Source organism: Paenibacillus sp. J22P51 (assembly GCF_059692215.1).
In genome coordinates, this window is sequence record NZ_JCAUAZ010000009.1 from 1 (window position 1) to 57,038 (window position 57,038).

The following is a 57,038-nucleotide window of genomic DNA, read 5'->3' on the forward strand; positions in this document are numbered from 1 at the left end:
AGTGACTAGTGTTGTGTGCCTGGCTGGATGCGTTATTGGAACTTGGTGCTAGGGCGTGCTGTTGGTGGGGATGGTTTGTTGAGTGACTAGTGTTGTGTGCCTGGCTGGATGGGTTTTTGGAACTTGGTGCTAGGCGTGCTGTTGGTGGGGGGATGGTTTGTTGAGTGACTAGTGTTGTGTGCCTGGCTGGATGGGTTATTGGAACTTGGTGCGAAGGCGTGCTGTTGGTGGGAATGGTTTGTTGAGTGATTAGTGTTGTGTGCCTGGCTGGATGGGTTATTGGAACTTGGTGCTAGGGCGTGCTGTTGGTGGGAATTGTTTGTTGAGTGACTAGTGTTGTGTGCCTGGCTGGATGCGTTATTGGAACTTGGTGCGAGGGCGTGCTGTTGGTGGGGGGATGGTTTGTTAAGTGATTAGTGTTGTGTGCCTGGCTGGATGCGTTATTGGAACTTGGTGCTAGGGCGTGCTGTTGGTGGGGGGATGGTTTGTTAAGTGATTAGTGTTGTGTGCTGGCTGGATGGGTTATTGGAACTTGGTGCTAGGGCGTGCTGTTGGTGGGAATTGTTTGTTGAGTGATTAGTGTTGTGTGCCTGGCTGGATGGGTTATTGGAACTTGGTGCTAGGGCGTGCTGTTGGTGGGGGGATGGTTTGTTGAATGATTAGTGTTGTGTGCCTGGCTGGATGGGTTATTGGAACTTGGTGCGAGAGAGCTCGGGGGAAACGGAACGACGTTCCGCTATTTCGATGAAAAAGCTCATTTCTATTGTGGTGCGGAACGTGGTTCCTCTATTTCAGCAAATTTGCTCAAAATTCGCTTTTTAAGGGAAAATAGCGGACTCTCGTTCCGTTTCTGGCCGATTCAGCTAGTTTTAGCCCGAATAAGGGAACCACGTTCCGCAATTGAGGAGTGGGGTTTGTGGGGGTTGGGGGACCACGTTCCGCAATTGAGGAGTGGGGTTTGTGGGGGTTGGGGGCTAGTGGGGCTAGTGGGGCTAGTGGGGGACGTTGCTGACCAACCCCCTAAACACCAAAAAGCCCCTCACCATGAGGGGCTTTCCGCTTACTTCACAAGCTGCTATTCAGCCGCTTGGCCGTTCAATTTCTCTTTGAGCAGGTTCAACTGCTCATCAACTTTAGCTTGCTTCGCTGTATCGATCGGCGTGTAGCTGCCTACTGTACCCGCTGGCACGTATGGCTTGCGAGCGATCTCAGCTTCAACTTCAAGCTGGATGATCTTCTCTTCCATGCGCTGGAAGCCGCGGGATGCGCTGCCGCTTTCGATCACACCGTTGTAAGACACTTGTGCCATTTGTTTCTTAGCTTTCGCCAATTGAGCGCGGGATACCAGCTCGTTGCGTTTGTTGCGCATTTTGTAGAACTCATCTTTCATTTCGTGCAATTGCTGAGTAAGCTCATCCGCATGTGCTTTTGCAGCAGCGTGAAGATCTGTGTACTCAACAATTTTATCTTCGTGGTAGAGCTTCTCTTCAACAGCTTGACGAGCAATCGCTTCTTGACCGTTCTTGATTGCTGCGGAAGCTTTCGCTTCGCGGTCAGCCACGAGACGAATGGATTCCTCAAGGCGCTGCTTCAGCTTGCGCTCACTTGCGATTTGGCGTGCAACAGTTACTTCTGCTTGGGCAATTTCTTGCTCCATATCGCGAAGGTACTGGTTCAACATCACGATTGGATCCTCAATTTTATCTAATACCTCGTGAATTGATGCTTTCGTCATATCTTTCATTCTTGTAAATACACCCATGGTTTACACGTCTCCTTTTTTACTATCCAATGTTTGTTTTTCAAAACGAGCGACTTTGGCTCTTAGTTCATCTACTTCTCTTTGCAGTGCTTTTTTCTCAATGTCTTTCATCATCTCATCGATGTTATTCGTAGTTTTACTAGTTTCATATGGTGCATAGCTATCCGCTCTCTGAGGAGCCTGGTGGTGATTGTGGGATTTATGATGATTCCATGATCCGCCTGAATAGTTTTGACGACCATACGAGCTTGCATAGGGATCAAATGGGGGCTGATCAAACCCAGGTTCCTTCGGAATAACAATCGCCGCTACAAAGTAGATGAAAATGACGGTGCCTCCGGTGAAAAACGTGGTGATCACGACTAGTAAACGTAATAATGTGACATCTACATTCATGGCTTCTGAAAGTCCCCCGCATAGGCCCGTAAGTTTCTTATCTCTTCGTGAGCGATATAGTTTGTTCATGATCCTGTGTTCCCTCCTGTTTCAGTCTATTGCGAAGTGCTTCCATTTCCGCATCTACGGCCGGGTTGCCCCCGCTGTAGAAGCTTTCGCGACCCATTCGGCGGACATCGCGAAGTGTTCTGGCATGCAGCTCCATATCGGATACGCGCTCTTCCAATCGGCCGAACATCCGTGGTGCCCCATCTTGTGTGACACCGCTGCGAGCATGCATACGCTGCTGCAAGCGGGCGGACTCCATACGAGCCAAGTAGTAGCTGCGTTTGTCTGCGACTTCTTTGTAATCTGCCCTCAGTTGTTGAAGCTCCTCATCCAGCTCAAGGATAGACTGCTTCGCCTGCTCATACAGATCATGATATTGCACGCTTTTCTCTTCAGCTTGCAGTTTCTCTTGCAGCACGATCCTTGCCATGTGCTCTTCGCCAGCCTTCAAGGCCAGCAGCGCTTGATGCTCGCGCTTTTCTTTCGTTTCTAGGGCGGTTAAATATTGCTGCCGAAGTGATGCTGCGTGACTCACGCATTGCTGATACAGCCTTTCTGACTGCTGAAGCTGCTCACGCCCGGCCGCTAAGTATTGGTCAATCAAGCGTACTGGATCTTCTGACTTCTCTAAATGCTCATTCAAAGTTGCCACGGTTATATCTCTCATCCGCCTAAATAGGCTCATCTTCACTCCACCTTTTTCACACTCTGTATTCGGTTCGTGCCTTTACATTACGCTGTTCTTCCTTTTAACATTGAAAATCCATAGCCGATTAACCCAATCGCCAGAAGGATAATGATCCAACCTGCTAGCTTACTTACTAGAATGATTATCCCGATACCAGCAATAACCCATCCAATTTTCTTATCGTTCTTAATCCCTAGGTAACCCAGTCCAACCATAATGAGGGGAATGACATATCCCATCACCGATCCTACAAAGTCTCCTAAGTGAAAGCCTAGCTTATTGAATAAAATCAGTGCGCCGAATGCGATTAGCAAAGCGGCAAACCCTGTATTTCTTTTCATCGTTTCGTCACCGCCTTTCGTTGTTGGCTGTTGTCTTGTTCATGTCTTTATTTTAGGTAAAATCACTGCTTTCCAAAACGGACCGTGGACGGTATTTGCTCCTAGACCTTAGTCGGGGTGGGTCTACGACCTCTGATAGACGGGCATTCCCCCTGCTGGCATGGCTAAAATTATCGTGAGTGCCATTTAGGAGTATGGTAAAATAAGGTTTAGTTTGAACTATCTCGCTTATTGCGTAAGGAGGATTCTCTTGTGAACACCACGGAGGGAACGTTTCAGGGAGTTGGCGGGGTTGAACTTTTCTATAGAAGAGCCACTCCGTCAGAAGTACCAGCCAAAGGCGCTATTATTGCTGTCCATGGACATGGCGACCACAGCGGTGGATTAGTCAATATGTGTGACGCACTCGTACAGGGTGGTTATATCGTGTATTCGGCTGATTCGCGCGGTCATGGGCGAAGCCCAGGTATTCGTGGATTCATTCGCTCATGGGATGAATACAAAGGAGATCTGCATGTATTTAGAGAACTCGTCCTATCTGAGAATCCTGGGCTGCCTCTCTTTATCATCGGTCACAGTATGGGTGGCGTGATTAGTGCGGACTATGTGCTCGATCGGGGCACAGGGATTAGTGGACTCGTTTTAGTGGCTCCTGCGATTTCTTATGAAATGACGACCTTTGAAAATTGGCTCATTAAACTTCTGGGGAAGCTTCGGCCACAACTCACCATTCAAAAATCAGGCAGTGTCGAGGGGTTAACACAAGATCCCGACATGGCGGCGAAGCTGCAATCAGATCCTTTGCGTCATAGTACCGTAACGCCAGGCTTAGGCCTTGGATTAAGTCAAGCCATTCCAAGAATTTTGAATCAAGCACAATCGTTTCAACTCCCTCTTCTCCTGCAATACGGCCTAGAAGATAAATTGACTCCCCCCGAGAAGCTGAAGCAATTTCTGCACTTGGTGGGTTCACAAGATAAAAAAAGCTACGCTTACGATACGATGCGACACCGTCCTTTCGATGACCTAGGGCGAGAGCAATTCCTCTCTGATTTACTAGGTTGGTTGGATCTGCATACGTTTACGCCTAATAAGCCCAAGATGCATGCTTGAACATGAAAGAAAGACCGACGTCAATGACGTCGGTCTTTCCTGTGCTCATAACAGCTGCTACACGTTTTCTTTATCTAACACATAGACCTTTACATTCTTTTTCACACCAAACTCCTGTGCTTGGCCCAAATCATTCATAAATACATCAATTCGAGAGCCGCGAATCGCCGATCCGATATCTTCCGCTTTCCGAATACCAATGCCTTCAATGAATACCGTTGATCCTAATGGAATGACCGCTGGGTCCACGGCAATCGTGCGTCCCTCTTTGGCCTTGATGCCGCTATAGGTAATGCCGTATGTGGGGTGAGACGCTTTTTTGCCTGTAGATTCAAAGCCCGCGGTGTACGCGGTTAGCGTGGTATTGATTACTTTTTTGATTATTTTCGGCTGTCCATCAGAAGAGGAAGCACCTGCAGCTACGATTGGGATCGTTAGACTTTGTCCGATCGTCAGCTGATTGGGATTGGAAATAGTATTCGCAGCTATGAGGTCATCTACGGCGATATCGAAGCTTCTTGCTATTTTAAACAGGGTATCACCTCGGCTTACTTTGTAAGCTGTCGTGGCTTTCTCGATTTCAACTGGCTGAGCTTGAGATTCTTCTATCGGTTTATCTGAGCTTCCATTCACAGAAGCCACATAGACAGGCGGTATTTCCCCATCTGCATCACTCGTCGGAAAGGAATATACTTTCGCTTGCATGAACCACAATCCTAGCAACAGTGTAAGAGATAAGGTCGAAATACATATTTTACGAAACAACATAGCTATAGCTCCTCCTCGAAAAGTTAATAGAGTTATAGCTACTAGACTCGGCTAAAAATTTGATTTCTATACCATGCCCTATGAAATAAATGCTAGATAGGCAGCAAAATACGAGAGCGCTAAGTAGGCTGCTTGTATATTTCCATCCCATTCTGTTTACGATAGTTAACCTATAGAAGGTAACTACGCAAAGAGAAACGATCCGACAACATGGCCTGATTCCATGTTATTTTTCCCGCTCGAATATTCCTTGACAGGAATATTCCATTCGAGGTATATTGTGTTCATGAATACGATATTCAGTGCTCTTGCCGAACCAAACCGCTTGCACATCGTTGAGCTCTTGCGAGACGGTCCCCTGACCGTAGGGGAAATAGTTGAACGGCTTGGCCTTAGCCAGCCACAAGTTTCCAAGCATCTGCGGGTACTTAGCGAGGCGGGACTTGTAGAGGTACAGCCGATAGCGAATCGAAGGGTCTACAAACTGCGGCCGCAGTCCCTTCAAGCCATTGAAACCTGGCTGGGTTCCTTCCGCCGATTGTGGGAAACGCAATTCGATCGGTTGGAAGCTTATCTAGAGGCGTTGCAAGCGAAAGAAAGTAAACCGACTGATCAGGAATAACCCTGTTCAGATCAGACAACATTTTAAGAAAAATGGAGGAAGAACAAAATGACACAAGTAAACGCAAACTACAAATATGAAATGAAAAGTGATGGCTCCGAATTGGTGATTACACGCATCGTTAATGCACCTCGTGAGCTTGTATTCCAAGTATGGACGCAACCTGAACATTTAGCAGCATGGTGGGGACCAACGGGCATGGCGCTGACTGTTATATCCTTAGATGTTCGCCCAGGCGGCAGCTTCCACTACGGGATGAAGTCCCCTGAAGGATTCGAAATGTTTGGCAAATTTGCTTACCACGAAGTCGCTGCACCTGAGAAGCTATCCTATGTGACCTCCTTTGCTGATGCAGAGGGTAATGTCATTCGCGCACCATTTAGCCCTGTCTTCCCACTTGAGATTATGAATAACCTCACGTTCGTTGAAGAAGATGGCAAAACAATCATCACTATGCGCGGCGGCCCTGTCAATGCGACAGAAGAAGAACTGAACTTCTTTGCTTCCATGAAAGGTTCCATGCAAGAAGGTTTCGGCGGAACGTTCAATCAATTGGACGAATACTTGGCGAAAATCACGGGTTAATCCAAGACAAGAAAAGAGCTCTCAGAAGATGTATCTTCTGGAGCTCTTTTTTAGCTTATACAGCTGCTCTGCGCAGCAATCCGTAGGAGATGAACGAGTAGATGACGACCATCGGGATCATCCACCAGAACAAATCCATATAGTGATTTACTACCCAATGACCAATATCGTCCCAAAGCCTGAAATGCCTCATCGTGTAGGACGTGATTGTCCCTATCAACAGCGCGGCTGCAAAGAAGATGTACATGGACATGCTGCCAAAACGGCGATGCAAGCTCGAAATTGTAAATCCAAGGAAGTACAAATGTATCAACAGGATGATATTAATCCCCAGTATTCCGATGTACGGCAGATCGCTAAGGAACCCTATTTCAAATAGATGCAAATTCACATAAAACCCATCCGTTGCTTGCTCAATAGCTGAAAGTATGGTTATGACTGTCCCTGAAATCGTATTCACCAACAGGACAGTCAATGCTGTACCGAAGAAATAATCCTTTCTCCGAATACTAAGACCGATGGCGAATGGGAACGTTTCTTTGAGCGTAAGCGTGCCTGTTATCAATGTGTAGACATAGATGGAGGCAATAGCACCCGTATTCATAACTTCGCCTTCATTAAGTGAAAGAGCAATTAAAGCATTGATCAGAAAATTAGCGCCCAGGATGGCCCATGGAACCACAAACCACGTGTTCTTGTTCCTTAGATGGAGCATGACTACTTGCTTAACTCGGTTCATAGTGATTCAGACCCCTTTCCCGCCACTTGCGTGCGTGTCAGATGAACAATGAGCTGTTGGATGGATACGGCAGCAAATTCCAGTCCTAGCTCCTCCGCATATTTCCGATCCTGCGCTCCGATAGCCCCAAGGATTGTTGCTGTTGCAGCAGAACCAATTGCGGTTCTCTCTAGCACTTCTTTCCCCCGCGTGAACGCATCTACCGCCGATTTCAGACCGGAAACCATGCAAGCACGGCCGCGAAGCGCGTCAGCATCTTCATTGAGAATCAATTTCCCGTTGTCGATCACGAGCACATGCTCCAACAACCGACTCACCTCGTCAATCAGATGCGTAGAAAGGATCACTGTGCGCGGGTGCTCTGCGTAATCTGCCAGCAAGTGATCATAGAAAAGCACACGAGCTACCGCGTCCAATCCCAGATACGGCTCATCGAAAATCGTCAATGGCGCGCGGCTTGCGAGCCCTACGACAATCCCTACGGAGGACAGCATGCCTCGGGACAGTTTTTTTATTTTCCTTTTGATCGGAAGTCGGAAATCTTCGATTAATGCGTTAGCATAAGCGTCGTCCCAGTTCGGATATAAGGATTTAGCCACCGCCATCACATCAATAATGCGAAACGTGTCCGGATATTTCTGACTCTCTTTAATAAAACAAATCTGATTCAGCACCCGGCTATTCTCAAAAGGCTCCTCGCCAAACACCTTCAATTCGCCGCTAGTCGCGAACTGCTGTGCGGAGATCATATGCATGATGGTCGTTTTGCCAGCGCCGTTTCTGCCGAGTAAACCGTAGATTTTGTTCGCTTCAATTTTAAAGCTTACATGATCCACAGCGGTTACTTTGCCATAGGACTTCGTAAGGTCTTTTACTTCAACAATGTTCGTCATTAGGCTTTCTCCCCTCTCCGCACCATTTCTGTCAGCTGCTCTAACGTGATGCCCAGCTTCTCAGCTTCCCTTACCATCGTCACGACATACTGCTCATAAAATAGTTCTTTTCGCTTCTCCATCAGCTTGACTCGCGCTCCCTCCGCTACAAACATGCCAATTCCACGCTTCTTGTATAAAATCCCTTGGTCCACCAGCAGATTAACACCCTTAGCCGCTGTTGCTGGGTTGATCTGATAAAAGGCGGCAAATTGATTCGTAGAAGGAACCTGCGATTCCTCCGGCATGCGTGATTCGATAATGTCATCCTCAATCTGTTCTGCGATTTGCACAAAAATCGGGCGGCTATCATCCATCATAAATCCCACAATTCTCACCACCACTTTCGTTACTTCTTTGGTTAGTTACTCATGTAATTAACCATACAACCAAATAAGTTGAATGTCAACTACCAGACGGAAATTGGGCAATTAAATAATTCCTTTTTTATCGGGGAATACCAGTAGAGGAAGGTTGTTAGGTAGGCAAATCGACCCAAGACATCATGTCACAACTTTATAGGAAGGTAGGTTCGCTATGTTTCTATTTCTTATACGGAGTAGTTTGGTCGTTTTATTGGGGTTGGCTGCGGTCAGCCCTGTTGGGCAAGGTGGGCAGGGGCTTCACCATCCCACTATACCCGTTATTGCTAACGCGGAAGCTGAGCAAGCCCCACCGCTGTTTTCCTTCTCGGTGATGAGCGACCTTCATGTCGTCTCGTCGGACTCAGCTTCTCTGCTGCTCCTGCAACAAGCGCTAGCTGATCATCATGAGCTGCGCCCAGACAGCAAGCTGCTTGTCTTGAACGGTGATCTCACGAATGGCAGTGAGGGCGATTACCGCAGCTTGATGGCGCTGCTCAGCCGCCAACCCCATGCCCCTGTGCAGGCGACCATGGGCAACCACGATTACTACGGCGTGTGGCGCACGCCGGATGGAAAGATGGATTACACGAAGATGAATCCATCGTGGTCGAGTGCGAAAGCGGTCGCTTTATTCGACCGCATCTGGGGCTACGACAAGCCGTATCACGAGCTTGTCGTGGATGGCTACCGCTTCCTGTTCCTTAGCGGGGAAGCGTACAGAGACGTAGACGCATCCATCAACGAGGATGCGTTCCTCTCTCCCGCGCAGCTCAGTTGGCTGCGCGAGCGGCTCACGGCCGCGGGCTCGGCGGATGCCAGCAAGCCCGTGTTCGTGTTCCTCCACCAGCCGCTGCCGCGGACGCTGGATGGCACGGATCTGGAGCTGGGCGTCGTCCAGCACCAGGAACTGCGCGCGATACTCGATGCGCACCCGAACGTCATTCTGTTCAGTGGGCACACCCACTGGAACATAGAAACAACTAACCAAGTGAAACAGTTGAAGTTTCTTGCTGCTTCAAGCGCCTCCATCCGCCAGGTATGGAGCGCTAAAAACGAACCCGAAACACGGTCGCTCAGCCAGAGCTTGATCGTCGACGTCTACCCGGAACGCGTCGTCATCCTGCGCCGCGAGCATACAGAAAAGCGATGGATCGAGCCATCCATCGCCAAGGGGTATGATGTTAAATAGTTACAACCAAAAGACCATCCCACTTGGAACGGTCTCTACCAACCTAGTAATGGCAATATCATCACTAATCAAAAAATGCCCACCCCGGCCAACAGGCCAGGATTGGGCATTTCTTATTTCTTAAAGGGGAAGGGGTACCTGCACGCCGGTAATCTGACAGATTGAGACTGCAGCCGGGTTCGTTCCAGCACATCGAGGGTCAATAATAACAATTCCCTGACCGAGTCCAATGATGGTACCTGTCACGATGCCGAATGTCCCTCCATCTGTCGTATGAACTGATACAGTGGTAAGCGTTGCAAGTCGTTCACGAAGCGCTTCTTCACAACATTTACAATCTGGATCAGCAGGCTTCAGTCGGAACTCCTCTGTAATCGCACATGATTGAACGCCAACGATTGTGCAGATCGGTATAATTTGGATGGCACCTTGGGCCGGAAATGTGATTAAGAAATCGCTTATTGTCACATGACCACTTGAAAAGTCAATGTTATTGAAGATTTGATCGACGGTTCCAAGATCAACGGATGTAGCTTTTAGAGTTTTTAGCTCTTCTAAAACAGCTTGCATAGGGTTTGCACAGCACTCACATTCGCTGGATCCAGGCGGCCCCGGAGGCCCTTCAGGTCCAGTATCTCCCTTTTTCCCTTTTGGACCCCTATCTCCCTCTTTCCCTTTTGGACCCGTATCCCCCTTTTCACCTTTCGAACCCGTGTCTCCCTTTGGCCCTTGCGGCCCAATTGCTCCCATAATCCCTTGTGGCCCTGCTGGTCCTTGCGGTCCCTCTGGCCCTTGAGGTCCTATTGGTCCACGTTTGCAAATCACTATCTTCTTACACTTGCATTTCTTCTTTTTCTTTGGTTTACAGTTGGTTTTACGAGAAGTCTTTATTTTAGAAATACTGCCGTATGCCATACTTTAGCCTCCCTAGACAAAGTGTATTTAAGCATACGCTTAGATCTAAAGTATTGATTGGACAAATGTCTTCCTAATAGTAGACAAACATCTCGCTTCGATTAAAAATAGTTAATTACCTAATAAAGTTAGAAGACTACCGAAAAATTCCCCATATGGTTACCTGTTTCACGATCCCACCTCGGCCTAATCAACGATTTAACCGTGATCTTCACCGTCGTATAGGTAGATAGGTTTTTAATATCTGTGGTCGGTGCTCTTCGATTTATCCTGATATGAATCTATAAATCAATCAATCTATTAACACATTTTCTCTTCCATAGGTAAAACTACTTAACGGGCATGCCTCCCTCGACATCTACTATAAGCAGATAGAGAGAAGGAGGTGAAAACATAGATGCAAAACACAAAACGAAACATCCCTACTCTTAAAGACTCTGGCAAACAAGGGAAATCGTACACGCAAATCCCGCTCAACAGAAATTTCGGCCCTAAACAAATATTAAGACGACTTACTGTTCTTTGGGTAGACAACAATGGTGTTCCTTTCGTCACTTCAGGCTTTTTTTGTGAGGCTCGTACTTTAAATGGAACTCGTCTTGCAACTGCTCGATTTGATGCATTTGGAACAGCAAGGTTCAGTACAATCGGCACTCCTACTACTCGTACTTTGGTTCTTAGAACTTTCGATGCAGACGGCGTTATCTTCCGCACACGTACTGTTCGTTCTGGCATTTCGGCCTTCGTATTTATCGGCTAATAAGAAAAAACTGCCCAACACCGGGCCACAAGCCAAGTTTGGGCAGTTCTATTTTACTTAAGCTATGATAGAGACTTTATTTCTTCTTTACATATATGTTCCAGACCATGTACAACAGTAACCCTGCCCCACTCCCCAGGAGAAACCAGTACACTTTTGACATACTGCCGACTGACTGAGTAAGTAAGGGGTCCATTGACTGCACCTGCCGCTTCCTTGTATAATTTAGTCATATGTTGCGTATAAATAGGCAAGGGACAAGTACACAGCCGATTGATTTTTTACTGGTTCCTCTCAGAAAAAGTAATCCCCAACTTGTCGAGGGTCGGGAGGATTACTTTTTTCTTTTATCCTGGGAACCGTTCAAAACTTTTGCTAAAACTTTTAGCAAAGTAACTGCGAACATTGCTCCTGCGATAAAATACTTCACGTTTTCATCCATAAGCTTTCACCTCCTTGCCTGTGAGATGAAAGTTTCCAACCGCTATGCACTTGTCCTTCTCTAAATTGTAGCACACTCACCTAATTGTGGGAATAAATACAACTAATAAAAAAACAGCCCCAACTTGGCTATACGACCAGGTTTAGGCTGTTTTTTCTTTTACTTAAATTGCTTCAGAAGGCGCTTCGCCGTTCCGTTCGGCGTGTTAATGACTTCATACATATTGATGACGATGCCGGAATTCACTTGCTCGTTTTTCAATCCGGAAATGGTTACTTTTTGACTGCCGCTCGTTAATTTGCCCGTGCCCATCAGTGCAGCATCTTGGGTGCCAACGATACGACCGAGAGAATCGACCATTTCGAATTGGATTTTGGAGAAATTAGAATCAACAATCACTTGATCCTCGTGGGTGATATCCATATCCAAACTGAGGACATAGGAGTAGGTTCCGCCGCTATACGTCCAGCCAATCGAGCTGTCATTGATTTTAAGGGAGAATGGATAGATCGCGATTGTATCGCCTGCCTCTTTTTCCTGCAGAGCAACCTTGAACGTCCCAGCGGATACGTTGCCCTCGGACACGGACTTATCATCATACACATTCAGCGCAAAAGAATCATCATCGTCATCAGTTTCCTTATTCGGCAGCAAGTAAGAATAACTTACAACATAGGAGCTACCCGGTGTAATTTGTGTTGCCGCCGCACTTTGGCGAGCACCTGTATAGGCGTTGCCCTTATTGTCAATGAGCTCATTCTGCAGCTCAGGCAGTGCGAGCGTGCTCGTGCCATTGTTGGTGATTTTGTATTTGGCAATCGCGGTTTTGTAGCCGAGATCATCATTCTCATGCGCATGAAGCTCAATGAGCGATACATCGAGATTCGGGTTCACAATGCTGCTGCCCAGAACAAGCTTGGTTCCAAGCTCATAGTCTACAGCTGTGGTGAAGCCGTTCTGGGCTTCGCTCGCACCTTTGAGCAGGAACACAGCCACGGGCTGTTGCCCTGCAGTTCCTGTTGTTCCTGTTGTTCCTGTTGTTCCTGTCGTCGCCCCACTGTTCCCTGAACCCGTCGATGTCCCGCTTCCCGCCGTGCTGCCTGTGCTCGCCGCTGCTTTCTGCCACAGAACGAGCTGTGCCGCATTCGGATCGACGCCGGTTGGCAATGTCGCATTGAAGTAATACGTCGCCGTCTCCTTCGGCGCTAAAAAGCCGCTGCGCGTACTGTTATCTGTCGATGATACGGATGAGCCCGAGTCACCGAACTGGTAGGACGCCGCCAATGCAGGCACAGCTGCGACTATTTCCCCATCATTGCTCAGCGTAACCACAGTCTGCACGTGGACACCGTCCGCTTGTACCGAATACGTAGATGAGCTTGCTTTCGCTGTCACATTCTCGCCATCCTGCTGTCCGGCATAGCTCTGTTTCACGCCCAAGGCTACCGTGTTCAGCGACGAATGCATACTCAAGGTTCCCAGTGAAACATCTTCACTTTGGTTTAAGTAATAATATTCCAGCGTTAAGCCGCTTGTAGGCATGCCTTTGGAGATAAGCGTTTTGAGCGTCAACGTGTCGGACTGATTCGGCAAAATCGACGTATCCGCCCCACTCGCAACCGTCGAGGTGTATTTCAAGCCATTGGCATCCACTAGTCGAACCAGCAGTCCAGCTGGCACCTTCACGCTGCTTGAGCCTAAGTTTTTCGCTGCCACCTGTGTATACATGTACCATTTGCCACTCTCCGTCACACGTACGCTCTGGCCTAGTTGAAAAGCAAGGGACGCATCATTCGCGAGTGTGCTGTCTAGTGTGCGCAAGCTGATGATTTCTTCTGGCGCTTCCAGCTGCCCTTCTTGGATGACGGAGGAAATCGGCAGCTCACCGAGATGATTCATGAAATCGGATTTATTGTAATCCCAACGGAATACATCCACTTTCAGATCAGCAGCATTTTCACCAGCCGGCAAATTCGCGTAGAATCGGAAGCTCATCTCTTGCCCGCCATTCACGATGCCGCTCTTTTTCTCACTCAAATTGGCCGTGTAGCTATGTCCAGCACCATCTGTCACGCGTACGCCATACTTGTTAAAATCAAGCGTCTGATTCTCCCCATTATGAAATAATACGGAGAACTGCAGGGATGAAGACGACAACGCCGCTTTATTTAGCATAAAATAAGAATCCTTCGAGATAAAAACGCCCTCTGCTGCGGCATGTGCGGAAGGTGCAGGCGCTGCCCACGAGGCAGCCAGCAAGCTTCCTGTCAGCAAGACAGCTAATCTCGTCTGTTTAAGTGAGTTTGATTTATGTCTAATCGATGTTAGTTGACGAATCATGTTACAAACCTCCTGTTGCCTAATCGAAACGCAGAGCGTCGATAGGTTTTAATTTTGATGCTTTATTAGCTGGATATAAGCCGAAAATGACACCGACGAGTGCTGAGAATAAAAACGCATAGAGTCCAATATTGAGCGATAGGCTCGTCTCTTGGCTTGGGTTGATATACGGCCATGCCAGTGATAAGGCGACCCCTACCAGTAAACCGATCAAACCGCCCATTCCGCTAATCAAGGTAGCTTCGACTAGGAATTGCAGCAAAATATTTCTTCGCTTCGCCCCAATCGACTTCCGAATCCCGATCTCCCTCGTTCGCTCACTCACGGTCACAAGCATAATATTCATAATCCCGATCCCGCCTACAAGCAGGGAAATCGCTGCAACAGCGACCAATTGATTGGTCAACGTGCTAGATGCCGTTTGTCTTGCGCTAATGAGCTCGGATGAGTTCAAAATGTTGTAACCCGTGGTGCTTTTAAACTTCTGGAATAAGTAAGCTTCTAAAGCTAATTGTGCACGGCTCACGAGATCACCAGAGGATGCTTCCACATAAGCAGTTCGAATGTTACCTAGCTTGAAATCCCGGCTCATCGTCGGCAGCGGTACAAACACGGAGCTATCCAAAGAGGTCCCGCTCGTATTGGAGCCCTTCGTTTGAAGAACACCGATAATCGTGTACATGTAGCCCTTCACATTAATTTCTTCGTCGATCGGATCTTCCTTGCCAAAAAACTTCGTAGCCACGTCACTCCCGATAACCGCAACGTGATTACGGAAATCCAGGTCCGCTTGCGCGAGGAAACGTCCGCTGGCCATCTTCCCTTTTTGCAAATCCAAATAACGGTCATTCGTTCCGATCACATTGTAGCTCTCCGTTGTGCGGTCGAATTTAATGCTGCTATTCTGCGTCATTGTGGGTGCAATCGACGAGATGCCCGCTGTCCCCTCCAACGTCATGAACTCATCGTAATTCAACTGCGTTGCGCGCCCGTTCCCCATCAGGTTAACCGTTAGTAGGTTCGTCCCCAGCCCTTCGTATTGCTTCTCGATGGCTTTGGAGGTCCCTTGACCAATCGACACGAGCGTGATGACCGAGCTAACCCCGATAATGACACCTAACATGGTCAAAACGGTCCTCAGTGGATTCGAGCGCACGGTGCTCATCGCCATTTGGAAAAGCTCCCAAATTCTCATGAATGCGCCTCCTCTAGCTTAGGCACTTCAACCGACCACACATCATTGCGAGTATCACTGACGATCTCACCATCTCGCAGTGCCACCACGCGCTTCGCGTTGTCTGCAATGTGATGATCATGGGTGATCAACACAATCGTATTGCCCTGCTGATTTAACTCTTTGATCAACTCGAGCACCTCGATGCCCGTCTTCGAATCCAGCGCACCTGTCGGTTCATCCGCTAGAATCAGCGACGGTGAAATGGCCAACGCTCGTGCAATCGCAACCCGCTGCTGCTGTCCACCCGAAAGCTCACTCGGCTTGTGATGTCCACGCTCACCCATCCCCAGCTTCTCCAGCATGCGCTTCGCTTGCTCTCTCCTCTGTTTTGCTGGAATCCCTGCATAAATCATGGGAAGTTCAACGTTTTCCGTCGCTGTCAGTCTTGGCAACAGGTTAAACTGTTGAAAAATAAAACCGATTTTCCGATTGCGCAGCTGAGCAAGTCCGTTGTCTGACATTTTCTCAGTTGCCACGCCATCCAATGTATATGAACCTGACGTCGGGCTATCTAGCAGCCCAATTGTATTCATCAATGTTGATTTCCCCGATCCACTGGGACCAATAATGGCGACAAAATCGCCTTCTGCAATATGCAAGGTAATACCGCGCAAAATCTGCAATTCCTCCGCACCACGGGTGTAGCTCTTCGTGATCTCATTTAGCTCAATGATATTCATCCCATTAGCTCCTTTCCGAGCAAGGCTAGCTCCTTATTGACGCGCTCCGCCGCCACCGCCAGCATTACCGCCACCCTGGAAGCCACCGCCGCCAGCTCCACCTGCACCGCCTTGGAATCCGCCTGCGCCACCTGGGAAGGCACCTCCACCTGGGAAGCCTTGCTGTTGTTGATTCGTCGTGGTTGTCGCTCTGCGTACCGGCATGACTACCTCTTCGCCTTCACTTACCCCGCTGAGCACTTCAATTTGCGTCTTGCTGCGGATGCCTACTTTTAACTCCCGCTCTTCGGTTGTACCATCGGCTTTCTTTACCGTAACCGTTGATCTGCCTCTTGTTGTCGTCACGACTTGAATTGGAAGTACAAGCACATCTTTCTTATCTTGAATGAGAATTTCAGCCGTCGCCGTCATGGCATATTTCAAATCATTCTGAGCCGTATTCGGAATCGCTACAACCGCATCATAGGTCGTAACGCCATTAGTCGTTGTACCAACATTGGATACAGAGGTCACTTCACCTGTAAAGGTTTTGCCGGCAATTGCATCCACCTTGACGTTAACCTTCTGCCCAACCTTCACACTCGTCAGATCCAGCTCATCCACCGCGATCGCCAGTTGCATCGTGCTTAAGCTTGCTACCGCTCCGAGCGTCGTGTTCGCATTGATTTGCGCGCCAACCGGGTAATTTCGAAGGACATTATTTTTACTGTTGGCAAAATCCGCCGAGAACACGCCGTCAAACGGTGCTTTAATCGTTAATTGATCGACCTTTTGCTGGGCATCGCTGACACGGATTTTTTGGCTTTCAATCGCAGACTGTTTCGAGATGATATTCTTTTGAATATCGTCATTAAAAAGAGTCACAATCAGATCGCCTTGTCTAATCGTATCGCCATCTTTGAATTTCAGCGTTTTCACCGTACCGCTAGCTTCGGAGAAAATAGACGCCGTACGCACATAGGCAAGTGCAGCCTGATCGGAAGACGCTACCTTGGTATTGCCACTGCCAATGCTGCCTTTGACCTTCAGCCCCGCCGAGAGCGTGCCATCATTATCGACCAGCACATCAACTAGCACCACTTTATTCCCGTTCGCATCTGCGCTAATTTCGTGACCAATTGTATCGACGGCTCCTACTTTGGATAACAAGTATCCATCCACGCTGAGCTCCACAGGGTCACCTTTTTTCAGCTGCACGGCCTCTTGCAGCGAGAATGGCAGCTTCACCTTAAACTGCGTTGTATCTGAAATCGTACCGATCTTCGTCGTTTTATTCACTTGACTGCCGACGTCGAAATTCGCATTCAAGGTAATCTTGCCCGACATCGGAGATGATACGCTCATATTTCCTTGTTCAGACTGCAGCTCCGCCAAATCACTTTCCAGCTGCCCCAAGGTCACTTGCGCTTCCTTCAGATTCGTTTCGGTTGACGGAACGGAGAGCTCGACAAGCACGTCACCTTTTTTGACCGCTTGATTCTGGGTTAAATTCATCGTCTTGATGATTCCTTCCATCGGAATCACAATATTTTGCTTATCCTTAGCATCCAATTGAGAGGTCCCTGATACCGCCATCGAAATCGCTCCCTTGGATACTTTCATCGTCGTTTGTTGTGCGGCTGCTGCCGCTGGTTTCGCATTTTTATGTACATAGTAGTATGTACCAGCCCCACAAAGGATGGCAGCTAAGGCTACAATGAGCCACCTCTTCTTCCTGCCTACTTTCATCCGTCATACCCCTCTCCCGGTTTACCTAGTCATTCCGTGCCTAGGTCGTACAATCTTCACAAGATGTAGTCTACTAGGGGCGTCTGAAACCTGTCTGAGTGTGGGCTGAAAGTAAGTTGAACGAAAGCTGAGGGTTTGCTGAAAATGGGAACGAGCTGCGTACCACCATCACAATGCACCTCACCTGAAATCGGTAGGACGTAAACTAGGCCGAGGTTATAGTACGATTTTGCCTGCTTATTTGCACCAGTTGGAGGGGAAATGCATCAGTAGTTCGATTTCACCCAATTAATCTACCTATATCAGCTGCCACCAATGAGAAACAGCTTAATAGTTCGGCGAAATCGAATTAATGTAGGAGCTCGGGTCGAGTTGCTTCTTTTAAGTTGGTATTTTAGGACTATGTGAACCTTTCACCTCAATCACAAAAAGCCGCTCGCACAGCGAGCAGCTTTCTATGCCATCCCCTTAGTTGGTAGCTGTTGGGGCAGTTGTTGCTGTATCTTGGGTCGCGTTGCGACCCGGACGACCTTGCGCACCTTCAGGGCGTTTGCGAGCCGTGTCTTTTTCCTCTATGGCCTTCTTGATGGAATCCGTCATGCCATCTTTGATTTTGCTGATCAGGTCATCTTCACTGATACCTTTCGTTGTTGCGATATCCACGAGAGATTTGCCTGATTCTAGCTCTGTCCTTAGCTCATCTTGTGTAATACCAAGGATAGTCGTGAGGACCTCTGGATTGCCGAAATGTCCGCCACCGAAGCCTCCAGGACCACCATGTCCACCTTTACCGCCACCTGGGAAACCACCCTTGAAGCCTGTACCGTCAATTTGCTTCGTTAATTGGTCGCTCAAACCCTCGATGATCTCATCTGCCCGTTCTTGTGTCAGCTTTCCAGCTGTAACTTCAGCTGTAATATTAGCTGTTTCTGCTGCAACGAGCTTCTGCAGGTAGTCTTCCTTCGTCAATCCTTTTTCAACGGCAAAAGCCGCTAGCGTTTTATCCGCCTTAAGTGCTTCCTGCACTACACTTTCTTCAACGCCTAGAATCGCAGCAGTTTCTTTGATCACGTTGCCGCCACGGAAGCCACCGCGATCTCCCATTTGACCTCGGCCTCTATCGTTAAAGCTTTTGCCGCCCTGTCCTGCTTTGGGAGCTGCTGTACTCGTGGAAGTGCCTACTGCTGTATCTGCGAATGCTTCATTATGTAGGGCTCCTACTAAGCCAACTCCGATGACAAAGGATGCGACTAGTGAACCTGCGAGAATTTTTTTGCTGATTTTTTTCATAATTGTTATTCCACCTCATCTTTGGATTTGTGTTTCCCTTACAAAACCTAGTATAGACCCCTTACCTGAAACCCATCTGAGTGTAAACTGAAGGTTCGTTGAGAGCTATCTGAGCATTGGCTGAATATGGCATGGAAAATGATTGATCATTAATTTACGTACTGGTGTTCGCTTAACAACGTTTCTTATGGTAGAATAAGGATTAAATGAGGACTATTTCGAATTAAGGGGACGTTGACTATGTCATATCGTAAAGAACGCAATAAGCTGATCGCTTACTGGGTAACTACCATCCTAGGACCTGCAAGCTTCGTGATTGGCGGATTCTTCTTCATCACGCATGGTGAGCAGCAGATCGCCACTTTGGATGCACTTGGCTATCCCGAGTATGTCTTAACCATTCTTGGCTTCTGGAAGCTGATGGCCGTCATCGCGATCCTGATCCCGCGCTTTCCGCGGTTGAAAGAATGGGCTTACGCTGGCTTTTTCTTCGAGCTTACGGGTGCGGCGGCTTCGCATATTTTGAATGGCGACAGCTTCGCAGTCGCTGCACAAGCGCTGGTGTTTCTAGCGCTCGTCATGGCTTCATGGGCGCTACGCCCGCGCAGCCGCAAGCTCGTCTCTTAGTTGTTGAAGTAGAAAGGCCAACCGTTCAATGGTTGGCCTTTTTGTGTGTGGATGGCACACCGATCTAGGGGGCGGCGAGAATTGTGTGCGTTGGGATGCCATGTTGATGGGCGAGTGAGGGTTTGGAGTAGCTAGTTGGTTGGCGGTGGTGATAACTGTGTGCTTTGGGATGCTATGTTGATGGGGGCGAGGTGGGTTAAAGTAGCTGGTTTGTTATAGGTGGCGAGAATTGTTTACGCTGAGATGCTATCTTGGTGGGTGCGAGGGGTTTGGAGTAGATTAACTGTAAAAACTCCAGTTAATTTCCAAAAAACTCCCCAAGACCGATGTTTAACTGGATTTCCTACATCTATTTCTGCCGATTTCAGTGAAATCAGCGCTATTGGCTGAATTTAACTACATGAAATCCAGCTATTTACTCGAAAGCAGGATTTCCCGCCAAATTTAACAGTAGAAAATCCAGCTATTTTTACCGCAACTGCATGCTCAGCACAATCCAGCTACCAGAACCGCCAATACCCTACTCTACTCAGCCATTTAGCTTTATCGGCGCCACTCCAGTTCTAGGCACAACAAAAAGAAGCTGACGCGTCAGCGCCAGCCTCTTCTCTTTCTAGCTATCGCGGCAACCGCACGATAAACGTGCTCCCCTCGCCGACTATACTTTTCACATCAATCGTTCCGCCATGCAGTTCCACAATGGAGCGAGTAATCGATAAGCCCAAGCCCGCCCCGCCGCTACGTCTAGCCCGCGAGGAATCGATGCGGTAGAACCGATCAAACAGATGCGCAATATGCTCTGGGGCAATCCCGGGTCCGTTATCGCGGACTGCTATTTCAACGCCCGCTTTCGTTCGCGTCAGTGAGATTCTAACCTCACCTGTCTCCGGATGCGTATGCTGGACCGCGTTATGAAACAGGTTGAGAATCACTTGCTTGATTTTGTCCGGATCACACTGACATTGTGTCTCAGGCTCCAGCAGGAATGTGACCGTTCTGTCTCCTGCGAGTAGACGCAGCTGATGCTCCATCTCGTGGAGCAAGTCATCCATAGCAGCTTCCGTCTTCTGGAAAGCAGGCGTACGATCCAACCTCGCCAGCAGCAACAGATCCTCGACTAGTTTATTAATGCGGACCGATTCGCCGTGCATGCTTTTCAACGCTTTCAGCAGCTGTTCGGGCTGTTGATAAGCTCCGCGCAGCAGCACCTCCAGGAAGCCATGAATGGACGTCAGCGGTGTACGAAGCTCATGCGAGGCATCCGCGGCAAAACGGCGCATCTGCTCTTTCGCTTCCTTTTCCGCCTCAAATGAAAATTCCAAACGCTCTAACATACTATTGAACGAAGTCGCCAAACGATCCATTTCCGCCTGTCCTTGATGAGCGGGAAAGCGTTCATTCAAGTTACCCGAATCAATACTCTTCACCGTATCTACTAAATTGGATAGTGGAACGAGCGTCCGCCGTAAGACAGGCAAGAAGCCTAGCAACCCAATGACCATCGCCAGCATAGATAAGAACAAGAAAGTGAGCAACTGCCTTAGAAGAACATCTTTAATCGGAGCCGATCTCGTGCTCGCTTGAATGAGACCCTGGATGCCATGGGAACGATCGGGTCCTTCTCCGATTTGATGGAAAACAACCAATTGTTCATTCCCCTTGCTGTCTTTCATAATCAAATGCTCCTGCTTTTTCGTTCTCGTTTGCAGGATCTTTAGATATTGTTCCTTATCCAGCTGCAAGGTCGACTGTTCATCCTGCGAAGAGATGAGTTTATACGTCCCATTCTCATCAATGAGTGCAATGGTCAAATCCGGTACGAAAATCCGCGGACCTTCGCCGGAATTATCCTGCCGATTGTTGCGCATGAAATCCTGCCTAGGCAGGAATGGACTCGTTCCCTTGTCTTGCCCTTGCTCCGCCCGAAGCCACACGTTCGGCGGCAGCGCAGCGAGCTGATTGCGAATCGTCTCTGCTTTATTTTGAAACATAAAATGCTGCATGAACACATATTGAAATACGCCAATTAACAGCAACAGCGCAGACATGACCAGTAACGTGCGAGATAGGATCTGAAACTTTAAGGATCGGGTCTCAAAGCTATTAGCCAACCAGCCACTCGTCTTCATGTCAAATCCATCCGATACCCCGCGCCGCGAATCGTGCGAATCAGCTTATGCTCCTTATCTCCAAGCTTTTCGCGCAGGGAGCGTATGTATACTTCCACAATATTTTCTTCGCCGCCAAAATCATAGCCCCACACTTTATCCAAAATCATCGTCTTACTTAGCACAAGGCCGTGATTGATCGCCATAAATTTAAGCAGTTCGTACTCTGTTGGCGACAGCTCCAAGATCCGATCATGCATCGAGATCTCTTTGCGACGATCGTCCATGCGAAGCGGTCCAATGACGACTTCTCCGAACAAGTTTGGAAAATGGTTTCGAATCCGCGCATAGATCCGCGCCAGCAGCTCCTCAAAGCTAAACGGCTTGATCATGTAATCATCGGCTCCTAACGTGAGCCCTTTCACCCGATCATCGATTTCATCTTTGGCTGTTAGCATAATAACGGCAACATTGTCCGTCTTCTTGATCATGCGGCATACCTCAAAACCATCCATCCCTGGCATCATCACATCCAGAATCGCGATATGCGGCTGAAATTTATTACACGCTGTGATCGCACTGATGCCATCCTGTGCTGTCATCACCTCGAAGCCTTCGTTCGTTAGCCCGAGCTCAAGAAATTCTAAGATATGCGGCTCGTCATCGACGAGTAGTATTTTAATCCCTTTTAATTGACGCATCTGTATCGTCTCCCCCGAGTATTTCATTCGTACACGACTTCTACAATCAGTATCTCATATCCTGCCTAAAAGCAATCTGAGCAGCGGCTGAAAGCTAGCTGAAAGTTGCGGAATCTTCAGCGATCTTTCAGCTAATGATCATTAGAATCTCAGTTAGCTCCCGTATACTGAACTCAAATGTAGGAAAGATCGACAGAAAAGAGGAATTCCTGATGACAATGACAACACAACCCTTCCTCCCTTTTCATTTTCAAACGCTGGACTCGGCTATAGAACTTCTACTCCCCTGTGAGGAGCACCAAAAGCTGCGGATACATGAGATCGGCAGCGAATGGTTTGGGCGTGAGGAAAGGCGCTTCTGCCTCGGGCTCCCTGACAGTGAAATCAACCTTTTAAATACATTAGCCGGTGAAAGCTGCCTAGTGTCCAATACCATGCTGGAGGTGCTCTTTCTTGCTGAAATGTATCAGGCCATCACGGATGGTAAATATACGCCTCTTCTATATAAAAAGGGGGCGACTCCACAACTTACGCCTGCACCTGCTCGGCAAGGTTGGAAGGTTAACCCCATGACCAAATCGGTAACGCTGCCTCAGCATACGTGTATTCAATTGCAAGGAATCGAGAAAAGCTGGTCCCTGAAACGATTAACCGACTATTTGAAGAAAACCTTATCGCTTGCAACAGGGCTCATTCTATCCGAGGGTGATGTGACGGTATGGGGGCAATCTGGGGCTCAGCAGGTGCCATGGAGAATCGGGATTCAAAATCCATGGAACAAGAACACCAAACTAGGTGCGGTTGTGATGCCGGAGGGTGCTCTCTCTACTTACAGCCCGCTTGAGGATCGCTGGCATGGTGACGCTAACAGCGATGTGCTGCAATGTACAGTTGCAGGTCATGATCTCGTGGAATGCCATGTATGGGCACGATTAATCGGCTCACTCGGGATGGAAGCTGGTCTCTCCTTACTAGCAAAACGGAGTGATACGTGCGAGGCGCTTGTACTTTCGAAGCAAGATGAGCTTCACTACTACGGACAGAAATCCTCGCTCGAAACGAAATGGCATGACCTTCGTGTGGATCATTTTCATTTTAGTGAAAGACATGGTAGGGATGATGTTGATAGCTTTGCTTAAAAGATTTGCTTTAAAGATCGTTTGTGGATGAAATTAGAAAAAACGTATGTTATCCACAATTCAAGGTTGTTTGTCCACAGCACCGATGTTAGTTACCCACAAAAACGGCTGTTTTATCAACAAGTTATCCACGTGCTGTGTGTATCTTTTGAAAATGAAGCTCTTCACATGCTATGATGTAGAAAATACACGAGGCAGGGGCTTTATTTGGATGACATATGATGTAATCGTAATTGGCGGCGGTTCTGCTGGCCTCATGGCTAGCATTGCAGCAAGCAGGGACGGCGCAAAGGTGCTGCTCGTTGATAAAGGCGATAAGCTGGGGCGTAAGCTAGGCATTTCTGGCGGCGGCAGATGCAACGTGACGAACAACAAAGACATGGATGAATTGATCAAGCATATCCCCGGCAACGGGCGCTTCCTTTATAGTGCTTTCACCCATTTCGGGAATAAGGACATTATTGCGTTTTTTGAAAATCTCGGCATCCACCTCAAGGAAGAAGACAATGGTCGGATGTTTCCCATCAGCGACAAGGCCAAAACCGTCGTCGACGCGTTGATCGGCCAAGTGCGGCGCCAGGGTGTGGAGATCCGGACCAACAGTCCGGTCAAAAAGGTATTGTACGCGGACGGCCGCGTAAGCGGCGTCCAGCTGCAAGGCGGAGAGACGCTGAGCTGCCGCGCTGTGATCGTCGCCTCCGGCGGCTGCTCGGTGCCGCATACCGGCTCCACGGGAGACGGGTATGCGTGGGCTGAGGCGGGCGGGCACACGATAACGCCGCTATTTCCGACCGAGGTTCCGTTAACCTCGAAGGAGCCCTGGATCCGCAGCCGCGAGCTGCAAGGACTTTCCCTGCGCGACGTGACGCTCAGCGTGCTGAACGCGAAGGGGAAGCCGATCATCGCGCATCGCGGCGATATGTTGTTCACCCACTTCGGCTTGTCGGGGCCGATTGCGCTACGCTGCAGCCAGTTCGTGGTGAAGGAGCTGAACAAATCCGAGCGCAAGGAAGTGCTCGTCACGGTGGATTTGTTCCCTGATCTAAGCACCGACGAGGTGTACAATGAGAGCATGGCACTCGCGAGAAGCGATGCGAAGAAAGCGATTAAAAACGTACTCAAGCCCCTGCTGTCCGAGCGGCTCATCCCGCTTCTGCTCACGAAGTCTGAGCTGGATGAACAGCTGACGTATGACAACATTCCGAAGCAGAAATGGTTGGAGCTATGTAAGCTCATGAAAGCCTTCCCCGTTACTGTTAAGGGGACGCTGTCTCTAGAAGAAGCGTTCGTGACCGGCGGCGGCGTTCAGCTCAAAGAAGTAGATCCGAGCACGATGCAGTCCAAGCTCGTTCAAGGACTCTACTTCTGTGGAGAAATTCTCGACATCCACGGCTACACTGGTGGGTATAACATTACCGCGGCTTTTTCGACGGGATATATGGCAGGCACGCATGCGGCGATGCAGGAAGCGTATTAAGCTGGTTCGGGTTCCCTATCTTTTACTCGGGAGACCATGCCTTCCTACCTCTGTTGAATTACATTAACGGGATAAACTACATCTATTTCCCCAAAATAGTTACCTTTATATAGAATAACTGGATTTCCACCAGCTAATTACGCGCATTATCGTCGAAACGATCAAATGTCGCCAAAATAGCTGGAGGTTTTCCAGTTAAATGGTGAATTCGAGTAGAATTCGTTAGATTAGCTGGAGGTTTTCCATCTATTCGCGCTCGGGGGCGGTAGTGTCTAGAATTTTATGTCGGAGGTACCTACGGACGCTTAAATGATGTGAGCATATCCCCCGCCCAACACAAAAAAGACGAACGAACACCTAGGTGTCGCTCGTCTTTTCTCATTTACTTCACGTTCTGCGATTACGCAGTCGCTAAATCCAATTCATCTTCCTCGTCACGATCAAACGAGGCGCGGTCGAATTCACCTTCGGATTCTGCAACAAGCAATGCTGTAACTGTTGTTCCAGTTGCGTTTACTGCTGTACGACCCATGTCGATCAGTGCTTCAACGCCAAGTACAAGACCCATACCTTCAAGCGGCAAGCCAAGTGCTGTCAATACAACTGTTGTTGAGATGGAAGCAGGACCAGGTACACCAGCTACCCCGATGGAGGAAATGACACTTACTAAGATCAACAAAGCATACTCAGAAATGCCTAATGGAAGGTTATACACTTTTGCTACGAAAATCGCTACAACCGCCGGCCAAACACCGCCACAGCCGTTGAAGTTCATCGTTGCCCCAAGCGGTGCCACGAAACTAGCAATACGCGGTGATACGCGTAGACGTTTCGTAATAACTTCCAAGTTCACAGGTAGCGTTGCATAACTGCTGCGAGTTGTAAAGGCAACTGCAATCGTCGGGTATGCCTTTTTGAAGAATTTAATAGGGTTAACTTTCGCCACAAGCAGCACAAGGCCACCGAAAACCAATACGAAGTGGATAATTAATGCCACGTAGGAAGTCAAAATAATTTTTAATAACGGCTCAACCGTTTCCCACCCATATTTAGCTGCCATCGCCGCGATCAACGCGTACACCCCATAAGGTGTCAAACGAATAACATACTTAACAACTTGGTGCATAACAGCAGTAGCTGATGTAATGAACGCCTTCACGGATGCTACAGCTTCAGGCTTTTTGGAACCTACTGAAACGATGGCGATAGCAACGAAAATCGCGAAGATTAGAACCGGTACAACCTTACCACTCGCCATGTCGCTAATTGGATTGGATGGTACCAGATCCAGAATAACTTGGGAGAATGTTGGAATTTCTTTCGCTTTGAAATCCTTCGGAACCGCTTGTGCGATGCCATTACCTGGATCAATCGCCAATGCGACAAGTAGACCGATCAGTGCTGCGATCCCCGTTGTAACTAGGAACCAACCAATCGTTTTGACGCCTAATTTACGAAGCTGAGCCATATTGGACAACGACGAAATACTATTAATAACAAGAATGAAGACCAGAGGCATTACAAGCATTTTGATCAAATTGACGTAAATCGTTCCGATGGTACTAACACTTTTGAATTGCAGACCAGCCTGATTGAAAATGACCCCAGCAACAAGACCAAGACCTAATCCGATAAAAACGCGGTTACCGAAACTGACTCTCTTTTTGCCCAGAAAAACAAGGAAACCAATAATTACGATTGATACGACTAAACTTACCCAGTTAGTTTGAAAAGCGGTTACTAGGTTGTTTTCCATCTTCATCATCCCCTTATTCCTACGAAGTTACTTGGTTTAATTGTGATAAGAATATGACAACTTACACTACATGTCAATGGTTTTTTTTGAAAAATGACAAATAACCGAACAATTCCCTTTTTTTAAGAGAAATAGATTCGGTTTTAGGCCATTTTATGATTTAGCTTTTGGCAAATTGCTTAAATTGTGTGCTGGTCATGCACGATGGCGACGATAACCCATTGTGATCCTGAATATTCAAAAACAAGTCGTAAACTGGTCCAGTCCATCCCTTGATATTGCGGATCAAAACCAGGGAAATGATATTCAACGGTGATATATGAACTCGTCGGGTAAACGCTGAACACATTGTTAATCATGTTCCCTTTGCCCAGTATTGTGTTATAGCTAATCTGAGGTGCGGCGGCAAAGTTGGCGTTATATACGAATTTGGCCCAATAATTAGGGAATGTGAGGTCGATCGGATCGCCTGACCCATCGAAAGTACCCCAGTGTGTGAGACTTGGGCTAGCCCAAAGCGCTGCAAGATTGCTCCCTTGAACTTGAATGTCAGTCGCTGTGCGGATATAGGAATACGGAGAGAATTGGACACCTTTCTGCGGATGCACGAGGCTTGCCAGCTTCGCCATGTTCTTCTCCTTGAGCGCGTTAATCACTTCTTGTGCTCTTGCTTCAATCACTTGCTTAGCCTCTAACGCGGTGGAGAAGCTTGGCGCCGTTGCAACTGGCGTAGGCTTCGAGCTAGCTGTTGCCTGCGGCTTGGTCGTCGGTACCGGTGAAGTGGCCGCAGACGGTTGCGGTGTTGCTGGCACATTGGATGGTACAGGTGACCCTGCCGACGTTGGCTCAGGGGAAAGAGACGGAGAGACAGTCGCTGTTGGTTGCGTCGTTGGTCCGCTGCTGCTTGTGACCCCGTTATTGGTCTGTTTCGCGACGCATCCTGTAAGCGTGCTGACCATACTGATCATAACCACAGCAATGGCGATCTTCCTCATACTTCCCATGAGAACCACTCCTTCTTCAATTGTCTTCCTTATTACACCAAACGCATTCGAGGTGTGAAAGGTTACATGATATTTCCACTGTTCTTAAAAAAAAGATGAAAATGGGCTCCCACTCAAACTTATTGATTTCGCCTTCTGCGAAAGGATGGTATCTCGACGTTTCGAAGCTCTACCATTGGATAAATCCACTGCTTCTCACTTTTTGGAGCAGACAAAAGTTGATCTATTGGATATATCCAGTCGACACACCCCAAAAGAGTGTTTTTTGGCCACTTTCTCCACAATCCACTGGATTCGTCCAATCAAACGCATCATTCTCGTTTAAAATATGGCGTTCCAATGGATATATACAATGGAAGTCGGAAGATGATGCCTACCTGACCTGGCAACCTGAGTCGCGCGCTGCGGGATTAGGCATAGGTTCATCAATTGGGGTTGCACAGCCAAAAGAGCCCGAGGATCCCCATCCTCAGGCTCTTCTAAATCAATCCCGTTCCCGCCGCTGCGTCCACAGCCCGCAACCCAGCGCCGGTTAAATCCGGATACCAGCGCTAAAATGATTATAATCATCGGCCGAAGGATCGAACGCCGCCTCATCGTCACTCGGCAGCGCATCACGATCCACCGCCACCGCAGATGCCGCATAGCTGTCGGACCAATCCTCATTCACGGTGTGTGCCGGAATGCGAATAGAGCCCTCCAGATCATACGCCATCGCGAAGGTGGCCTGCTCCGACTGCATCTGCGGTCGATCCACAAGCCGCCCGCCGTGCGACTGGGCAATTTCGATGGCCGAGGTAATCTCTTGCTCATCTAAATGGATGTGCAGCGTGGCCCGCTCCCCTTCCAGCAACTCTGGCTTATAGCCGAGCTCCTCTAGGGTATCTAACGCAAGCAAGGCATCCCTCGTTTGATCAAATTCAAAAAAGATAGGAACAAAGTCCTTCATCTAATAGCACCCTTTCTTCCTTCAAATGGAAAGTCTGCCATTAGGTTTGACCAATTGTTCCTATCCTATTCGACATCCTATTCCTTCTTAAGTGCTTCTTGGACGAATTGGAGCAGCTCTGCATGGTATTCCGGCACTGCCGCAACCAAATAGACAGCCTTGTCCGCGCACGCTTCATCTATAACAGATGAGCCTCCGAGCAATGCAAGCGGATTGCCCGCGAAATCCGTAACCTTCACACCAGCCTCCTGCGCAAGCAGCAAGCCTGCATATAAATCTTCCCCTTCGGAGTTGTACAAAACAACACCGTGCAGATCGCCTCTAGCCAGCATCGCCCACACGATTGATGGGGCCCATAAGCGCATCACCCTTTTAACCGAGTACTCCAAGTGATGCCTAACCGCTAATGCCCGCTGATCGTCTTTCGTTACAGCATGTCCTTGTATCCATGAGATCGTTGACTTCGCCAACGCACCTTTCGGCTTCGCCAGCAGCTTCCTATCCCCTTGCCAAGCTCCCTCATCTTGCACAGCCACATAGGTCATGTCCAAAGCCGAATCATGCACGACACCCAGTACGATGCGTCCTTGGTAGCTTAATGATATCGAAACACCGTATAAAGGGACGCCCAGCGCGAAATTATTCGTTCCATCCAAGGGATCGACATGCCATACCCAGTCGCTCGCCGCTCCACCCTCACCGGCTTCTTCACTATAGATACGATGAGTCGGAAACACACTCAGGATGTCATCCACGATGAGACGATCCGCCTGCACATCCACTTCTGTCACCAGATCACCGCGCTCATCCTTATGCTGAAGGATTAATTGACCACCGAAACGTTTCTTGGCGAGATGACCTGCCTTTACAGCTGCCTTGGCGGCAACTTCCCTTGCTAATGTCCATTCGTTTCGATTCATTCCCTTCATCCTCCTCGCGTGATCACTTCTGTCTTTTTTATATTACCATATCCTGCCTAGAAAAGTTGCGTTGAGGCCTAGGCTTTTCATTGACAAGCAACCTGTTCATAAGTGATAATATAGCAAAATCAGAAGGCGACAAGAGCTGTCGAAAGGGGCAATACGGGTATGGTAAAGCATCATCAGCACAAGATTTTGGATTGTACGATTCGAGACGGCGGTTTAATTAACGATTGGGATTTCAGCGTGGAGTTTGTCCAAGACATGTATCGCGGCTTAAGCGCAGCCGGCGTAGAATATATGGAAATTGGTTATAAGAACTCAGAAAAGCTACTAAAAGGCGGATCATCAGGTCCTTGGAGATTCCTCAATGAATCTTTCTTGCGTGATGTTATTACCAAAAAGACAGATACTAAACTATCCGCTCTTGTTGATATCGGACGTGTGGATGAAAGAGACATTTTGCCTCGTGAAGACAGCTTACTCGATTTGATCCGCGTTGCTTGTTACATCAAGGATGTAGATAAAGGTCTTGAGCTTGTGCAGAAATTCCATGACATGGGTTATGAGACGTCCCTGAACATTATGGCGCTTTCCCACGTAATGGAGAACGAACTTACAGAAGCCTTTGAAGAAATCAACAAAAGCCCCGTAGACGTTGTCTACGTCGTTGACTCTTACGGCAGCATGCAATCCAAAGACATTGATTACCTAGTTTCAAAGTTCCAACGCTTGCTTCCTGAGAAGGAACTGGGCTTGCATATGCACAACAACATGCAGCTTGCTTTCGCTAACACGCTAACTGGTGCTTCCAAAGGCGTTACTTTCTTGGATTCCTCCGTTTACGGCATGGGCCGCGCAGCGGGCAACTGTACAACTGAATTGTTGCTCAGCCACCTCAAAGGCGCACGTTACGATGTACGTCCTGTACTTGGACTTATTGAGAAGCATATGATTGCCATGCGCGAGAAATGGGATTGGGGTTACCTCATTCCTTACATGATCGTTGGTGCATTGGACGAGCATCCTCGTACAGCAATGGCCTTGCTTGACTCGCCTGAAAGAAATAATCTTGTCGACTTCTACGATCGTTTAACTTCCGTAGAAACGTCTCCAGCTGCAAGCAAAAAATAATCAGTTCAATGTCAATAACCCCTATTCGCCAGCTTAAGAAGGGAACGCCTTCTAACTGCGCGAATAGGGGTTTTTTATGCCACCTTTTCTAACCACTATTTGATAATTTTTGCCGAGATCACATAGTTTTCTGCGTATGCCCGATCGATGAGAAAAATGAAGTCCTCCCCATCTCTGCGGCTGAAATTCTTTTTTGGAAACACCTCGATATAATCACTCTCAATTAACATCGTGCATTTCTCATCGGCATAAATCAATCCAGCTTCTAAGCGTTTTATGGCTTCCACCATGACTTCCCTTGACTTCAAATCCCCAAAGATCTCCACATAGACTTTTGCGGTAGCATCGTGATCTCTGAGTAAAATTGCTACCTTATGCTTGACTTTGATGCGCACCTTCTTTTTCGTAGATATACTCATAGGTTCTACTCCTTCATTCGTCTATGGATTTATTTTATGTCACAACTGGGTAAGGTGGACTAGGCAAATGGACATTTTAACCCCCTCAATTCGTTTAGACTTCAGGTGATTTAAGGTATGGAAGGATATTTTTTCCCTAATTTGAAAATAGTAAGATCATTAGCACGTCAGGGGGGTTCTGCGTGATTCAAGTGCTCTCGACATGGCAAACATTCTGTCTTATGTTTTTATTCCAGCTAGGTACAACAATTGTGTTTGGTTTCGCTGGCGGCGCTAAGCAGGATGCTTGGCTGGCTGCTTTGATCAGCGCAATGATCGGAATAGGCATCGTGTGGATGTTTACACTTATATATGAACGACATCCAGGAGAAACCTTAGTCTCCTTGCTTCAGTTAACCTTCGGCCGATACTTTGGCCACCTTTTAACCACCCTGTACACGCTTGCTTTTACGTACGAAGCTGGAAGAATTCTGCGGGATCTGGGAGAGCTGATGGGAACGTTTCTCCTCCCTAGCACACCAGCTCCTTTCTTAATGCTTCTGCTTGTCGTACTGGTTGCCTATGCCTGTTATGCCGGAATTGAACGGATTGCTCGATTAGCTGAGCTCAGCATAATCATCGTACTCTTGTTTACCTGCATCCAGCTCATCCTGCTGATCTTCTCTGATGCCATAGACCTCTCGTGGCTGCTGCCTGTTGCATCCGATTGGAGAAACATTGGCGTGACGGTATTCCCGCTTGGTTTAACAACCACCTTCGGTGAAGTTGTTGTCTTCGCCATGTTCTGGAAATTAACTGTTAATCCTCGCAAGTTTCGTAAGGCTGCGCTGTACTCCTCTATGTTGGTCGGCGCTGTTTTTGTCGTTCTTGATCTCATTGCCGTCAGTACATTAGGGCCAGATCTGTTCTACCGTTCCTTCTATCCGCTGCTAACCAGCTTTCAATTGATCCGAATCGCCGATTTTATCGACAATTTTGATCCTTTTGTGGTAACAACTTTCATTACAGGCGGTTTGTTCAAAATCATACTGTATGCCTACGCGGCTTGCACAACCATTACCACACAGTGGAAAACAGAGAATCATCGCGTAGTGATTATTCCCGTCGCTATTCTGATTTGGTTTATCTCTATTTACACCGCCAAAAATATTGCGAGCCATATATTTGTAGGCCTGAAGATTGTGCCTTGGATTGTTGAACTTCCGTTATTCGTGGTGATTCCTTTAATTATTTTCTTATTAAACGGGGCATTTAGAAAGCGAAGAGTAGAGAGCTAGGGAGGCTACCATGATGCAACAAACTCCTGTGGATTACACCATCGATATCACACAGCTTCAAGCTGATATCAATCAACAGCTCGATCACGACCCTGATTTGGTATTTGTACATATACGCACTACACTTATTGCCTACATCTCGGGATTGGTTGATGCAGAACGTATAGAACGAGAGATAACCAAACCCTTAACTCAGGCACAACCAACGACGGAAACTCTTTCCTCTCATCTTTTAACGCCGGAAGTCATACATACCGATCACTTCGAAACACTGATTGAGAATCTGCTAACGGGCTTTGTCATGATTGCCGAGCAAGGTCAGCTTAAAGTTCTTCTAGCCAATCTGGCCTGTATGCCTCACCGCGGCATTGAGCAGCCCGAAACAGAGTCAGGTGTGCGCGGTCCAAGAGAGGGCTTTACCGAAATGTTGGAGACGAATGTGGCTTTGTTGCGTCGTCGCCTAAAAACAGACAAAATGCGGATTAAAACCTGGCAGATCGGCGCCCTCAGTCAAACGGAAGTACGATTGATTTATTTGGAAGGGATCGCGAATCAAGTAATTGTCGATGAAATTGCCAAACGGCTATCTGCTATTCGTATTGATGCGGTGCTCGAGAGCAGCTATATCGAAGAGATGATCCGAGATAATCCCTACAGCATTTTCCCGACCATGGAATATACGGAAAGACCCGATGTAGTCGCAGGATCTCTCCTCGAAGGTAAGGTAGCTATTTTCACCAATAATACCCCTTTTGTCTTAATTGCTCCCTTCCATTTCTGGTCGGCCTTTCAGTCCAGCGAAGACTATTATTTGATGTTCACTAGTGCAACCTTCATACGATTTATTCGCTCTTTGTCCATCATATTGGCTCTTCTATTGCCTTCACTTTACGTTGCCATTACAACCTTTCATCCTGAAATGCTGCCGACGAATTTACTGCTTGCTGTCGCAGGGGCCCGTGAAGCATCTCCTTTTCCAGCTATGGTTGAGGCGCTCATTATGGAAATTACGTTCGAAGCACTCCGTGAAGCGATACTTCGCTTACCTCGCGTCATGGGACAAACCGTCAGCATCGTCGGCGCTCTCGTCATCGGGCAAGCCGTTGTGCAAGCTGGGATCGTTTCTACCCCAATGGTCATCGTTGTTTCTGTGACAGGAATCGCTTCCTTCATGATCCCGCGCTACAATATGACCTTTTCGATTCGGATCATGCGTTTGCTGCTGCTCATACTCGCAGGGACATTGGGATTCGTAGGGATCCTGCTCGGGCTGTTTACCCTTGCCATATATTTGACAGGGATCCGCTCCGTAGGTGTTCCTTACTTGGCTCCGATTGCGCCTTTGCGATTAAAGGGGTTACGCGACTTCCTTGTTCGTGCCCCGCACTGGCTCATTGATCGTGATCTAGTCTCCACTTCGCCAGAGGCCAATAAAAAGAGGCACAAGTAATGAGAAATATGATGCGTATTCTCGTAATGTGTATAGTGACTCTTATCCCGCTAACAGGCTGCTGGGATCGGAAAGAAATTAATGATATCGCCATCTTGCAGCTTTCCGCATTTGATCTCATGCCTGATACAGGCAAGTACCGAGGCTATGTCCAGGTCGCGATTCCCAAATCGATAGGTGCAGGTCAATTGACGACAAGTGGTGGAACGCAGCAGAAGACCTACATGCCACTCATCGATTATGGTGAAAATATTGAGGCCATGTCCGTAAAGCTGGATCGCAAGCTTTCTAGGGATGAACTGCCTTCACACCGCCGTATCTTCATTGTTGGTGAAGCTTTTGCTCGTCAAGATATGGCCCCCGTTCTGGACTTTCTTTCGAGGAATCCCAAGAATCGGCTGCGCACCTACATCGTGATCGCGCGGGGGACAGATGCCAAAAGTCTTGTCGAAAGCGATTACCCCTTGGAGGCCACGAAGGAAGAAGCACTGCGTGAAATGATTGTTCGGAAAACGCAAGTACCTTCCATGCTCCGCAATTTCTATGCATCCTCCGCTGCTACTGGCATTGAGCCTGTTGCTGCTGCCTTTTCCAAGGACAAGGATGGCAAACTTTTACTCAGCAGCGTTGCCTTATTCAACAAAACCACCTTAGTAGGCTACGTTGACGATATGCAGGCTTTTGCTCTAACAAGCTTATTAGGAAGAAAGCCTTTCGGTGACGTGGATGTTTCCATGGCAGATCAGAAAAGCAACTTGTCGATACGAGTTACTAAATTGAAAGTAAAGAAACATGTAAAAATCGTAAATGATCAGCCACAGTTTACATTGGACATTACAGCAAGTGGTCGGATTATTGACAATCGCACGAAATTAGATCCTAGCGATCCTGCGATTATGGAACAGCTCAACGCTTCCTTTCAAGAGCAAATCACGGAAACCTACAAGATGCTCTTCCACACTCTGCAAACAACTTACAAGACTGACAGCGTTGGTCTCGGACAATCCGTCTATCGTAAATATCCTAAACTCTGGAAAAAGATAGAGAAGAACTGGCCTGACATATTTCCTGAAGTAGACGTCCAAATGAAGGTTTCCGCTAATATCTTCCAAATCGGTGTTCAGGGTGCACCTTATTATTTGAGAGAGGATGAGGTGAGCAAGTAATGTGGTTCAAATTGACCGCTCTGACGATTCCATCCATTCTGATCACTATCCAGCAAATGTCTTATTGGAGCAAGCATGGGAGCCGCAAGCAAGCAATCGTATTGCTCGTCTGGATGATCATCGCTTGGGGACTAGGCTGTGCCTTTATCGGCGGGTTACGCCTGCCCGAGCCTACAAAACCGTTATTCCCCGGTTGGAAGTAAGGATAGCTCGCGTCCTTACTTCCAATCCTCACGCATCCGCTCCTGCCTACATACATTGATATCATTTAGTTGATATGTAGGGAGGAATTGCGTTGAAGATGTACAATTGGGACGTTGCGCCCCCAGCAGGGCTCTCCCCCGTTGATTTGCTTGTATTTGCTCCGCATCCCGATGATGAAATCCTCGGAACGGCTGGCACGATCATGGACGCCATCGCCTGCGGCAAACGCGTTCATGTTGTGTTCTTCACCAATGGAGATGGCTATCCTGAAGCCGCCACCCTCTTGTTTAACAAGCGTCCCGAGGAGCTCGGACCCGCACATTATTTGGAGCTGGCACGCATACGCCAGCACGAAGCTATGACAGCCGCGGCGCTAATCGGACTGCGCCCGCGGGATCTTACTTTCCTCGGCTATCCGGATGCCGGGCTAGATAAGGTTTACGCCACTACAGGGACGATGCCGCCATTTCAGCAGCGATTTACGCAGCGGCAGGCGACGTATGGAGGGCTAGCGCCTGATTTTCACTCGCATTATTACGGCTGCCCCGCACCCTACCGTAAAGCTTGTGCTCTTTGGGATACGAAGGCGTTGATCATGCTCCTGCAGCCCAAGGAGATTTATGTGACAGATGCCGCCGATACTCATCCAGACCATGGAGCTGCGCATGCATTCGTCATGGAGGCCGTCTCTCATCTTGGTTATAAAGGGGCGATCTACACCTATTTGATCCATAGCGGTGCAGAATCCCAGTGGCCGTGGCCACGCGGCATCACGCCGGAGCTGCCATTCGAGGCGCACATTGTGGGTGGACATCGTGTCCCATTAAACGTAACTTGGCCTCCACCTATCCGTCGCCCACTAACGCTGGGGCAAGCTTATTGCAAGTGGCAGGCACTGCTTGCTTACGTTACACAGATTCCAGTTGAACCGGAATTTCTGCAATCTTTTATCAAAAGTGAAGAAATTTTCTGGCTACCGAATCGGTGGTAAAAATCGATACTGCTGCTGTCAGCAGTGACTATGGGAGTGAACATCATCCGCTATGAGCCGCATTTTGTTGATTGAAGATGAAGAACGTATAGCCCGCGTGCTGCAGCTAGAGCTTGAGCATGAGGGCTATGAGGTGCTTATTTGTGGGGATGGACGGTCTGGACTTCAAGCTGCCTTATGCGAAGAAGGATGGGATCTCGTCCTTCTTGACGTTATGCTCCCAGAACTCAATGGACTTGAAGTTCTCAGACGCGTTAGACAGGTAAATGCCACTCTGCCTGTCATTCTGTTAACCGCACGGGATGCCATCCCCGATCGCGTGAGCGGGCTAGATCAAGGCGCCAACGATTATGTCACGAAGCCTTTTGCAACGGTAGAGCTGTTGGCCCGCATTCGCAGTCTACTCAGGCAGAAGAGTCTACAAGAGCAAGTTCCTGAACAGGATCATTTGCTGAAAATCGATGAGCTTAGCATGGATTTGAAGAGTCGCGCTGTCACGCGCGAGGGCACTGCCATTGAGCTGACACCAACGGAGTTTGATTTACTGCGCTTCCTGATTCAACATCAGAACGAAGTGATGTCGCGGGAACAGATCATCACAGAGGTGTGGGGCTATGATTTTATCGGGGATACCAATGTTGTTGATGTGTACATCCGCTATTTACGCCAAAAGGTGGACAAGCCCTTCACTACCAAGCTGATTCAGACGATTCGCGGCATTGGCTATTTAATTAAGACACCATCAGACGGCAGCTCCCCGCCTTCAGATGAGCAGGAGTCCCTATGAGTCTAAGAGTGAAGATTACGTTATGGGTATCCATTGGATTGATGGCGATCCTATTCTTCAGCTTTACCTTCGTGTATTACATGTTCATTCGCGTTACAACGAAGGGCGAAATTGACCTCTTGAAGGATAAAGCCAGCGCCTTGTTGCTGAAGGATTTGCCTAATCATCCGGAATATTGGAAGGACAATATGCAGATGGATGAGCTTCTTATCCCCCAAGAAATGCTTCGGTATATTACACCTGACTCGAAGGTTGCTCATCAGATTTATTCCGATAAGAATCTTGTCAGTTATCCAGCCAGCTATGCAACTGAGGCGTCTGAAGCCTTAGTTACGGATGCCGATGGCATTCTCCTCTTCGTTCGAACACCTGTGTACAAGAACGGTAAACAGGTTGCTCTCTTGGAAATAGGCCGAAACCTGCGAAGGCTGGGCATGTACTCCGAAATGCTGATCTCGATTCTTGTTTTGACTTCCATTGGTGCGCTCATATTGGCCCTAATCGGGGGTTATTTTTATACCAATGTCCTGTTTCGACCCCTACATCAATTCATCGCAACTATGCAAAACATTGAGAATAGCGGGTCATTCCGCCACATTACGCTACCCGCCAAGCAGGGAAATGATGAATTGATGAGGCTCGGCACGACCTTCAATCGCATGATTGACAGATTGCAGGAGATGTTTCGTAAACAGGAGCAATTCATCGCTGATGCGTCCCATGAGCTTAGAACACCGCTCACGATTATTGAGAGCTACGCTAGCTTATTGCGGAGGTGGGCTTCCAGCAATGATCAATTACGCGAAGAAGCACTAGAAGCGATCGTGTCCGAGTCCGCTCAATTGAAGCTGCTCACACAAAATCTGCTGTCGCTTACCGATAAGAACCGAGAAAACTGTGAGCAGAATACGGACTTCGACCTCATCCCGCTCGTGGAGCAAACCGCCGCGTCCCTCCGCGTGACTTCCTCGCGAGAGATTCGCGTTCAATCTGAACATGATATGAAAGAGCTTCCGATGACGGGTGATCCCTATCAGATCAGACAGCTGCTTATTATTTTAATAGACAACGCCTTGAAATATAGCCAAAAGATCGTTGATATTCGCATCAGTTTGCAGGATAAGCGGGTTATTCTCAAAGTCATGGATCAAGGTATTGGCATCCCGGAAGAGGATCTCCCGCACGTCTTCGACCGCTTCTATCGATCCGATAAAGCTAGGAACCGTAAGCAAGGAGGGGCAGGACTTGGGCTCGCTATTGCTCAACATATTGTGCAAAAACATCAAGGAACTATCGAGCTCCAAAGCAGTCTGGGCCAAGGCTCCACAGCCATTGTAGCGCTTCCACAATCCTGTCAATAAGAACATTATAAGGGGATTCTCATCATTCTCTCAGAATTGGGCTTTCCCCTTGATATAGCACGAATTACAGGGTTGCATGGTAAATAATAGGGCAATTTTCATCTGCTATACTGAGTCTCAGGTGGACAACCACCTCGCAAGGTTACTCAATAAAGAGTCAACTGATCAAGATTCTATTCTTGCAATCGATTGAAGCTTACCATGTCTTCAATGCAAGATAGCTTGGCGAAAACTCAGCGAAAACTCTAAGGAGGCAAACCCCATGAAAAACCCACAAAAAACTTGGTACAAAAAATTAGTCGTTACGGCATTGTCCGTATCTATAGGATTATCAGTAGTTGCAGCAGGTGCACCAGGGAAAGCGGAAGCGGCTACATCTACAGAAGCAGTAAATGCTACAGCGCTTACAGCGTCCGCAACGTCGACTTCAAGAGGCAGCCAAGTCGTTTCCATCGGTAAAAGATATTTAGGAACACCTTACAAATTCGGCGCTACTGCTGGTCAAACGCGTAACTTTGACTGCTCTTCTTTCACGCAATATGTATTCAAAAAAGTAGGCGTTAATCTGCCGCGGACATCCCAACAACAAGCTCGTGTTGGTAAGTATGTATCCCGCAGTAACCTTCGTGTAGGCGATTTGGTGTTCTTCTCGATCCCTGGGAAACCAGGTGTCATTCACCACGTAGGGATTTATGCAGGTAATAACAAAATCCTTCAAACCTACGGCGCGGGCGGCGTACGAATTACCGATCTTCACAGCGGTACGTGGTCTTCCCGTTATATGACAGCACGTCGTGTACTGTAGTAGGCAGCTTGTATAGCAACAAGTCCCCCTAAACTAGGATGGATGATTAGAGCCCAGCTAGATGGAAATTATCCATCTAACTGGGCTCTTTTTTCGTGAAAAAGGGAAATGACCCCTCAGCCATTGGGCTCGAGGGGGTTCTTTGCCGAAGCGGTTCCTAATAGCGAATGTACGCCTCATGATAGCTCTCCTTCAAACCGCGCTTGCGTACCTTGATCTCCAACAATCGCTGCTTATAGGTTACATTTGCTGTTCTCGGCAGCACTAACGTAGGGACCTTTACAATTCGATTCTTACCATTCGTAAATCCTGTCAGCTTAATTTGATTTGATTTCACGAATACTTGGAGCGCTCTTGGATCTTCTTCTTTGCCAATTTTCACCTTGATAATAACATGCTCATGTGTTTCAAACATTTCTGTACCGATGGATCCAGAGGATGAAATGCTGGCATCCATACCTGGCATCGCTTTTTTCAGCATGTCCTGTACATATCCTTCAGCCCACGTCATATTATCTAGAAAGGTCTGCCCTTTTTCGGCGAACGGCAGCTTTTGTCCAAGAAACTTCTCAACTTGTTCCCACTTCAGCCAAGGATGGCGATTAAATCCGCTCAAGCCCATCACCTCATTTTGCTAACAGTATATGTGCCTACGTCCCGATGTGACACCCTCCCGAAAATTCAGAGCACCTCTAGGCGGATACCTCATATACTGTAGGTGTGATAACGCAAGGGGGATCGAATTATGCCAGCTATCGTCGGGAATGTGAAAATTATTAGTGTCGGTTCCAGCTCTGTCGTTCATTTCGGCGATTCCTTCATCATTTCACCAACCAGTTCCTCCAAAACATTTGCTGGAGCAGGTTCATTTAACACAGGGGATTTCCCGCGTGTTTATAATACCTACAGCACGACGGTAACCAACGATTCCGACCTAATTGATGCCAATGCAAGCGGCAATATCCTCTGATAAAGGTCAGACTAGAGCGAGGTGTTCCAAGGAAAATGAACTGGACCATCCATCAAACGATCATGATTCAACAATTAAAAGTGAACTCTGTCGCCAACTCCTCTGTTCTCCAGATTGGCACGGCTGGATCGATTCGATCGTTGTCTAATCTGTACAATACAGGCGGCTTCGTAGAGCCTGCTCCTGAGCTTGGAGCAAGTGAGGTCAATCCTGTAGCCCTTGTTCCTCTGCCGCCAGCATCGGGACTCAGATGAGACTTCTTACGCACTTCAAGATTAGCCAGGCTCAGGAAGGTGTCTTGAAGACCTTGAATATGAGGAATCCGGAAGGAGGTGCTTTTCCAAATGAACAACCCGATCACGTGGCAGCAATGGGCCCAGCAGATTACCGCTTGTATTAACATGCAGAAGCAGCGCATTGATAAGCTAGAACAAACCGTAAGCAAGCTGCAGGCGGATCTGAAGGCCTTAAAAGACGAGAAGCGAATTCATATTGATAAAATTGAATATAATTTTGATCAGCTTAAGGTTGAAAAGCTAGACGGGACGCTCACGATCGGAATCAGCCCCAGCGCAATCGACCAGATTGAAGACTTCAGCGTGAATGGCAACTCATTGAACAAAGAGGAGAATGGTGCCGGCATGGGTGGCATGGGCGCCATGGATATGAATCCTTTTTACCAAGGCGGACAATATCAAGGGACAGTGCCAAATGCGGGGATCGGCGCGGGTCAAGAGACAGCACGTGGAACAGCGGCAAGACAAGGAAAAGACATAAAAACGGATGTCGCTAGCGGTATAGAACAGTATTTACAGTTCGGTGTCCAGGCCGATATCAACAACCTTGAACATAAGTATCAGCATCCACTCGACGAGGATTACAAAGATTTGATCATTGATGATATTCGTAAGCAGCTGGATACGCGTATTCAGCATTATGTGAATCAATACCGCGGCGTTGGGTTCAAGGAACCGTTGGAGGCTGTAACCAATAACATTATGGACAAAACGAAGCAAGACATCCTTACCGCAATTGAGACGTACATATCCAGTCTGCCCAAATAAAAAGACGTTCTAGGACTGGCGCGTTAATCATTTTCCAGGAAAGAAGGGCAAGCGATGTTTAATTTACATGTCGAAAATAAACAAATATGTGTAGGCGATGTCCGAATTGTCGGGGTAGCGAGTGCTTCCATTTTCCTGATTGGGGATACGGAGGTTATCTCCTTATCTTCGATGTTTGATACGCCGCCCGAATCGGTTATCATCGCGCCATTCGTTCCACTTCCTTCGGAGGGATAACCATGGCACGTCTATCGATTGTTGGCAACATCTATATGAATAGCATAGGCTCATCAAGCACCATGCATGTGGGGGATAATGTTTACACGGCCCTGCAGAACAGGGTCTTTGCTGTTCAACGCGAAGTGCCCATTTATTATGGGAATGAAGGCAGCTTTGCAGCTTACCCTTTCTTCCAACGACCATTCCCCATCCCTCAGCCTCCCGAACCCTTCACAATGTGTGTGGATAACTTAGGGAGCTATATTACTGTTCGTAACATCCGCATTCTCGGAGTTGCCGCATCTTCTCTCTTTCAAATCGGCAGCAATCGCGTAACAAGGGCCGAAACTCGAGTCAAAAATATCCGTCAATTCGTGACGAATAAACCAGGGCCTAAGGAACAAACGACCTTCGTCTATACAGGTACAGAAGACGTTATCGGTGCTATTCCGCCCAAGCCGTCATCAACTACAACGTGACCCAGCAGCAGCAATCACCACCTGCTGCACAATAAAGCAAGAGCCCGTCCCCTAGCAGGGGCGGGCTCTCGCTTTACAAGCTCACTTCGTGAGCAGCGGCTGGGCGCGGCTTAACAGCGCCGCCATCTGCGCGCGCGTCAAGGACGCGCTCGGGCGGAACGTGCCGCCTTCGAAGCCGTCGACAAGGCCCCTGCTGCTCATCGCAGCAATGGCCTCTGCCGACCAGCTGCCAGCTGGCACGTCCGTGAAGGTCTTCGCCTCGCCGCTAGCCGGCGTGGTCAGTTTTAAGACGCGGGAGAGCAGCTCACTCATCTGCTCCCGCGTCATGCTCTGATCGGGCGCGAAGCGATCGTTGCTGATGCCCTGCATCAGCCCCTTCTGCTGCGCGATCCCGATCGCCTGCGACGCCCAATGGGTCGCAGGCACATCACGGAACGTGGCGCTAGCAGCCGCCACGCTCTCTAATCCGAGCACGCGCACGATAATCGTCGCGGCTTGCGCTCGTGTGAGCGCCTCGTCGGGCGCGAACATGTCTGCGGCTGTGCCGAGCATCCAGCCGCGATTCGCGGAGTTCAGGACATCGGCCTGCGCCCAGTGCTTTTGCATATCCGTGAAGTAAAAACCATCCGCCCAAAGCTGATAGTAGCTCCACGTATCGTCAGCCTCTTGATTGAGGCTCCAGCTTCCGGTCCCTTTCAACTGGTACTTCCCTACTAACTTTAGCTTCGCTTTGATCGACTGTTCGTTGTCATACCAAACCGTGTAGGTGCCAGCCGTCAATTCCTTGCCGTACACAGTTGATTTCGCATCTGAAGATTGAATCGTAAACGTTGCAACGGGCGATTGACTAGCATTGTCATAACGTATCGTTCCACCGTATTGATCTACTAGCTTCTGAACGCTTCTAGCAGGAATCCCTGCTCCATTGGACGCAGGATCCTGATTCCAGTAACGGCCATAGAGCGGAATGCCTAATACAATTTTATTCGCAGGCGCTTGGGACAGCGCGTACTGAATGGATTTCTCGACAAAGGGCAAGCTAGCAACAGGACTCGGCGTAGGATCGCCAGGATAGCTCTCATCATACGTCATGACCATCAAATAATCACTGACAGCCGCTAGTGCTTTATAGTCATAGAGGCCGATCCAGCTCGTCGTAGCCCCTGTTGGATTCGCAGCTACAGCGACGGAAACCTCCTTCGTACTCGGCAGCTGTTCGCGCAGCTTTTTAACGAAATCCGTGTACTTATCTCGGTAGGCCGCTCCTACATTTTCAATATCTAATTGCACACCATCCAGACTATTAGCCTTGATACTTGCTGCAAGCTCTTTAACTAGCGCCTCGCGCCCATCAATTGCTTTTTCACCTAGCACTTGATTGAAATCATTGCTTAGAAATGGGACAACCCGCTTCCCCTGCTTATGCATCTCCGTTATGAAAGAAGCTTGTAGATCGGTTACTTCTAAGCCGCCATCTTCCTTAATATGAAAATAACTTGGCGATACCACATCTAAGGTCTCACCGCTTTTATTGACTTGTGACATATAGGAGCTAGGCCCTCCAAAGAATAAGTACGACATATTGAATTTCCCCTGAGCCGCGGTAGCTCCAGCAAGAACCTCATTCTTATGCACAAATGTTACCTGCCACAAAGCACCGACAATGACTAGGGCAACGACAAGCTTACGCCATCCATTGCTTAATTTCATCTTGTCTCCTCCCCTATTCGATTCGTTTCGATTCCTTCTATCATCCTAGAAAGCTATCAAAATCGCTACGAGTAAATACTGGGGAAACACAAAAAACCGTTACAGCAGAGGGACTAAGCTCTTGCATAACGGTTTATTTAAGTTACGTTTGTCACCGACCTGTGGTCACAGCGGATATCCCATGCGTATAAAATTGATAGTGATTTCGGCCCTTACCCTTCACCTGGTATAAGGCGATATCGACTTCCTTCATCATTTGGGTTTCATCCGTAAGATCAGTCCGATACATCGTAATGCCCATGCTAATCGTCGATCGAAAAACGTGCCCCTGAACGTCCCATGTTTTCTCCACACTGGCTATGATGCGCTGAGCAATACCTTCGACATGCTCCCGACAATCCACAGCCGGCAATAAAATCGTAAATTCATCTCCTCCCATTCGGGCGAAAATATCAATTTCTCGTAAACAGCCCTGGATCCGGCTGACAAAATCCTGCAAAAAAGCATCCCCGATATCGTGTCCCATCGTGTCATTGATGATTTTGAAATCATCAATATCGACATAGAGCAGAGCAAAAGCACGATCCGTTCGCTTCGCCTGCTTCAACAGATGATGTAAATTCTCTTTAAACAGTCGGCGATTCGGCAAGCCTGTCAATGGATCATGGAATGCCATAGCAGCAAGGCGGCTTTCTTGAAATTTGCGCTGTGTACTGTCCGTAAGTGCGAAGACAATCTCGATGAGTTCACCGCTTTCATCACGAAGTGGGATCGCTGTGCACTCCATCCATATGTGAGCTTCATTCGATCCTTTCGCACGAAACTCTAGTTTACTGCTAGATTTCGTTTGCAAGGTATGCACGAACAATTTATACACATCTACGCGAAACTCCGAATCAACGGCCTCAATGATTTGACCAACATGATCGGGTACATAGCCGAGAATCTCTCGAAACCGTTCCGAAGCGTAGATCAAATTACCTTGCACATCTAACTGGCAATACAGATCCCAAGCCTGCTCGATAATTTGACGTGCGAGAGACGTCTTCGGCAACCCTGGATGTTTGATATCATTGTTCACCATCTCATTATGCATAACCTCTGCCGCCCCCTCTTATGCTTTACATAGAGACTTTGGTAGCTTAGCACGGCAACATAAAAATTATATAAAATCATGCTTAAGTTTAAATCAAAAGATAGTCGAAAAATAGCGATTGATGTCGCATATTCTGATAAACGAGACTACATCGACATACTTTGTGCCTAATAATCCACATTATGCCTTTCAGAACCCACCTTTTGTCAATAAAAGGATAGAAATTACTAGGAGAATCGTTCTATAATGTAGGTAATATCTGTGCAAGATGAAAGTAGGAACACCCTTCTTACTTTAGGAGTTGTTTCATTACTGAGGGGGATTCAAGCATGGCCGGAGAAACAATTTTAGTCGTTGATGACGAGCAAGAAATTGTCCAATTAATTCAGCTCTACTTGGTGCGTGAAGGCTACAAAGTAATCAGTGCAAATAACGGGCATGATGTGTTTGAAATCGTGAAGGAACATAGGCCTGATCTTATTATTCTGGATATTTTGCTGCCAGGACTTGATGGTATAGAGGTATGTCGACAGCTCCGAAAAACGAGCAATACCCCCATCCTGTTCATTTCGTGTAAAAGCGAGGATATTGATGTCATTCTTGGTCTCAGCATGGGTGGCGATGATTATATGACGAAGCCATTCAGCCCAAGCCAGCTCGTGGCCCGGGTCAAAGCCCTTCTTCGCCGTAACTCCATTCGTGAGCAGCATCAGGATGACCCGCAATTGGTCAAATTCCCTGGTCTAGAAATCGATCTTGTCAGCCACATCGTACGAGCGAATGGAAGAACGATCTCCCTTTCTGCCAAGGAATTTGATTTGCTGTCTCTCATGGCCAAAACGCCAAATCGTGTTTATAAAATCGAGCACCTGTTTGAGCTCATCTGGAGCTTGGACAGTATGGGCGATCCACGCACACTCATTGTACATATCAGCAATTTACGTAAGAAAATAGAAGTTAATCCAGCTGAGCCTCGCTACATCATTACTGTAAGAGGCGTTGGGTACAAATTTAACGGCTCCGCTGTCTAACTTTAGCGATTTAGCCAATCGGTAATAAGTTGCTGCAGAGGCACCGCCGCTGCGGCAATGACAAGTGCTGGCAGCATATTCGCCACGTTGATTTTTTTGATTTGCAAAATATTGATACCTACGCCGATAACTAGGACGCCGCCTACCGCGGTAATCTGAACAATCATTGCGTCCAGCGACGCTTGGTTGAACGCCATGGCGATCACTGTAGCTAACAGTGCGATCGTTCCTTGCATCACAAAAACGGATGCCGCGGAGAAAACAACGCCAATCCCCAATGTCGATGCGAAGATGATGGACAAGAACCCGTCGAGCAGCGACTTGGTGTATAAGATATCGTGATTATGCCGCAGGCCGCCATCCAAGGGACCTAGTATCGCCATGGCGCCGATGCAATAGACGAGTGTACAAGTGACAAAGCCTTCCGATATGCTGGTTGGCGCAGCTGGATGAGACGTCGGTTGCTTGCTCATCTTGGTCTGAAGCCAGTCGCCAAGCTTCGTTAGATTGGCTTCGATCCGCATCAACTCTCCGAGAATACCGCCAACTACAATACTCATGATGACGATCACGATTTGATCTGATTTGAGTGCCATTGTAATTCCCAGCACAGTTATTGCGAGCCCTAGGCCCTGCATGACTGTGTTTTTTATACTTTCTGAGATGCGGGGCAGCAACATGCCAAGTAATCCTCCGATAATAATGGCCGCTGCATTCACGATCGTCCCCCATAAAGCCATACCCTTCATTCCCCTCTGCGTACAAACTATGATGACCTTCTCATTCTACATGATTCTCCTCATAATTTCCTGCGACGTTGGAAATGGTAAGGATAAGCAACAGGAAAGGAGGCATGGTTGAATGTCGAAAGATAAAACAATGGATCCCATGACAGGCGATACGGTCGAAACCGACGGTATTTATGCCAATGAGGCTGGGCAAGAGGTCACGCTTAAACGAGGTGATGAGTTTCCCGCCGATCTTGTTCTAGGACGCAGCACGTATGAGCTGCAAGGCTTTGCCGATGAGGCGGAGATTGATCACGATCAGTCAGAGCTTAACCCTATGCGCAAGCGCGTAGATGCACGAACTTAAGTTTTTACCGAACATGTTTCTCTAGCTTGATGCGAAGAAAGACCGAGCAGCCTTTATGGCTTCTCGGTTTTTTGCTCGATATATAAGGTCCTGACGGGACAGCGTAACCGTTTATTTCATCTATGCTATACTAAAGGGAAGATGATTGGTTAATTTTTACCTTGGGGGATATAGATATGACACGGATTATGATAATCACAGGCGGCACACTAGGCGATTGGGCGCTAGGCGAAATTCGGGCGGATGATATCCTTGTCGGCTCCGATCGCGGGGCGCTATTTCTCATTCAAAATGGCTTTGTCCCTCATATTTCGATGGGTGATTTTGACTCGGTTACAACCGAGGAACTCGCCTTAATTCAAGCTTCTAGCAAGAACTTCATTGATTGTGATCCTATCTACAAGGATTTAACCGATACGGAAATGGCTTTTAACTGGGCGCTGGATCAAAATCCGAGCCAAATATTACTCGTCGGGGCATTAGGTACGCGGTTCGATCACTCGCTTGCCAATGTGCATTTGCTCCGCAAAGGCATGGCGCAAGGGATCCCCTGTGCGATAATGGATGCGAACAATCTCATCATGGTGATCGATCAATCCACGCACATAAGGAGGGGGCCATATACACATATCTCGCTGCTTCCGCTTAGCTTGGAGGTCAAGGGGATCACGCTGCATGGCTTCCAATATCCTCTTCTGCAAGCGACACTTGAAATTGGGATGTCACTTGGAATCAGTAATATTCTCCTTGAGCCAGAGGGGCTAATCGAGCTTTCTTCAGGCTTATTGCTTGTGATTCAGAGCAAAGACTAGGGAGAGAAGGGATGCGCCTCTTTCCACCTCTGGTGGCTGCTTGAACGGGTCTAGGGATCGATGCGCCGTATGATTCACACGATAAAAATTACATAAAAATTTGGAAATTCGACACTCTCTTCTACTCCATAGAGCGGCTAGCTCTGTTACTATAAAGGATAGGCTAGTCATTTATTGAGATATTGAGGTCGTTTAAGCATGCCCCCTGTTCAAGAAAACCTTGTAAGAAATCTTCTTCCTACCAAACTACCTTCTGTTATTACACACTTTGTATCTCAGCACGTACTTACGACTCGTGAAGCTGAAATTATTAGTCTTATCGCTTTGCACGGTTACAGCAACAAAGAAATTGCAGATTATTGCTTCATCAGTGAGAAGACTGTGAAAGTACACATCGAGAAAATCATGGATAAAGTCGGAACGCGCTCGATGCGCAAGCTCCTATCCGCTATTATTAGCACCGACGCTTACCCTTCATTATGAGTACAAATAAACGCCAGCTGCGAAAGCAGTTGGCGTTTATTTTTGCTATGAGCGCTCGATATCAGACCCGCTCCTGTTATAGGCAAGTGGACACCGATTAACTGGAGAACCTACAGCTAATTTAGCTATTTTTCGTTGAAAACTTGAAACAGATGGAAAACCTACAGTTAATCTGCCTACTTCCGACTTTTGAGAGCTAAATGCTGGAATTTAACTGTAGGTAATCCAGTTATTCTGCCTAGTACCGCCAATCGACGAGAAATAACTGGAGATTTTCCAGTTATTTAGTTTCGCGCTGGACGTCATTAGTGGACGCCCACTACATCGCGGCGGCAAGCTTTTGCACAAACTGCTCCAGATAGCGCTGGTCGACGTCGTCGAACCGACTCAGGCTCGGGCTGTCGATGTCCAGTACACCGACGAGCTCGCCTCCCGCCACAATCGGGATCACGATCTCCGATTGTGATGCTGCATCGCAGGCGATATGTCCCGGGAATACGTGGACATCAGGAACAAGAACGGTTTCCTTGCGCTCGGCAGACGTACCGCAAACCCCTTTGCCAAAAGGAATTCGCACGCAAGCCGGCAATCCCTGAAAAGGTCCTAATACGAGCTCCTTCCGATCGAGCGTCTCATCCACCAAGTAGAATCCTACCCAGTTCACATCCTCCAAAAACTGCCCAAGCAATGCAGCCGCGTTCGCCAGATTAGCAATACGGTTCGGTTCATCATGTATCAATGCTTCAACTTGCCCAATCAGCAAGGTATATTGTTCTTCTCTCGTTCCACTATAGTTCGATTTCGCAAACATCTGTCATCATCCTCTTCTACCTAGTCTATCTTTCATCATACCAAATGAATGGCTTTCCGCCAAAAGGTGCGAAAACAGACTACTTCTGGCGCGATTGCCTTGATTGGCAGTCGCTAAGTCGATAAAATCGACTTAGCCTAGGCCCTCAGGCTGCTTCGGCGACCCCTAAGTCGATAAAATCGACTTAGCCGAGCCTTCAGGCTGCTTCGGCGGACTCTAAGTCGATAAAATCGACTTAGCCCAGCCCTCAGGCTGCTTCGGTGGCCTCTAAGTCGATAAAATCGACTTAGCCCAGGCCCTCAGGCTGCTTCGGCGGCCCCTAAGTCGATAAAATCGACTTAGCCCGGCACTCTTGCTGCTTCGGCGGCCCCTAAGTCGATAAAATCGACTTAGCCCGGCACTCTTGCTGCTTCGGCGGCCCCTAAGTCGATAAAATCGACTTAGCCCAGGCCCTCAGGCTCCTTGGGCGGCCCCTAAGTCGATAAAATCGACTTAGCCCAGGCCTTCAGGCTGCTTCGGCGGACTCTAAGTCGATAAAATCGACTTAGCCTAGGCCCTCAGGCTGCTTCGGCGGCCCCTAAGTCGATAAAATCGACTTAACCGAGCCCTCAGGCTGCTTCGGCGGACTCTAAGTCGATAAAATCGACTTAGCCCAGGCCCTCAGGCTGCTTGGGCGGCCCCTAGCGGGGCCTCTCCGGGCGCAATCAACCATCCGTAAATCGACAAATATCGATTACAAAAAGGACAATCAGCTATTCAGCCGACTGCCCTCGTTAGATCTTACTTTTGACCGTAATAAGCGTTCGCTCCGTGTTTTCTTAGGAAATGACGATCCAGCAAGGTTTGATCCATAGGCTGAATCGATGGGTTCAAGTTGAACGTACGATACGCGATTTTCGCAACCTCTTCTAACACCACCGCGTTATGAACCGCATTGTGTGCGTCCTTACCCCAGCTAAATGGCGCATGGCAGTTCACAAGCACACTCGGCACCATGGCTGGATCTAATTCGCGGAACGTCTCAATGATGACATTACCTGTCTCCAATTCGTAAGCTCCTTGAATCTCAGCTTCTGTCAGGAGACGCGTGCACGGCACTTCACCGTAGAAGTAATCCGCATGCGTTGTGCCCAACGCTGGAATCCCGCGCCCCGCCTGCGCCCAGCTGGTAGCCCAAGGCGAATGCGTGTGAACGATGCCGCCGATCGATGGGAAAGCACGATACAACGCCAGATGCGTTGGCGTATCGGAAGATGGCTTCAATTTACCTTCCACAATGTTACCCTGCAGATCAACGACGACGAGGTCTTCTGCTTTCAAATCCTCATAAGGTACGCCGCTAGGCTTAATTACGACGAGTCCCTGCTCCCGATCGATTCCGCTGACATTGCCCCATGTAAAAGTAACCAGCCGATATTTGGGTAGATCTAAATTTGCTTCCAAGACTTGCTGTCTCAATTGATCTAGCACCTGAGCTCAACACCTTCCGATAAAATGTATATATGATATCTTCATTATACACTTGTACGTACATGTTAGCCAGATGTTTTGCAATCAATGGACATATAATTCAACTTGTATGTACAGCTTCCAAAACCTTTTTAAGAATGAATAATAGAGAAAACGATCGTCTTCCCATCCGACTCCAACCGTGTTTCCACCGAGTAGTTGCCGATTTGTGTCGTTGTTGTTTCAAGAACACCTTTCGCTGCTGCACGCGCGCACGCATCCGTAAATTGACGATTGAAAATGTCCGCATCATACCCGAACAGGAAATCTGTGAACTTGCGAATGCTTTCCGTATTGCGGGCAAGCACCCCGTCCTCCAGTCGGACCGTTACTCCGTACGTTGCAAACTGAGGATCCAACCAGAGCGAAGCTTCGTTGCTGTTGCGCGCTTCTGCCGTTGCCCCGCTCAAAGCCTGTCCTTTGGCTTCCGCATTCCGAAATAGACGCAGTGTTGTCTCTTCCAAATCGTAATTCGTCCCGCGCAGCTTACCTGCCTCTTCCATCACTTCGTACGCTTGCAGCATACGCTCATCTGGGAAAACGAGCTTCTTATAGCTGCCATCCTTGGTTGGCACGACTTTTATGAAAGCTTCGTTATCGTTTTTCACGCTTACGCGCTTCGATTTCGTCTGTAGACGTGTAATAATTTGCAGCGCTTCGGCACGAGTCACATATTGACCTACACCGAAGTAACCATTCGGATACCCTTCCATAATCCCTTTCGTCATCGACTCTCCGATAAACTTCTGCTGTCTGCTCGTTGCGCTCTGCAGATCACCGAAATGGGATGCAGCAGCAAGACTATACGTCTCGTCCTCCAAATATTCGGTTTCCTTCAATAAATAGTACAAAATCTCCGCGACATCTTCCCGCTTCAAAGAAGCTTTATAATCAGTGAATTGCCCTTTGCTAATAAAATGAAGATCACTAGCTAGATCCAAGTAAGGTTTAGCCCAGTAACCGACCGTATTCGGCTTAAACGTGAAATCCCGGTAGTCCTGCTGTAAAATATTTTGATTACCCGCACTCAACGTTTGCAAGAAGCTTGTCTTCCACTTCCGTTCACCATTCGGGAACTTATCTGTAAAGGCCAGCAGTACAATTTTCACAAATTGGTCTGCCGTTACGGTCTCATCAGGTCGAAAGGTTCCATCTGGAAATCCATCCAGCAAACCCTGCTGCACCATTTGAACGATCGTCTGCTCCGCCCAATGTCCCCCAATATCCTTGAATCCTGCTGCTTCAGTTCTACCTTGCAGGCTACCTATCGTTAATAGGCAACCGATTGTTGCTATCGTCAGCCATTTCGTCCATCGTTTCATCGCCATTTTCTCCACTTCTATCCAAATTTTCGGCACCCACTTCCACCATTCTCTAGGATAAGCCTTCTACTAGTCTTTGAGAACATGCTAAAAAGCCCATTCATCCAAGCAGGACAAGCCCCTCTTACTGGGACTATAGCCGTATAAAACACCAAAAAGACCCTGCCCTCTACTAGGTAGAAAGCAAGATCCACTATCTCGAACGATGATTAAATTTTTCTTTTCGCACCTGCTACCGCTTTGGCAGAGTTGTAATAACGCATCCAATCGACAATGTACATCATTTTAGCTAGGTAATCAGGTGCACTCCCTTGTAAATGACTGTACTGCTCTTCTTGCAACAGTTGGTGCAGCTCGTACCCCTTTGCATAAAGGGTCTTAGTGAATGCCTCTTCCGTTTGGGGCTTGTAAAGATCCGTTCCTCTGGAAAGCTCAATTTCTTCAATAATCGTGCCGCGATAGTAAGGGTAAACATTCACCTGCTGGCCCATATCGAGGTAAGCTAAACCTGTATATTCAAAAGGAAGCCAAATTAAATTCGTCTTCTTGTCTTCTAGCTTCACGGTGTACACTAAACCTAAGTTCAGGGCAATCGGCTGCGGATAATTACTTATTTGTCCGGATCGCAAATGATCTGCTATATGCTCAACGAAATTCATGCTGTTCTTCCTCTCCGAAGGATCTAGTCCTTCCTTCATATTGCGTGCTAAGGCGCTTTATTGTCAAGCTAGTCCGCATACGTTCTTCTACTATCTGTATCTTCGTTGGCAACGTTCCAGTTTCTACTCCTACTGTTCTCTTTCCTAGGTACAATTTCCTGCCAATTACGACCTAGCTCTTGAGTAAACCGTCGTTCGGATGATGGCATGAACAGACGCATGAACGAATACGCTCTGATGAGGCTTAAAGGCCGGGCGGCTTACGAATGATATGGGTAAAGTTTCTATTGGGGTAAATGAACTTTTCGCGATTTCATGCGTCTATATAGGAGAGGTGAGAGAATTGGAAACGACCGGTGTCCATGTATTTGATTATTTGAAGTACATCGCAGAAACAACTGATCAGAAGGTAATCCTACGCAATTTGATGGAAACCTACGGGAATGATGTGTGGAATTATGCATTCAGCATTTGTCGCAATAAAGATGCAGCCGACGATATCGCACAGGATGCTTTCTTAAAAGTATATCGCAATCTAACAACTTTCCGTGGTGAAGCTGCGGTCAAAACCTGGTTGCTTACGATAACCCGCAATACCGCTTATGATTATTTGCGCAAAGCATTTTGGCGCAAGGTGACCCTTGTTGGCTTCGTCCAATCGGGAGGAACCGCCAACTCGGCAGAAACCGAAGCGGTCGAGAATTTATATGCAAGTGAAATTTGGCAAAAGGTCATGTCTTTATCCTCTAAATATAGAGAAATTTTAATTCTACACGCGCATTATCAGATGACCACCAAGGAGATGGCAGCGATTCTAGCCATCTCGGAAGGAACGGTTAAATCCAGGCTTCACCACGCCAGACTTAAGGTTCTTAGTCTGAAGGAGCGTGAAGCGCTTGAAAACTCCTGAGCCGGATGACTTCCAGAAGCAATTGGAAGATGGCCCCCTTCAGCAGAAGGGGTTCACCTCCAAGCTTCAGCATGACATCGAGGAAACGATTCGACATAAGGAGCGAAACAAGTCCAAGGCGAAGCCTCTTCTCTGTGTCGCTGGTTTGGGTACTGTCTTGGCTGTTGTTCTTCTTTTCCCATGGCACACCATGCATACGCAAAGTGAGGCAGCTGCTCTCGAAGGGAAGCTGCTGAGTGCGGCGGTAACTGTATCTACGCCTCCTCCTGCTCCTATCAATACAGCGCTGCTAATTGGACTACGGACGGAGCACGAGTCTGCCGAAAGCGTTCCAGGACGCGCTCTGTCCCCCCTTCGCTACAGCACCTATCGGACGATGCTCATAGCACCCGTTCGGGGGCAATTGGAGAAAACCTCCGAAGGAACAGGCATTTTGATGCCTTATAAGCAAAATTTCTGGAAAATCGACTCTCTCACGCATACAACGAGCAAAGGTGAGTCTCACTATTTATCTGCTCATTTGGCGGATCAGCCTGTCAAGCCTGAACGCTTCGTAAATCCAGAGGATCAAGAGTTCAATCGTGTGGAAACACTGTTGTTTGCAGGCAACCAATATGTCTCCATCGCAGAATCCGAGGAAGCTTGGAATGGGAATGCACCTTATCATGCGGATCGCATCTGGGTGCGTACGCTCCCACAGCTAAAAGAAGCACGCACCATGCAATTCTACAAAAAGCCGGTGGACAAGAACCATGTATCCATTATGGATGTCTTTGGCACAAGTATGAATAATGAGCTTGCCTCGATGTCGAGAGTCGGAGACAATGCCCTTGGAGAGGTTTCTGGACAAAGCTGGACGGTGCAGCGTCAACCAGGCCAATGGGTTGGCAAAGTCGCAGAAACTCCTAAAGCTGGTTTATCTAGACCTGATTCTTACGTGCTTCGTGATTTCCCACGCGACCTGCCGGATAAAGTCGTCAATCACGACGATATCTGCTGTTCTTGGAACAATATCAAGTCCTCGTGGCCGGAAGCCACGGATGCACTAACATCACCGTTGGATGATATGCTCGTCATCTTTGAAGGAGATACGCTTAAATTCTACTCCTACGGACAGGCGCCTGGCAGTATTCCTCAGCTTACCCTAGATCTACAGCCTGGCGAGCAGCTCGTCATGGCACAATGGGCCACCGATCATTACGTCCAGGAATGGATCGACAAGGTCGAGCGCTATTTGTCACCTGAGACGGGGATCGTGAGTGCTGGAGGATCAGCGGGACTACAAGTGGAGGAGTATACCAAATCTCGCTAAAGTTAAACTGCAAAACCCGCTATGTCGACATCGACCTAGCGGGTTTTATTGCGGTTTCGGCTGCGCTGGTGGCTACCAGCCTTTGCAATCTCTCAGGCTTGTGATAGGAGCAATCCTACCTCAACCCATTCGATACTCGCTTCCACCCGGCTGCCCGCGCACCTTAACAAATTTAACTGGATTTTATGTAGCTAAATTTTGCTGATTATCTCTCAAACGCGAGAATAGCTGGATTTCCTACAGATAATTCCCGCTTAAGTCCACCCTATCGGCATTTCTGGCTATTTTAGCTGTACCTTTTCCATCTATTTGTTCGATTTCATGAAATACCGCTGAATTAGCTGTAAGTTTTCCATTTAGTTGAATCCCTCGCTGCCACCGGTTAGCCCTTCCTGCCCTGCACTCCTACAGAATAGCCCCTGTCTACCGCTTCTACTTACTTGACCTTGTACGCATCCATAAAGCCCTGAACAAAACGGGGATCCCACTGTGTCCCCTTCCCCTCGGCGAGAATGGCCATCGCCTTCTCGACAGGCATTCCCTTCCGATACGGCCGATCGGACGTCATCGCATCGAACGCATCAGCTACCGCAATGATGCGGCCGAACACAGGGATATCCTGGCCCTTCAGGCCATCTGGATATCCAGCGCCATCATAGCGCTCGTGATGCGAGCGCACGCCTGGAAGCAAAGGAGCCATCGCCTCGGCAGGCTCAATCTGCTTCAAAATCGACTCACCCAGATCCGGGTGAAGCTTGATTTGCTCGAATTCCTCTTCGGTTAATCGGCCATCCTTTAGTAGGACAGCATCGCGCACACCGATTTTGCCGATATCGTGCAGCAGCGCTGTTTTGTTCAACCAATCGAGCTCCTGCTCGCTCAGGTTCACTGTTCGTCCGATCAGCAATGAGTACTTAGCGACGCGTGTTGAATGCCCTGCCGTGTAAGCATCTCGAGCATCAAGCGCTGCTGCAAGTGTGGCGTAATAGCTCTGGAGGAGCTGATTGTTCATTTTTTCACGGGCATCGAGGCCCTTCACCATATGGTTAAAACCCGCAAACAATCGCGAAAACTCATCCGAGTATAAGTCAGAGGCCCTTACTTTGAGATCACCGGACTGAACTTGCTTCATCACTCGATGTAAATCTTCAATCGGCTGTTGAATATCTGTTGCCAGCATGCGTGCACCTAAGGAGGAGAAACCTACGCCCAGCAACAGAATAATCGCCGCCCATTTCCAATAATCAGCAATCAGCTCGGAAGAATCCACGCTTGTGCTCAACCGAATTTGCGTGGCTAAGCTAAAAAGAAATAACGGCATCGTGCCAATAAGAAACGCACTAAGCTGGAACTTCCGCTGAATCGATACGATGACGCGTCCATCCAACGAGACGTCTTCCCCATAAAGCCGCTGACCCAGCTCGCGAATATGTATCAGCATGGGCCGAATGGCTTGCGCCGTCGTAAAAAACTCAAGTAAAGCATGCATACTAGCAATCAGTATGGCCCCTATGCCCGCCAGCCCGACATAAAAAGCAGGCAGCGTCAACCAACCCCACGCAATCCCTAATCTTGCTATGGTCATAGCAGGAATAGATAACCCCAGAAAGTGCGGCCCCATGATCCGCATCACCGACAACGCAGGAAATCGATGTGTTTGTAAGTATGCCGCACGAATCGTCGCCAGCGACGGCGTCTCTTGACCTACCATTTCGCGAATCGGTCTAATGTGCCTCCGAAACACTAGAAACTCGGCAAGCATCATCACGCATAACGAAGAAATCATGATAATAAAAACACGGAACAATTCAACGCTCGTAATCGTGAGCGTCGTCGAAATAATGACCCCGCCTACAACAAGCACAGCAATACCCGAACCCATCATATAATTTCGCAAAAGATCTCGTAGAAATTTCCTATATATGAGCATACAACACCCGCCTCTATCAAAAACTATCCTCACTGCGAAGTAGACTCGCATCACCTCTATTGTACCGTAATCCGGCATTCTCCGCTCGATATCTCTAGTAGAATCACTACCTACTAGCTGTTCTGGCAAAAGGAAAAGCCACACTCTACAGTTAAGAGTGTGGCTTTGATTGTTTGGGCCTGTGTCCGGGGCCTTAGCGCCCTTTTTGGGCGTTACGCGGGCCAGAAGCACGCAGTTGCCAGGTCCGCCTTGCCTTTAAGGCCTTTTTCGGGCCTTATAGACGGTCGCGGGGCTACGGCGCGGGGCTTTAGTGCCCTTTTTGGGTGTTATGCGGGCCAGAAGCGCGCAGTTGCCAGGTCCGCCTTGCCTTTAAGGCCCTTTTTGGGCCTTATAGACGATCGCGGGGCTACG

58 protein-coding genes are annotated in these 57,038 nt (G+C 48.1%); 28 read left to right on the forward strand and 30 right to left on the reverse strand.

Features of this window, described 5'->3' with window-relative positions:
* Positions 1-1,075 precede the first annotated feature (1,075 nt).
* Genes AC58QC_RS19100 through AC58QC_RS19115 form a run of 4 tightly spaced genes read right to left on the reverse strand, consistent with a single transcriptional unit; the run spans position 1,076 to position 3,235 of the window.
* Entirely contained in the window at positions 1,076-1,762 is a 687-nt protein-coding gene (locus AC58QC_RS19100) for a PspA/IM30 family protein (protein ID WP_497416700.1), read from the reverse strand.
* A 3-nt stretch (positions 1,763-1,765) separates the two neighbouring features.
* Positions 1,766-2,227 (reverse strand): PspC domain-containing protein, encoded by a 462-nt coding sequence (locus tag AC58QC_RS19105; protein ID WP_497416701.1) that lies wholly within the window; start codon positions 2,225-2,227, stop codon positions 1,766-1,768.
* The gene (locus tag AC58QC_RS19110) at positions 2,196-2,891 is read right to left on the reverse strand and encodes a PspA/IM30 family protein (RefSeq protein WP_497416702.1); all 696 of its coding nucleotides are present in this window, start codon (positions 2,889-2,891) and stop codon (positions 2,196-2,198) included. The genes AC58QC_RS19105 and AC58QC_RS19110 overlap by 32 nt, the downstream gene beginning before the upstream one ends.
* Positions 2,892-2,938: 47 nt before the next feature.
* Complete coding sequence (locus tag AC58QC_RS19115; RefSeq protein WP_497366271.1) at positions 2,939-3,235, reverse strand: LiaF transmembrane domain-containing protein; 297 nt, start codon at positions 3,233-3,235, stop codon at positions 2,939-2,941.
* 252 nt (positions 3,236-3,487) lie between these two features.
* Between AC58QC_RS19115 and AC58QC_RS19120 the strand changes: the two genes are divergently transcribed.
* Positions 3,488-4,348: an alpha/beta hydrolase gene (locus tag AC58QC_RS19120; protein ID WP_497416703.1), complete on the forward strand. Its 861-nt coding sequence runs from the start codon at positions 3,488-3,490 to the stop codon at positions 4,346-4,348.
* Positions 4,349-4,405: 57 nt separating this feature from the next.
* Here AC58QC_RS19120 and AC58QC_RS19125 read toward each other — a convergent pair whose 3' ends face one another.
* Entirely contained in the window at positions 4,406-5,116 is a 711-nt protein-coding gene (locus AC58QC_RS19125) for a 3D domain-containing protein (protein ID WP_497416704.1), read from the reverse strand.
* 286 nt (positions 5,117-5,402) lie between these two features.
* Between AC58QC_RS19125 and AC58QC_RS19130 the strand changes: the two genes are divergently transcribed.
* Entirely contained in the window at positions 5,403-5,738 is a 336-nt protein-coding gene (locus AC58QC_RS19130) for an ArsR/SmtB family transcription factor (RefSeq protein ID WP_497416705.1), read from the forward strand.
* A 48-nt stretch (positions 5,739-5,786) separates the two neighbouring features.
* A complete protein-coding gene (locus AC58QC_RS19135; RefSeq protein ID WP_497416706.1) occupies positions 5,787-6,323 on the forward strand; it encodes an SRPBCC family protein in 537 nt (178 codons plus the stop codon).
* 55 nt (positions 6,324-6,378) lie between these two features.
* Here AC58QC_RS19135 and AC58QC_RS19140 read toward each other — a convergent pair whose 3' ends face one another.
* Genes AC58QC_RS19140 through AC58QC_RS19150 form a run of 3 tightly spaced genes read right to left on the reverse strand, consistent with a single transcriptional unit; the run spans position 6,379 to position 8,323 of the window.
* On the reverse strand, positions 6,379-7,062 hold the full coding sequence (locus AC58QC_RS19140; RefSeq protein ID WP_497416707.1) for a hypothetical protein: 684 nt from the start codon (positions 7,060-7,062) through the stop codon (positions 6,379-6,381).
* Positions 7,059-7,955 (reverse strand): ABC transporter ATP-binding protein, encoded by an 897-nt coding sequence (locus AC58QC_RS19145; protein ID WP_497416708.1) that lies wholly within the window; start codon positions 7,953-7,955, stop codon positions 7,059-7,061. Before AC58QC_RS19145 ends, AC58QC_RS19140 begins: the two co-directional genes overlap by 4 nt.
* Positions 7,955-8,323, reverse strand: a complete 369-nt coding sequence (locus tag AC58QC_RS19150) for a GntR family transcriptional regulator (protein WP_497242641.1) — start codon at positions 8,321-8,323, stop codon at positions 7,955-7,957. The genes AC58QC_RS19145 and AC58QC_RS19150 overlap by 1 nt, the downstream gene beginning before the upstream one ends.
* A 208-nt stretch (positions 8,324-8,531) precedes the next feature.
* On the opposite strand from AC58QC_RS19150, the gene AC58QC_RS19155 reads away from it, so the two are divergent.
* Positions 8,532-9,548 (forward strand): metallophosphoesterase family protein, encoded by a 1,017-nt coding sequence (locus AC58QC_RS19155; RefSeq protein ID WP_497416709.1) that lies wholly within the window; start codon positions 8,532-8,534, stop codon positions 9,546-9,548.
* A gap of 120 nt (positions 9,549-9,668) precedes the next feature.
* Here AC58QC_RS19155 and AC58QC_RS19160 read toward each other — a convergent pair whose 3' ends face one another.
* Complete coding sequence (locus tag AC58QC_RS19160) at positions 9,669-10,463, reverse strand: hypothetical protein (protein WP_497416710.1); 795 nt, start codon at positions 10,461-10,463, stop codon at positions 9,669-9,671.
* A 397-nt stretch (positions 10,464-10,860) separates the two neighbouring features.
* On the opposite strand from AC58QC_RS19160, the gene AC58QC_RS19165 reads away from it, so the two are divergent.
* On the forward strand, positions 10,861-11,223 hold the full coding sequence (locus AC58QC_RS19165) for a hypothetical protein (protein WP_497416711.1): 363 nt from the start codon (positions 10,861-10,863) through the stop codon (positions 11,221-11,223).
* A 601-nt stretch (positions 11,224-11,824) separates the two neighbouring features.
* Here the strand turns inward: AC58QC_RS19165 and AC58QC_RS19170 are convergent.
* From AC58QC_RS19170 to AC58QC_RS19190, 5 genes are all read right to left on the reverse strand, one after another.
* A complete protein-coding gene (locus AC58QC_RS19170) occupies positions 11,825-14,005 on the reverse strand; it encodes a hypothetical protein (protein WP_497416712.1) in 2,181 nt (726 codons plus the stop codon).
* A gap of 19 nt (positions 14,006-14,024) precedes the next feature.
* Positions 14,025-15,200, reverse strand: coding sequence for an ABC transporter permease (locus AC58QC_RS19175; RefSeq protein ID WP_497416713.1), 1,176 nt, complete (start codon positions 15,198-15,200; stop codon positions 14,025-14,027).
* Positions 15,197-15,922: an ABC transporter ATP-binding protein gene (locus AC58QC_RS19180; RefSeq protein ID WP_497416714.1), complete on the reverse strand. Its 726-nt coding sequence runs from the start codon at positions 15,920-15,922 to the stop codon at positions 15,197-15,199. The genes AC58QC_RS19175 and AC58QC_RS19180 overlap by 4 nt, the downstream gene beginning before the upstream one ends.
* Positions 15,923-15,955: 33 nt before the next feature.
* Entirely contained in the window at positions 15,956-17,650 is a 1,695-nt protein-coding gene (locus AC58QC_RS19185) for a permuted SH3 domain-containing protein (protein WP_497416715.1), read from the reverse strand.
* 468 nt (positions 17,651-18,118) lie between these two features.
* The gene (locus AC58QC_RS19190; protein ID WP_497416716.1) at positions 18,119-18,940 is read right to left on the reverse strand and encodes a hypothetical protein; all 822 of its coding nucleotides are present in this window, start codon (positions 18,938-18,940) and stop codon (positions 18,119-18,121) included.
* Between the two features lie 240 nt (positions 18,941-19,180).
* On the opposite strand from AC58QC_RS19190, the gene AC58QC_RS19195 reads away from it, so the two are divergent.
* Complete coding sequence (locus AC58QC_RS19195) at positions 19,181-19,567, forward strand: DoxX family protein (protein WP_497416717.1); 387 nt, start codon at positions 19,181-19,183, stop codon at positions 19,565-19,567.
* Between the two features lie 617 nt (positions 19,568-20,184).
* Here the strand turns inward: AC58QC_RS19195 and AC58QC_RS19200 are convergent.
* Both AC58QC_RS19200 and AC58QC_RS19205 read right to left on the reverse strand, forming a co-directional pair.
* Complete coding sequence (locus AC58QC_RS19200; protein ID WP_497416718.1) at positions 20,185-21,696, reverse strand: sensor histidine kinase; 1,512 nt, start codon at positions 21,694-21,696, stop codon at positions 20,185-20,187.
* Complete coding sequence (locus tag AC58QC_RS19205; RefSeq protein ID WP_497349025.1) at positions 21,693-22,376, reverse strand: response regulator transcription factor; 684 nt, start codon at positions 22,374-22,376, stop codon at positions 21,693-21,695. The genes AC58QC_RS19200 and AC58QC_RS19205 overlap by 4 nt, the downstream gene beginning before the upstream one ends.
* Before the next feature lie 212 nt (positions 22,377-22,588).
* On the opposite strand from AC58QC_RS19205, the gene AC58QC_RS19210 reads away from it, so the two are divergent.
* Both AC58QC_RS19210 and AC58QC_RS19215 read left to right on the forward strand, forming a co-directional pair.
* Positions 22,589-23,515 carry an FAD:protein FMN transferase gene (locus tag AC58QC_RS19210; RefSeq protein WP_497416719.1) on the forward strand — a complete coding sequence of 309 codons (927 nt, stop codon included), beginning with the start codon at positions 22,589-22,591 and terminating at the stop codon, positions 23,513-23,515.
* A 211-nt stretch (positions 23,516-23,726) separates the two neighbouring features.
* On the forward strand, positions 23,727-24,992 hold the full coding sequence (locus AC58QC_RS19215) for a BaiN/RdsA family NAD(P)/FAD-dependent oxidoreductase (protein ID WP_497416878.1): 1,266 nt from the start codon (positions 23,727-23,729) through the stop codon (positions 24,990-24,992).
* 400 nt (positions 24,993-25,392) lie between these two features.
* Here the strand turns inward: AC58QC_RS19215 and AC58QC_RS19220 are convergent, their stop codons facing one another.
* The 4 genes from AC58QC_RS19220 to AC58QC_RS19235 all read right to left on the reverse strand — a co-directional run bounded on the left by AC58QC_RS19220 (position 25,393) and on the right by AC58QC_RS19235 (position 29,621).
* On the reverse strand, positions 25,393-26,748 hold the full coding sequence (locus AC58QC_RS19220; protein WP_497416720.1) for a dicarboxylate/amino acid:cation symporter: 1,356 nt from the start codon (positions 26,746-26,748) through the stop codon (positions 25,393-25,395).
* A 179-nt stretch (positions 26,749-26,927) separates the two neighbouring features.
* A complete protein-coding gene (locus AC58QC_RS19225; protein WP_497416721.1) occupies positions 26,928-27,752 on the reverse strand; it encodes a hypothetical protein in 825 nt (274 codons plus the stop codon).
* A 532-nt stretch (positions 27,753-28,284) separates the two neighbouring features.
* Complete coding sequence (locus tag AC58QC_RS19230; RefSeq protein ID WP_497416722.1) at positions 28,285-28,701, reverse strand: hypothetical protein; 417 nt, start codon at positions 28,699-28,701, stop codon at positions 28,285-28,287.
* Positions 28,702-28,778: 77 nt separating this feature from the next.
* Positions 28,779-29,621 carry an inositol monophosphatase family protein gene (locus AC58QC_RS19235; RefSeq protein WP_497416723.1) on the reverse strand — a complete coding sequence of 281 codons (843 nt, stop codon included), beginning with the start codon at positions 29,619-29,621 and terminating at the stop codon, positions 28,779-28,781.
* Between the two features lie 168 nt (positions 29,622-29,789).
* Here AC58QC_RS19235 and AC58QC_RS19240 point away from each other — a divergent pair, with 168 nt between their 5' ends.
* Positions 29,790-30,755 (forward strand): aldolase catalytic domain-containing protein, encoded by a 966-nt coding sequence (locus AC58QC_RS19240; RefSeq protein WP_497416724.1) that lies wholly within the window; start codon positions 29,790-29,792, stop codon positions 30,753-30,755.
* A 95-nt stretch (positions 30,756-30,850) separates the two neighbouring features.
* Here AC58QC_RS19240 and AC58QC_RS19245 read toward each other — a convergent pair whose 3' ends face one another.
* Positions 30,851-31,174 carry a hypothetical protein gene (locus AC58QC_RS19245; RefSeq protein ID WP_497416725.1) on the reverse strand — a complete coding sequence of 108 codons (324 nt, stop codon included), beginning with the start codon at positions 31,172-31,174 and terminating at the stop codon, positions 30,851-30,853.
* 182 nt (positions 31,175-31,356) lie between these two features.
* Between AC58QC_RS19245 and AC58QC_RS19250 the strand changes: the two genes are divergently transcribed.
* From AC58QC_RS19250 to AC58QC_RS19285, 8 genes are all read left to right on the forward strand, one after another.
* Positions 31,357-32,451 (forward strand): GerAB/ArcD/ProY family transporter, encoded by a 1,095-nt coding sequence (locus tag AC58QC_RS19250; protein ID WP_497416726.1) that lies wholly within the window; start codon positions 31,357-31,359, stop codon positions 32,449-32,451.
* A 10-nt stretch (positions 32,452-32,461) separates the two neighbouring features.
* Positions 32,462-33,901 (forward strand): spore germination protein, encoded by a 1,440-nt coding sequence (locus AC58QC_RS19255; protein WP_497416727.1) that lies wholly within the window; start codon positions 32,462-32,464, stop codon positions 33,899-33,901.
* Complete coding sequence (locus AC58QC_RS19260) at positions 33,901-35,067, forward strand: Ger(x)C family spore germination protein (protein WP_497416728.1); 1,167 nt, start codon at positions 33,901-33,903, stop codon at positions 35,065-35,067. The genes AC58QC_RS19255 and AC58QC_RS19260 overlap by 1 nt, the downstream gene beginning before the upstream one ends.
* Entirely contained in the window at positions 35,067-35,270 is a 204-nt protein-coding gene (locus tag AC58QC_RS19265) for a hypothetical protein (RefSeq protein ID WP_497416729.1), read from the forward strand. The genes AC58QC_RS19260 and AC58QC_RS19265 overlap by 1 nt, the downstream gene beginning before the upstream one ends.
* A gap of 98 nt (positions 35,271-35,368) precedes the next feature.
* On the forward strand, positions 35,369-36,262 hold the full coding sequence (locus AC58QC_RS19270; RefSeq protein WP_497416879.1) for a PIG-L deacetylase family protein: 894 nt from the start codon (positions 35,369-35,371) through the stop codon (positions 36,260-36,262).
* Between the two features lie 52 nt (positions 36,263-36,314).
* Positions 36,315-37,049: a response regulator transcription factor gene (locus AC58QC_RS19275; protein ID WP_497416730.1), complete on the forward strand. Its 735-nt coding sequence runs from the start codon at positions 36,315-36,317 to the stop codon at positions 37,047-37,049.
* Positions 37,046-38,410 (forward strand): sensor histidine kinase, encoded by a 1,365-nt coding sequence (locus tag AC58QC_RS19280; protein ID WP_497416731.1) that lies wholly within the window; start codon positions 37,046-37,048, stop codon positions 38,408-38,410. Before AC58QC_RS19275 ends, AC58QC_RS19280 begins: the two co-directional genes overlap by 4 nt.
* Before the next feature lie 262 nt (positions 38,411-38,672).
* Entirely contained in the window at positions 38,673-39,215 is a 543-nt protein-coding gene (locus tag AC58QC_RS19285) for a C40 family peptidase (protein ID WP_497416732.1), read from the forward strand.
* A 157-nt stretch (positions 39,216-39,372) separates the two neighbouring features.
* On the opposite strand, the gene AC58QC_RS19290 is transcribed toward AC58QC_RS19285, so the two are convergent.
* Positions 39,373-39,831 (reverse strand): hypothetical protein, encoded by a 459-nt coding sequence (locus tag AC58QC_RS19290; protein WP_497416733.1) that lies wholly within the window; start codon positions 39,829-39,831, stop codon positions 39,373-39,375.
* Positions 39,832-39,960: 129 nt separating this feature from the next.
* On the opposite strand from AC58QC_RS19290, the gene AC58QC_RS19295 reads away from it, so the two are divergent.
* From AC58QC_RS19295 to AC58QC_RS19315, 5 genes are all read left to right on the forward strand, one after another.
* Complete coding sequence (locus AC58QC_RS19295; RefSeq protein ID WP_497270557.1) at positions 39,961-40,185, forward strand: spore germination protein; 225 nt, start codon at positions 39,961-39,963, stop codon at positions 40,183-40,185.
* Positions 40,186-40,220: 35 nt separating this feature from the next.
* Positions 40,221-40,439 (forward strand): spore germination protein GerPB, encoded by a 219-nt coding sequence (locus tag AC58QC_RS19300; RefSeq protein WP_497416734.1) that lies wholly within the window; start codon positions 40,221-40,223, stop codon positions 40,437-40,439.
* Between the two features lie 90 nt (positions 40,440-40,529).
* A complete protein-coding gene (gerPC, locus tag AC58QC_RS19305) occupies positions 40,530-41,249 on the forward strand; it encodes a spore germination protein GerPC (RefSeq protein WP_497416735.1) in 720 nt (239 codons plus the stop codon).
* A gap of 54 nt (positions 41,250-41,303) precedes the next feature.
* Positions 41,304-41,486 carry a spore germination protein GerPD gene (locus AC58QC_RS19310; RefSeq protein ID WP_477589118.1) on the forward strand — a complete coding sequence of 61 codons (183 nt, stop codon included), beginning with the start codon at positions 41,304-41,306 and terminating at the stop codon, positions 41,484-41,486.
* Between the two features lie 2 nt (positions 41,487-41,488).
* Entirely contained in the window at positions 41,489-41,947 is a 459-nt protein-coding gene (locus AC58QC_RS19315; RefSeq protein WP_497416736.1) for a spore germination protein GerPE, read from the forward strand.
* Between the two features lie 81 nt (positions 41,948-42,028).
* On the opposite strand, the gene AC58QC_RS19320 is transcribed toward AC58QC_RS19315, so the two are convergent.
* Positions 42,029-43,657, reverse strand: a complete 1,629-nt coding sequence (locus AC58QC_RS19320; RefSeq protein ID WP_497416737.1) for an S-layer homology domain-containing protein — start codon at positions 43,655-43,657, stop codon at positions 42,029-42,031.
* 151 nt (positions 43,658-43,808) lie between these two features.
* Positions 43,809-44,753, reverse strand: a complete 945-nt coding sequence (locus AC58QC_RS19325) for a diguanylate cyclase domain-containing protein (RefSeq protein WP_497416738.1) — start codon at positions 44,751-44,753, stop codon at positions 43,809-43,811.
* A gap of 329 nt (positions 44,754-45,082) precedes the next feature.
* On the opposite strand from AC58QC_RS19325, the gene AC58QC_RS19330 reads away from it, so the two are divergent.
* Positions 45,083-45,784 carry a response regulator gene (locus AC58QC_RS19330; RefSeq protein WP_497416739.1) on the forward strand — a complete coding sequence of 234 codons (702 nt, stop codon included), beginning with the start codon at positions 45,083-45,085 and terminating at the stop codon, positions 45,782-45,784.
* Between the two features lie 2 nt (positions 45,785-45,786).
* On the opposite strand, the gene AC58QC_RS19335 is transcribed toward AC58QC_RS19330, so the two are convergent.
* Positions 45,787-46,524: a DUF554 domain-containing protein gene (locus AC58QC_RS19335; RefSeq protein WP_497416740.1), complete on the reverse strand. Its 738-nt coding sequence runs from the start codon at positions 46,522-46,524 to the stop codon at positions 45,787-45,789.
* A gap of 121 nt (positions 46,525-46,645) precedes the next feature.
* On the opposite strand from AC58QC_RS19335, the gene AC58QC_RS19340 reads away from it, so the two are divergent.
* From AC58QC_RS19340 to AC58QC_RS19350, 3 genes are all read left to right on the forward strand, one after another.
* The gene (locus AC58QC_RS19340; protein WP_477589110.1) at positions 46,646-46,879 is read left to right on the forward strand and encodes a hypothetical protein; all 234 of its coding nucleotides are present in this window, start codon (positions 46,646-46,648) and stop codon (positions 46,877-46,879) included.
* Positions 46,880-47,049: 170 nt separating this feature from the next.
* A complete protein-coding gene (locus tag AC58QC_RS19345) occupies positions 47,050-47,691 on the forward strand; it encodes a thiamine diphosphokinase (RefSeq protein WP_497416880.1) in 642 nt (213 codons plus the stop codon).
* A 198-nt stretch (positions 47,692-47,889) separates the two neighbouring features.
* Positions 47,890-48,174 (forward strand): helix-turn-helix domain-containing protein, encoded by a 285-nt coding sequence (locus AC58QC_RS19350; protein ID WP_497416741.1) that lies wholly within the window; start codon positions 47,890-47,892, stop codon positions 48,172-48,174.
* A gap of 319 nt (positions 48,175-48,493) precedes the next feature.
* Here AC58QC_RS19350 and AC58QC_RS19355 read toward each other — a convergent pair whose 3' ends face one another.
* From AC58QC_RS19355 to AC58QC_RS19370, 4 genes are all read right to left on the reverse strand, one after another.
* Positions 48,494-48,985 carry a GAF domain-containing protein gene (locus AC58QC_RS19355; RefSeq protein ID WP_497416742.1) on the reverse strand — a complete coding sequence of 164 codons (492 nt, stop codon included), beginning with the start codon at positions 48,983-48,985 and terminating at the stop codon, positions 48,494-48,496.
* A 780-nt stretch (positions 48,986-49,765) separates the two neighbouring features.
* Complete coding sequence (araD, locus tag AC58QC_RS19360; RefSeq protein ID WP_497416743.1) at positions 49,766-50,455, reverse strand: L-ribulose-5-phosphate 4-epimerase; 690 nt, start codon at positions 50,453-50,455, stop codon at positions 49,766-49,768.
* Positions 50,456-50,586: 131 nt separating this feature from the next.
* The gene (locus AC58QC_RS19365) at positions 50,587-51,852 is read right to left on the reverse strand and encodes an S-layer homology domain-containing protein (RefSeq protein WP_497416744.1); all 1,266 of its coding nucleotides are present in this window, start codon (positions 51,850-51,852) and stop codon (positions 50,587-50,589) included.
* 173 nt (positions 51,853-52,025) lie between these two features.
* Positions 52,026-52,475 (reverse strand): hypothetical protein, encoded by a 450-nt coding sequence (locus AC58QC_RS19370; RefSeq protein WP_497416745.1) that lies wholly within the window; start codon positions 52,473-52,475, stop codon positions 52,026-52,028.
* A 343-nt stretch (positions 52,476-52,818) separates the two neighbouring features.
* Between AC58QC_RS19370 and AC58QC_RS19375 the strand changes: the two genes are divergently transcribed.
* Both AC58QC_RS19375 and AC58QC_RS19380 read left to right on the forward strand, forming a co-directional pair.
* Entirely contained in the window at positions 52,819-53,385 is a 567-nt protein-coding gene (locus AC58QC_RS19375; RefSeq protein ID WP_497416746.1) for an RNA polymerase sigma factor, read from the forward strand.
* On the forward strand, positions 53,372-54,697 hold the full coding sequence (locus AC58QC_RS19380; protein WP_497416747.1) for a hypothetical protein: 1,326 nt from the start codon (positions 53,372-53,374) through the stop codon (positions 54,695-54,697). The genes AC58QC_RS19375 and AC58QC_RS19380 overlap by 14 nt, the downstream gene beginning before the upstream one ends.
* Before the next feature lie 436 nt (positions 54,698-55,133).
* Here AC58QC_RS19380 and AC58QC_RS19385 read toward each other — a convergent pair whose 3' ends face one another.
* Positions 55,134-56,627, reverse strand: a complete 1,494-nt coding sequence (locus tag AC58QC_RS19385) for an HD domain-containing phosphohydrolase (RefSeq protein WP_497416748.1) — start codon at positions 56,625-56,627, stop codon at positions 55,134-55,136.
* Positions 56,628-57,038: the final 411 nt, after the last annotated feature.

Excerpts from the sequence above, each read along its gene's own strand:
- AC58QC_RS19100 (WP_497416700.1), bottom strand. The coding sequence starts at position 1,762 with ATGGGTGTATTTACAAGAATGAAAGATATGACGAAAGCATCAATTCAC.
- AC58QC_RS19105 (WP_497416701.1), bottom strand. The coding sequence starts at position 2,227 with ATGAACAAACTATATCGCTCACGAAGAGATAAGAAACTTACGGGCCTA.
- AC58QC_RS19110 (WP_497416702.1), bottom strand. The coding sequence starts at position 2,891 with ATGAGCCTATTTAGGCGGATGAGAGATATAACCGTGGCAACTTTGAAT.
- AC58QC_RS19115 (WP_497366271.1), bottom strand. The coding sequence starts at position 3,235 with ATGAAAAGAAATACAGGGTTTGCCGCTTTGCTAATCGCATTCGGCGCA.
- AC58QC_RS19125 (WP_497416704.1), bottom strand. The coding sequence starts at position 5,116 with ATGTTGTTTCGTAAAATATGTATTTCGACCTTATCTCTTACACTGTTG.
- AC58QC_RS19130 (WP_497416705.1), top strand. The coding sequence starts at position 5,403 with ATGAATACGATATTCAGTGCTCTTGCCGAACCAAACCGCTTGCACATC.
- AC58QC_RS19135 (WP_497416706.1), top strand. The coding sequence starts at position 5,787 with ATGACACAAGTAAACGCAAACTACAAATATGAAATGAAAAGTGATGGC.
- AC58QC_RS19140 (WP_497416707.1), bottom strand. The coding sequence starts at position 7,062 with ATGAACCGAGTTAAGCAAGTAGTCATGCTCCATCTAAGGAACAAGAAC.
- AC58QC_RS19145 (WP_497416708.1), bottom strand. The coding sequence starts at position 7,955 with ATGACGAACATTGTTGAAGTAAAAGACCTTACGAAGTCCTATGGCAAA.
- AC58QC_RS19155 (WP_497416709.1), top strand. The coding sequence starts at position 8,532 with ATGTTTCTATTTCTTATACGGAGTAGTTTGGTCGTTTTATTGGGGTTG.
- AC58QC_RS19160 (WP_497416710.1), bottom strand. The coding sequence starts at position 10,463 with ATGGCATACGGCAGTATTTCTAAAATAAAGACTTCTCGTAAAACCAAC.
- AC58QC_RS19165 (WP_497416711.1), top strand. The coding sequence starts at position 10,861 with ATGCAAAACACAAAACGAAACATCCCTACTCTTAAAGACTCTGGCAAA.
- AC58QC_RS19170 (WP_497416712.1), bottom strand. The coding sequence starts at position 14,005 with ATGATTCGTCAACTAACATCGATTAGACATAAATCAAACTCACTTAAA.
- AC58QC_RS19175 (WP_497416713.1), bottom strand. The coding sequence starts at position 15,200 with ATGAGAATTTGGGAGCTTTTCCAAATGGCGATGAGCACCGTGCGCTCG.
- AC58QC_RS19180 (WP_497416714.1), bottom strand. The coding sequence starts at position 15,922 with ATGAATATCATTGAGCTAAATGAGATCACGAAGAGCTACACCCGTGGT.
- AC58QC_RS19185 (WP_497416715.1), bottom strand. The coding sequence starts at position 17,650 with ATGAAAGTAGGCAGGAAGAAGAGGTGGCTCATTGTAGCCTTAGCTGCC.
- AC58QC_RS19190 (WP_497416716.1), bottom strand. The coding sequence starts at position 18,940 with ATGAAAAAAATCAGCAAAAAAATTCTCGCAGGTTCACTAGTCGCATCC.
- AC58QC_RS19195 (WP_497416717.1), top strand. The coding sequence starts at position 19,181 with ATGTCATATCGTAAAGAACGCAATAAGCTGATCGCTTACTGGGTAACT.
- AC58QC_RS19200 (WP_497416718.1), bottom strand. The coding sequence starts at position 21,696 with ATGAAGACGAGTGGCTGGTTGGCTAATAGCTTTGAGACCCGATCCTTA.
- AC58QC_RS19205 (WP_497349025.1), bottom strand. The coding sequence starts at position 22,376 with ATGCGTCAATTAAAAGGGATTAAAATACTACTCGTCGATGACGAGCCG.
- AC58QC_RS19210 (WP_497416719.1), top strand. The coding sequence starts at position 22,589 with ATGACAATGACAACACAACCCTTCCTCCCTTTTCATTTTCAAACGCTG.
- AC58QC_RS19215 (WP_497416878.1), top strand. The coding sequence starts at position 23,727 with ATGACATATGATGTAATCGTAATTGGCGGCGGTTCTGCTGGCCTCATG.
- AC58QC_RS19220 (WP_497416720.1), bottom strand. The coding sequence starts at position 26,748 with ATGGAAAACAACCTAGTAACCGCTTTTCAAACTAACTGGGTAAGTTTA.
- AC58QC_RS19225 (WP_497416721.1), bottom strand. The coding sequence starts at position 27,752 with ATGGGAAGTATGAGGAAGATCGCCATTGCTGTGGTTATGATCAGTATG.
- AC58QC_RS19230 (WP_497416722.1), bottom strand. The coding sequence starts at position 28,701 with ATGAAGGACTTTGTTCCTATCTTTTTTGAATTTGATCAAACGAGGGAT.
- AC58QC_RS19235 (WP_497416723.1), bottom strand. The coding sequence starts at position 29,621 with ATGAATCGAAACGAATGGACATTAGCAAGGGAAGTTGCCGCCAAGGCA.
- AC58QC_RS19240 (WP_497416724.1), top strand. The coding sequence starts at position 29,790 with ATGGTAAAGCATCATCAGCACAAGATTTTGGATTGTACGATTCGAGAC.
- AC58QC_RS19245 (WP_497416725.1), bottom strand. The coding sequence starts at position 31,174 with ATGAGTATATCTACGAAAAAGAAGGTGCGCATCAAAGTCAAGCATAAG.
- AC58QC_RS19255 (WP_497416727.1), top strand. The coding sequence starts at position 32,462 with ATGATGCAACAAACTCCTGTGGATTACACCATCGATATCACACAGCTT.
- AC58QC_RS19260 (WP_497416728.1), top strand. The coding sequence starts at position 33,901 with ATGAGAAATATGATGCGTATTCTCGTAATGTGTATAGTGACTCTTATC.
- AC58QC_RS19265 (WP_497416729.1), top strand. The coding sequence starts at position 35,067 with ATGTGGTTCAAATTGACCGCTCTGACGATTCCATCCATTCTGATCACT.
- AC58QC_RS19270 (WP_497416879.1), top strand. The coding sequence starts at position 35,369 with ATGTACAATTGGGACGTTGCGCCCCCAGCAGGGCTCTCCCCCGTTGAT.
- AC58QC_RS19275 (WP_497416730.1), top strand. The coding sequence starts at position 36,315 with ATGAGCCGCATTTTGTTGATTGAAGATGAAGAACGTATAGCCCGCGTG.
- AC58QC_RS19280 (WP_497416731.1), top strand. The coding sequence starts at position 37,046 with ATGAGTCTAAGAGTGAAGATTACGTTATGGGTATCCATTGGATTGATG.
- AC58QC_RS19285 (WP_497416732.1), top strand. The coding sequence starts at position 38,673 with ATGAAAAACCCACAAAAAACTTGGTACAAAAAATTAGTCGTTACGGCA.
- AC58QC_RS19295 (WP_497270557.1), top strand. The coding sequence starts at position 39,961 with ATGCCAGCTATCGTCGGGAATGTGAAAATTATTAGTGTCGGTTCCAGC.
- AC58QC_RS19300 (WP_497416734.1), top strand. The coding sequence starts at position 40,221 with ATGAACTGGACCATCCATCAAACGATCATGATTCAACAATTAAAAGTG.
- gerPC (WP_497416735.1), top strand. The coding sequence starts at position 40,530 with ATGAACAACCCGATCACGTGGCAGCAATGGGCCCAGCAGATTACCGCT.
- AC58QC_RS19310 (WP_477589118.1), top strand. The coding sequence starts at position 41,304 with ATGTTTAATTTACATGTCGAAAATAAACAAATATGTGTAGGCGATGTC.
- AC58QC_RS19315 (WP_497416736.1), top strand. The coding sequence starts at position 41,489 with ATGGCACGTCTATCGATTGTTGGCAACATCTATATGAATAGCATAGGC.
- AC58QC_RS19320 (WP_497416737.1), bottom strand. The coding sequence starts at position 43,657 with ATGAAATTAAGCAATGGATGGCGTAAGCTTGTCGTTGCCCTAGTCATT.
- AC58QC_RS19325 (WP_497416738.1), bottom strand. The coding sequence starts at position 44,753 with ATGCATAATGAGATGGTGAACAATGATATCAAACATCCAGGGTTGCCG.
- AC58QC_RS19330 (WP_497416739.1), top strand. The coding sequence starts at position 45,083 with ATGGCCGGAGAAACAATTTTAGTCGTTGATGACGAGCAAGAAATTGTC.
- AC58QC_RS19335 (WP_497416740.1), bottom strand. The coding sequence starts at position 46,524 with ATGGCTTTATGGGGGACGATCGTGAATGCAGCGGCCATTATTATCGGA.
- AC58QC_RS19340 (WP_477589110.1), top strand. The coding sequence starts at position 46,646 with ATGTCGAAAGATAAAACAATGGATCCCATGACAGGCGATACGGTCGAA.
- AC58QC_RS19350 (WP_497416741.1), top strand. The coding sequence starts at position 47,890 with ATGCCCCCTGTTCAAGAAAACCTTGTAAGAAATCTTCTTCCTACCAAA.
- AC58QC_RS19355 (WP_497416742.1), bottom strand. The coding sequence starts at position 48,985 with ATGTTTGCGAAATCGAACTATAGTGGAACGAGAGAAGAACAATATACC.
- AC58QC_RS19370 (WP_497416745.1), bottom strand. The coding sequence starts at position 52,475 with ATGAATTTCGTTGAGCATATAGCAGATCATTTGCGATCCGGACAAATA.
- AC58QC_RS19385 (WP_497416748.1), bottom strand. The coding sequence starts at position 56,627 with ATGCTCATATATAGGAAATTTCTACGAGATCTTTTGCGAAATTATATG.